This window comes from uncultured Arthrobacter sp. (assembly GCF_947495145.1).
In the GTDB taxonomy this organism is placed as follows: domain Bacteria; phylum Actinomycetota; class Actinomycetes; order Actinomycetales; family Micrococcaceae; genus Arthrobacter_D.
In genome coordinates this window covers 1-57,671 of sequence record NZ_CANLXP010000007.1, presented here as the reverse complement: position 1 = coordinate 57,671, position 57,671 = coordinate 1, and the positions used below count along the sequence as shown (strand labels likewise).

Below are 57,671 nucleotides of genomic sequence, written 5' to 3'. Positions count from 1 at the left end.
TGCCCGGCTGCACGAGATAGCGGACCTTGAGGACGCTGAGGACCTCGAGTCCTATCTGGCGCTCGTCTACAACTTCGTCACCTGGGTGCAGGAAGGGCTGATGCAGGCACTCCTCACGTCCTCTGAGCCTCGGAAGTGAGTAATGCGGCGGGCAGGGCCGGTGCCGGCTCCGAAACGGTCCTGTGATTAAGGACACGCCTCCCCGCTTAGCCAACCGAACCGGTGCGTCCTATCCTCAAAGGATCATGAGTTCAGACCCTGCCGACTCCGGGGCCGCCGAGATGGCCGCTCTGAGGTCCACCGAAGCACCGATCGGCATCTTCGACTCGGGCGTCGGCGGCCTCACCGTCGCCAGGGCCGTTATCGACCAGCTGCCCCATGAATCGGTGCTCTACGTCGGAGATACCGCGCACGCTCCGTACGGTCCGCTCCCCATTGCGCAGGTGAGGGCCTACGCACTGGGCGTCATGGACGAACTGGTGGACTCCGGCGTGAAGCTGCTTGTCATCGCCTGCAATTCCGCTTCTGCCGCCGTTCTGCGGGATGCCCGCGAACGTTATACCGCCCGGTACGGGATCCCGGTCATCGAGGTGATTCAGCCTGCGGTCCGCCGTGCGGTCGCTTCCACCAGGACCGGGCGGATAGGTGTCATCGGCACCAGCGCAACCGTCGGCTCTCGAGCCTATGAAGACACCTTCGCCGCGGCGCCGCATCTTGAAATTTTCTCCGCAGCATGCCCTGCGTTCGTCGATTATGTGGAAGCGGGTGTCACCGCAGGTTCGGATGTCCTGGATACCGCTGCCCGCTACCTGCGTCCGCTGCAGGAGGCCGACGTCGACACCCTGGTTCTCGGCTGCACTCACTATCCGCTCCTGACCGGCGTGATTTCCTATGTAATGGGCGATTCTGTGACTCTCGTTTCCAGCGCGGAGGAGACCGCCAAGGACGTTTACCGCGCCCTCGTATCCCACGACCTCCTGCGCACCGGTTCCGGGCAGCCCCGGCATCATTTCGTCGCGACGGGAGATGCCGCCCGCTTCGAGGAGCTGGCGCGGCGTTTCCTTGGGCCGGAAGTATTGAGCGTGGAGCACGTGGACCATGTGTCGGCCCAGTATCCGACCGGCAGCATGGCGAGAATCACGCCGGACATGATCGCGAGCGTCCGGGCGGACGCGGGCGCAGAGCGGCGCCTGTGAAGCTGACTATCGTCGGGTGCAGCGGATCGTTCCCCGGACCTCACTCGCCTGCCTCCTGCTACCTCCTGACGGTGCACGAGGACGGCAAGACGTGGCGGATCCTGCTTGACCTCGGTAATGGTTCGCTGGGTGCGCTGCAGCGTTATATGGACCTGCGGGATATCGACGCAGTCCTCCTGACGCACCTCCACCCGGACCACTGCATGGACCTATGCGGCCTTCATGTGGCGGTGCACTGGGACCCTGCCGGCTGGAACCAGCCACGGATCCCCGTCTGGGGTCCGGTTGGCACCGCGGACCGGATGGCCACCGCGTATGGTCTGGAACTGGACCCGGGCATGCATGAGGACTTTGACTTCCATGCCTGGTCCCCGCGCAAACCGGTCCAGATTGGCCCGTTCACCATTACCCCCTATCCAGTCCTCCACCCCGTGGAGGAGGCGTACGCGCTTCGCGTTGAGGTAGCAGATCCCGAGGCCCCGGGCGGCAAACGGGTTCTGACATACTCGGGTGATACGGACGCGTGCGACGGACTCATCGAGGCGGCGGCCGGGTCCGGGATTTTCCTCTGCGAAGCCGCCTTTCACGAGGGCAGGGATGACGCCATCCGCGGCGTCCACCTGACCGGAAGGCGGGCAGGCGCCGTCGCGACAGCTGCAGCTTCACGAAGGCTGCTGCTCACACACCTGCCCGTCTGGAACGATGCAGTGCTCACCATGGAAGAGGCGCGCAGCAGCTACTCGGGCGACGTCGCAGTTGCCGTTGCCGGGGTTTCCTACCTGGTCTGACCGAGGCGAAGCCTGTCGGCACGCCGACGGCCCCTGTGCGATTCCGGACATTCGGTACCCTTCTGGAAATCGCCTGCAGTGAACCGGCTCTGGCAGACTGGAGCAATGACTTTCCCCTCTTCTTCCGAGTCTGCCGCTGCATCTGCGTCAACTTCCGAAAGCAGCGTTGTCCGTGCGGACGGACGGACACCCGACCAGCTGAGGCCGATCAGCATCACGCGCGGTTGGTCGAACCAGGCCGAAGGTTCCGCGCTGATCGAGTTCGGGAACACGAGGGTACTGTGTACTGCTTCGCTGACCGCCGGAGTACCGAGGTGGCTCAAGGGGGAGGGCAAGGGCTGGGTGACGGCCGAGTATGCCATGCTTCCGAGGGCCACAAACACCCGGTCAGACCGGGAATCGGTCAAGGGTCGGATCGGCGGGCGCACCCACGAGATTTCACGCCTGATCGGACGGTCACTGCGTTCAATCATCGACACACGCGCCCTCGGCGAGAACACAATCGTGCTGGACTGCGACGTGCTGCAGGCTGACGGCGGAACCCGCACCGCTGCAATCACCGGCGCCTATGTGGCGCTCGCCGAAGCGATCCGGTACGCCAAGGAACACAAGATGATTCCGCAGTCCTCCCGCCCGTTGACCGACACAGTGGCGGCGGTCAGCGTGGGCATCATTGATGGCGTGCCGATGCTTGACCTGCCCTATGTCGAAGACGTCCGGGCTGAGACCGACATGAACGTCGTCGTTACCGGAAGCGGTACCTTCGTCGAGGTCCAGGGGACGGCCGAGGGTGCTCCCTTCGACCGTGCCGAACTGGACGCACTGCTTGACCTCGCATTGCTCGGCACAGCCCAGCTTGCACAGATACAGCGCGAGACACTGGGGGAGTCTGCCCGTGCCTGAACGTGATACGCCTTCGCCTGCACGGCTGGTCCTCGCAACACACAATGCGGGCAAGCTACGCGAATTGCGCGCGCTGCTGAGGGACGCTGTGCCGGGGCTTGACGTTGACACCCAGGTGATCGACGCCGGTGCCGCAGGTGTGCCCGACGTCGTGGAAAGCGGAACAACCTTCGAGGAGAACGCACTCCTCAAAGCACGGGCAGTCGCCGAGGCCACCGGTCTTCCCGCAGTGGCCGACGACTCCGGGCTTGCCGTCGATGTGCTCGGTGGCGCCCCCGGGATTTTTTCGGCGCGTTGGGCAGGCCGGCACGGGGACGACTCCGCGAACCTGCAGCTGCTGCTCAGCCAGCTCGCCGACATTCCGATCCAGAAACGGGCGGCTCAGTTTGTCTGTGCAGCGGCGCTCGCCCTTCCGGGAGGCACCGACGTCGTCAAGCGCGGTGAATTGCAGGGAGTACTTCTTGAAAAGCCGCGGGGCGAGGGTGGGTTTGGTTATGATCCGGTACTTCAGCCCGACGGAATGGAGCGCAGCTGCGCCGAACTTGCTCCCGAGGAGAAGAACGCCATCAGCCACCGCGCAAAGGCGTTCAGCGCGCTGTTGCCGTCGATCGTCGAGATCCTGAACTGACCGCACCTCGCAAGCACGAGCGCGGCCCGCTTTCGGTGTGTACGAGTTGATAGGGCAGACTTAACCGGGTTATGAGAACTTTCGTGAGTTACCTGCCCATGCAGACCGGGAATGAATCCGCACTCGGAGGTGTCGCTGACTGGGCGGTAACCATGATGGAGACGATTGGGGCGCCCGGTGCGGGTCTGGCCATTGCCCTTGAGAATCTCTTTCCGCCGCTTCCGAGCGAAGTCATCCTGCCGCTCGCGGGTTTCACAGCCAGCAGGGGAGATTTCACCCTTTTCGAAGCCCTGTTCTGGACCACCGCCGGGTCGGTTATCGGCGCCTATTTGCTCTACCTGCTCGGCGTCCTGCTCGGCCGGAACCGGATGCGTCGCCTCGTGTCCAAGGTACCCCTGGTGGACCTCGAAGACGTGGACAGTGTTGAGGCGTGGTTCAACCGTCACGGTTACAAGGCGGTGTTTTTCGGCAGGATGGTGCCGATCTTTCGGAGTCTGGTTTCCATTCCTGCCGGCATCGAACGCATGCCGGTATGGAAATTCCTTGGCCTTACCCTCGCCGGCAGCCTGATCTGGAACTCCATCTTCGTGCTGGCCGGGTACTACCTGGGTGAGAACTGGCATCTGGTGGAGCAGTATGCGGACATCTTCCAGAAGTTGGTGATTGCCGCCGTCGTGCTGGTGCTTGCGTTCTTCATCGTGAGCAAAGTCCGGAAGGTCCGGCGCAAGCGCGAGGCATCATGACCCGGCTGAAGTGACCAGGCAAGTGCACCTCCGGCTGCAGGCGGACGGGTTCAACCGACCTGGGTGGACGCTCCGAATTGAGGGGTTAGAGCCGGTTCTGCCGCTTTTGACCGCCTGAAACTCCGATTCATTGCCGCTTGGCCGGTATAGCACCGCCCAATTCCAGCAGATTCCTATTTCCTCCTTGATTTTGACCTCGTTGGTTATATGGTTAGTTACATGAGTAATGAACCAGCGAAGCTCGACGACGGTGCCGGTGCACCTCGTGCGGGCTCGCCATGCTGATCGAGGACGGTCGGCCGATCTTCCAACAGATCGCCGAACGCATCGAGAGCGACATCATCGACGGCACCCTGGCCGAGGAATCCCAGGTTCCGTCAACCAATGAGTTTGCGGCTTTCTACCGCATCAACCCGGCCACGGCAGCAAAGGGCGTCAACCGCCTGGTCGACGACGGGATTCTCTACAAGCAACGAGGAATCGGCATGTTCGTTTCAACCGGAGCCCGGACGGTGCTGATCCAGCGCCGGCGGGAGCAGTTCTTTGACCAGTACGTCCAGCCGCTTGCCCGGGAAGCCCGCAAGCTCGGCATCGAACCGGACGAACTTGCAGACATGATCAGGCAGGGCGAACACGCCCTCCAGGCGGGAGCACAGTGAAAACCATCATTGAGGTCACCGACCTCACGAAGAAGTACCGGAAATCGGAGGCCCTGCGCGGGATCAACCTCGCGTTGGAGCCTGGCCGCATCTACGGGCTCCTCGGCCGTAATGGTGCGGGTAAGACTACCCTCATGTCGATCCTTACCGCCCAGGGTTTCGCATCATCCGGGGAAGTACGGGTTTTCGGTGAGCATCCCTACGAGAACGAGCGCGTCCTCAACCGCATCTGCTTCATCCGCGAATCTCAGAAGTACCCGGACTCCTTCACGGCGGAGCATGCCTTTAAGTCCGCCTCGCTCTTCTTCGCAAACTGGAGCCAGGAACTTGCTGATCGGTTGGTAACAGACTTCCAGCTTCCGCTGCGCCGCAACATAAAGAAGCTGTCGCGGGGCCAGCTTTCAGCAGTAGGAGTGATCATTGGGCTGGCCTCCCGCGCGGAGCTTACGTTCTTTGACGAGCCCTACCTGGGACTCGACGCCGTTGCACGCCAGCTCTTCTACGACCGCCTGGTCGAGGACTACTCGCGGCACCCGCGCACTGTGGTCCTGTCATCCCACCTGATCGACGAAGTGGCGAACCTGCTGGAGCACGTGATCGTGATCGACCAGGGGCGGATCATCATGGATGATGACGCCGAAACCATCCGCGGGTCAGCGTTCACGGTAGTGGGATCGGCCGAGAAGGTTCGCACCTTCCTCGGCAGCCGTGAGGTGGTCCACACAGACAATTTCGCTTCACTGGCGTCGGTAACGGCACTCGGCACGCTGAACGAGTCCGAAACCCGGGAAGCTGCTGAACTCGGGCTCGAGCTCGCGCCCGTTTCCCTACAGCAACTCATAGTCCGTAAAACCATGTCCGGATCACCGGCAACTCCCGAGGCTGCGGACAGAACCCTCTCGGAGGCAGCACGATGAACCGCGTCGTCAATGTCATGCGGATGCAACTGACCAACCGCTGGATCTTCATCGGGATACCGCTGATCATCCTCGCCGCGTCGTTCCTGCTGACCCTGATCATCTGGTCGTTCATTCCGAACGACGGCGGCGTGCGCATCTCAGGTGGGTCCCAGGCGGTCATGTGGTACTTCTTCGCCCTGGGCATCCAGTCCCTGACGCTCACCTTCCCGTTCTCCCAGGGACTGAGCATCACTCGGCGCACCTTTTTCCTCGGCACACTGTCCCTCTTCTCGCTCATAGCGCTCGTCACCGCCGTAACCTACTGGTTGCTGGGACTGGTTGAGCAGGGAACCGGGGGCTGGGGAGTGGGCGGCAGCTTTTTCGCCCTCGACTGGATCGCGGACGGCCCCTGGTATCAACCGGTAGCCTTTTACTTCGCCGTGATGATGGCTCTCTTCCTGATCGGGTTCTGGTCAGCCACAATCTACAAGCGCTGGCAGGCAACGGGACTGCTGATCGCCGGAATCAGTGTGGCTCTCGCGCTGGTGGGAACCCTGTACCTCATCGGCTCACGCAACGCCTGGCCCGAGGTCGGAGCCTTCCTGGGCTCGCAGACGCAGCTAACGGTTGCCGGCTGGCTCGCCATTCTGGCCCTTGTCCTTGCCGGTGGTTCATTCCTCACCCTGCGCCGGGCCGAGCCTTAGCCGGTTCCGCACTGAAGTGGAACCGGCCCCGCCACGCGGAGCCGGTTCCACTGCCTACGCTTCTCCACCGGATACCGTGAACGGGTGGGAATTGAGTTCACGGCAATCGACTTCGAGACTGCCAATGGGTTTCGCGGATCGCCCTGCGCCGTCGGACTCACGAAGGTCCGCAATGGCCGCATCGTTGAGGAGGCGCAGTGGCTGATGCGCCCGCCGGCAGGCCACGACCACTTCGATTCCCGCAACGTCGCGATCCACCGGATCACCGCCGATATGGTGGCGCATGAGCCGACTTTCGGTGAGCTTTTTCCGGAGATCGGTGCTTTCATCGGGAACGATGTCGTGGTGGCCCACAACGCAGCCTTCGACATGGGGGTTATCCGTTCGGCGCTTGAGGTGTCCAACCTCGCTGGTCCCGCCTACGACTACGCGTGCACCGTATTGCTTTCACGCCGCAGCTACTTCCTTGTCTCGTATTCGCTGCCCTATGTAGCCGAGGCCGCCGGAGTGCCACTGGTGAACCATCATGATGCCGTCGAGGACGCCCGTGCCTGTGCGGGCATCATGATAGACATTGCACGACGGGCACAAGCGGCGACCATTGGAGACCTCGTGTCGGGCCACCGGTTGCAGCTTTCCCGGCTGGAGGCCTACGAGCCGGGCGTCTCCGAGCTTTCGAAGGCAACACGGACGGTCCTGGAGCGGGGCTCGGTGCAGGCCTGGGCAGGCTGGCCGGACGAAGGGTTGAATCCGGAGCCAAATCCGACTGCCGATCCGACGCACCCGCTGTACGGTCAAACCGTGGTCTTCACCGGCGATCTGGGGATTCCGCGCCCCCAGGCCAAGCAGCGGGCAGCTGTTCTGGGCGCGAGGCCTGCGAGCACCGTGACGCGAAAGACAACGGTGCTGGTGGTGGGCAGCGGCTTCGTTGCCTCAGACCTTCGCAACGGCCGTGTGACGGGCAAGGCTCGGCGGGTAATGGAGCTGCATGGGAGGGGCCAGAACATCGAGGTACTCTCCGAAACCGAGTTCCTGCAGATGACCGGCGGCCGCTGGCCGGTGGCCAGCCAGTAACGAGGGCCTCAGGCGCCCATCGCCGAAGCGAACCGTTCGGCCATTTCTTCGATGACGGCTACGCCCTCGAGTCTTTCCAGTGCAGCGACAGGCAGGGACTCGTGCCCGTAGAGCGCTCCAGCGATCGCGCCTGCAACAGCTCCGGCAGCGTGCGCGGCCGGTCCCGTGTGCTTCGCTGCAGCGGTGAGCAATGCGTCGATGGAGGCGGCGCCGTCGTCGTTGGCTGCGGCGAGGACCAACCGGACCGCTTCAAGCAGGACGCTCGCTGCGTCCCCTGCTGCTACAGGTGCCGAGTCAGCATGCAACGATCGGAGCCGTTCGGCGAGATCCGCCTGTTTCAGAGTTTCTGCATGCCGGGCAGCGGAAGTTACGGCGTCCGGCAGTGCTTGACTGCCGACGGCGATCGAATGGATGAGTCCGGCGGCGACGGCTGCGGGTAACTGGGCTGCCGGATTGCCGTGCGTGATCGCTGCGGCGTCAATGGCGAGCTTCTCCACCATCGCGGCCGGAACGTTGGCCACCAATCCGAAAGGGGCAGAGCGCTGCAGCGCGCCGGGGCCGTCGTCGTCCGGTTCGAGCGGGCGCTGACGGCTGCCCATCTCACCGCTCCTGAGAGCACGGAGACTGGCAGCATCCGGGTGCCGGCGGCAGCGGAGCACCTCCTGACGGTCGATCCAACGGGCGGGAGGCGCAGGAGCGGACGACGGCGGCGTTTCATCCTGCGTGCCGAGCCAGCGCAGGTAGGCGAGCCAAAGGCAGGCGGTCTCATCAGCGGCGACGCCGTCATTAGCCCACTCGAGCGCCTCCGTAAATCCATCGACGGTGTACAGCGTGAGCTGCGTAGCGTCGGCGAAGGCGGAGCCGCCGGGCGATTCCGCGGCTGCTTCACCGAGGGCACAGCCCAGAAGGGAACCGGCGATCCTGCTACGGAGCGTTCTAGGGGAATTTCCGGGAGATGTCACCACGCCAGTGTAGGCACCCTGTTCGCCGGCTGCTTCGGCGTTGCCGTCCGGAACTGTCGGAGGCGGCCGGTAGCTTGGAATCATGAGGTTATTGCACACGTCGGACTGGCATCTGGGACGCTCCTTCCACGGGGTGGGAATGCTCGAGGCGCAGCACCTCTTCGTCGACCAGCTGGAGAAGACGGTCCGCGAGGAAAACGTCGATGTGGTCCTTATCTCAGGGGATGTCTACGACCGCGCCCTGCCTGCCGTTGACGTCGTCGAGCTTTTCGACGAGGCCCTGGAACGGATCACTGTGGCTGGTGCGCAGGTCGTGGTTACCAGCGGCAACCATGACTCGGCAGTTCGGTTGGGGTTCGGCGGCAGGCTCATTGAGCGTGGGGGGGTCCACCTCCGTACACGGTTGGAAGACATCGGGCGCCCTGCCGTTTTCAGAATCGAAGAGGGGGTGGAGGTTGCCGTCTACGGTGTGCCATATCTGGAACCCCGGATGGTTGCGGATCCGCTCAATTGCGAGAGTTCCACGCATACGGCAGTGACTGCTGCTGCGCTGGATCAGATCCGGTCAGACCTGCGGCGGCGCCGCACGCAGTCAACCGTGCATTCGGTCGTCATGGCGCATACCTTCGCCAGTGGCGGCGTCGGCTCGGACAGCGAGCGGGAGCTGAGCATGGGCGGTCTCGGCGTAGTGCCCCTGAACCTTTTCGAAGGGTTCGACTACGTTGCGCTGGGCCACCTCCATGGGCAGCAGCAGTTGCAGGAGCGGGTACGTTATTCCGGATCTCCGCTGGCATATTCGTTCTCCGAGGCGCGGCAGTCGAAGGGAGCCTGGCTGGTAGATATCGACAAAGGCGGGGTAGGTGAAATCCAGCCGGTGAAGTGGGCTCCGCAACGCCATCTTGCAATCCTGCGCGGTCCTATCGCTGAGCTCATCACTGCCCCGGAGCACGCCGCGGCAGAAAGCGCGTGGTGCCATGTGACGCTCACCGATGCCGAGCGGCCGCACCAGGCCATGGAACGGTTGCGGGCCCGGTTTCCCGGAACCCTGGTGCTCGCGTTTGAACCGTCGCGAAGCGCGGGGGAGGAACGTACCTACAGTGAACGAATCGCGCAGGCTGTTGATGATGCTGCCATCTGCTGCGGGTTCCTTGAGCACGTACGCCAACGCGGTGCCAGCACCGAAGAGGCAGCCCTGCTCGCTGAGACGATCGATGCCCTGCGGGCGGCGGAAAGCGGCGCATGAGAATCCACAGACTTGAGATACAGGCCTTCGGGCCTTTTGCCGCGCGCCAGCACATCGATTTTGACGCCCTCACGGAACAGGGCCTGTTCCTGCTGAACGGACCCACCGGGGCGGGTAAGTCCAGCGTGCTCGATGCCATTTGTTTCGCGCTGTATGGTTCCGTTCCGGGAGCACGTCAGAACGCGAAGCGGCTGCGCAGCGACCACGCCCCCGATACCCTTGCGCCGGAGGTGGTGTGTGAGTTCTCGGCGGGATCCCGGCGCCTGGAAGTGACCCGAAATCCTTCCTGGAACCGGCCGTCCAAACGCGGGAGCGGAACAACCACCGAGCAGGCCAGGACCCTGCTGCGTGAAAGAGTTGCCGGCGAGTGGGTGACCCGGTCCACCCGGAATGATGAAGCGGGAGCGGAGCTCCAGAATCTTCTGGGAATGAGCCGTGAACAGTTCACGCGCGTAGTTATGTTGCCCCAGGGGGAGTTTGCGGCTTTCCTCCGGTCGGATGCGGCCGCTCGCGGCGAGCTCCTGCAGCGATTGTTCGCAACCGACCGGTTTGCCACAGTGGAACAGATGCTGGCCGAACACGCGGCGCGGGCCTCCGTGCAGCTTCAGGAGACCGAGGGCGAGCTCGAAGACCTTCTGAGCCGGGCCGTGGAAGAGGTGCATCGCCACCGGTTGTTCCTCGAGCCAAGAGCTACGTCTGCCGCTATGCCTGCGGCTTTTTTCCCGAATGACCCGGACGATTCCGGTCACGAGCAGAGTGTTGCTCCTGCGGACGCCGAGCGGGATCTTGGCGCTCTGCAGGACCTGCTGACGGTAGCCGTGGCCGACGGACGCGATCGCGCCCGGGAGCTCACCGCGCGTCGGGACGCTGCCGCGCAGCACCGCGCCGCACTCGAGGTTGAGCGCCGGGACCGCATCGCCTTCCGCAAGCTGTTGGCGGAGGCAGCTGAAAATCGGACTGCCCTGATCGCGGCTGCAGACCTGCGAAACCAGCTGGAGAAGCACCGACGCGCCCAGATCCTCCAGGGCCCCCTCCAATCCAGGGACGAGGCAATGAATCAGGTGTGCCTCCATCAGAAGCACCTGCAGTCCGCGCTCAATGAGTTGCAGACTGACGCCGGGGCGCAAGCCGAAGTCCCTGAAATTCTTGAGGATGAAGCGGAACTGTCGCCGGCTGCTTCGAAACGAGCACACGAAGAGGTCCGTGAAACTCTGGCGGCGGCGCGTGCGGCCCTTCCTTTGGAACAGGAGCTCAACCAGCTTTCTGCCAGGATCAAGACCGGTGAGCGCAGATTCGAAGATCAGGAAGCAGAGGCAACACAGTGCAATGGAGCGCGGGAGAAGTTACGCCGGGAGCTCACGGAGCTGACGGCAAAGCTGGACGCAGCAGAGCCAACGGCTGCACGTGTGTCACAGCTGGCAACCGCGTGTGCCGAAGCAACCGCCCGTTTGGAGCTGGTGGCGCAGGCTGACCTCGCAGAACGCTCGCTCCAGCAGCTGGACGAACAGCAGCAAGAACTTAAGGTTCTCTTCTTCGCAGCGAAAGAGGACTGGTTGAGGAAACTTCAACTGCGTCTTGAACAGACGGCTGCGGAACTCGCGGAGCGGTTGGCTACGGGTGAGCCTTGCCCCGTTTGCGGGAGCGAGGATCACCCGGCACCGGCAGCGGCAGAGTCGCAGTCGCTGGTGAGTCGCGAGGAGGAAGAGCTTGCCCGTGAGCAACAGAACCGCGCTGAGCGCCGGTTGCAGGAGACCTCAGCGGCTCGCGACGCGGCGGCGCTACAAGCGGCCGGACTACGCGCCAGAAGCGGAGACGCTTCGGCTGACGAAGTTCGCGCCGAGCTAGCTGCGCTTGGGCAGGAACGCGCCGAAGCAGAGCGGGCGGTCCGTCTGGTGACCGACCTCAACTCGCGAAAAGCCGCGGTTGACGTCCAGCTCGAAGGTTTGCAGGAACAACTGGCAGACCTTGCACGTATTCAAGCTGAAGAATCATCCCGGCTTGCCACGCTCCTTGAACAACAGACAGCGCTGGCGGCGAAGCTCGCATCGGTAAGCGGTGCCTACGAATCGGTGACGGAAAAGGCAGCCGTGCTGGAGGTGACTGAGCGGCTTCTCGGTGCGGTATGCGCGGTCCTGAGCCGTTGCGAACAGGCAGAGATGAATCTGGAGAAAGCAGAAGGTACGCTCCGCACTCACCTGGCCGAAAGTGATTTCGCGTCTGCAGAGGCTGTCCGGGATGCGCTCCTGAGCAACGCGCAGGCGGATAGTGCAGAACGGGCGATCCGAGATGCCGAGAATTCGGCTCACCGGATCGAACAGGACTTGCTGCGCCCGGAGAATCTCTCTGCGGCCGCGCTGGAAAAGGACGGGGGGCCGCTGCCTGAAGAGGCAGACATAGCATCGGCGTCGACAGACGAAACCGAAGCGTCGAAGCGGCTCCATGAAGCAGTGCTCGAGGTAGGACTGCTCGAACAATCAGTGGTGCAGCTGGATTCCTACACCGATCGGGCCGCTGTGCTGGAGAAACGTCTGGTACCGCTGCGGCAGGCGCACCAGCTTGCCAAGTCGATCGCAGACACTGCGCGGGGCAACGGTGAGAACCTCTACAGGATGAGTCTCGCCACCTATGTGCTTGCCGCCCGCCTCGAACAGGTTGCAGATGCTGCAACCGAGCGTCTGCAACAGATGTCCGACGGCCGGTACTCACTGATCCACAGCGACCTCAAGTCCGGAAACCGAAAGTCCGGACTCGGTCTGAACGTCATTGACAGCTGGACGGGGATGCGGCGCGACACCGCAACGCTGTCGGGCGGGGAGTCCTTCATGGCGTCCTTGGCGCTTGCTCTGGGGCTGGCCGACGTCGTTCAGCAGGAATCGGGAGGTCTGGACATTGAAACCCTTTTCGTCGACGAGGGGTTCGGCAGTCTTGATGAGCAATCGCTTGAGCAAGTGATGGACGCACTCGAAAACCTGCGGGACGGCGGACGAGTGGTCGGACTGGTCAGCCACGTTGCCGAACTGAAGCAACGGATCCCCGCGCAGCTGCACGTGTCAAAGAATCGGACTGGGTCAAACCTGCGCTTCGTCAATCAACTGCAGCGAGTGTAAAATTGTGGTGTTACCGGGTCGGGCGCATCGGGAGGAGGGACGATGCGTAGTTCGACGAACCCGGAAAACACATGGCTACACCAACCTCTGAAAACGAGACCTTCCCACCCGACCGCGCATCTATAGCAGCATCGGGCTCTTCCTCCGTTCACGGCGATGCCGAGCCGCCATCGAGCGGTCGCGGGCGGTTCAGCCGGCTGCCGGAGATCGCCGGCGCAGGCTTTCTCCCACTCGGCCTGATCGCACGCCTGCCGCTGGCGATGCTCACCGTCGGAGCGCTGACTCTGGTCACGGCGGCCACGAACTCCTATGCTTTCGGCGGTTTTGCGGCCGGAGCTGTCGGAATCGGCTCCGCGCTTGGTGCCCCAGTCCTCGGTTTTCTCGCAGACCGCTACGGCCAGCGCCCGGTCCTCCTGCTGTCAGCCGCCCTCAATACCCTCGCCATCGTTGCCCTGCTTGCTGTCAGCGGCCTGTCAGGTACCGGTACGGGCATTCTGCCGACCTTGGCCGCCGCGTTCGTCATGGGCGCGACATGCCCACAGATCGGCCCACTGGCAAGGGTCCGCTGGATGGCGTTGACCCAGGGCAAGCGTTCAACCGATCTTGATACCGCTCTCTCCTACGAGAGCACGGCTGACGAGCTGACTTTCGTGCTGGGCCCTGCGCTCGTTGGGCTGCTGGCCAGCCTCATTGCCCCGTGGCTGCCGCTCGCCCTTGCAGCGGTGCTGACGCTTGCGTTCGTTTCTGCCTTTGCTGTCCACCCGACCGAGCGGGCGGTGATTCCGCTGCGGCGCCGTCCACGAACCCGTATCTCCGTGGAGGTGAGCACGCCGAAAACAACGCACACGGGCTTGCTTGTGGCATTGCCGGTCCTCGGCATGGTGATGATGGGAACGTTTTTCGGCTCAACACAAACCGCCCTGATCGCCTTCGCAGGGGGCTTTGGCGCAGAGACGGCTGCTGGTTTGCTCTATGCGGTGATGGGAATCAGTTCCGCGATCACGGCGCTCTCCGTGGCGTACTGGCCGCAACGGTTCCCTCCTCCGCTGAGGTGGGTCGCAGCCGCCGCGGTGATGAGCGCCGCCGCCCTCCTGCCCCTCCTCGCGCCGGACATTCCGTTCATGCTCGCGGCCTTGCTTGTCCTCGGCTTTCCCGTTGGACCGACGATGGTCACAATCTTCAGCGTCGGCTCCCTTGTGGCACCGAAACACCTCGTGGGCACGGTCATGACCCTGCTGGCCAGCGGCATCGTAGCCGGCACAGCGCTCGGTGCTTCGATCGCGGGCGCGTTGGCGGAAAGCAGCGCACTGAGTGCCTTCACCGTCCCGGTGGCGGCCGCCGTCGTGCTCCTGCTTCTCGGACTGGTGTCGGTTGGAGTACTGCGCCGCCGGCCAGACATGCCGTCGGTCGAGGACACCGCAGCCTAGCTGAGCTGGTCCTCGATGGCACGGGCGCTTGCTGTGATGCGGGCGCCTAGCTCGGTCTCCGGGTGCGCTGACCGGATGTAGACGACGGCGACCGCCGCGGGCAGGCGTCCGGCCACCCGGATGGGAGCGGCGACGGATGACAGGCCGGGGATCACTTCATCGTGGCTGGTAGCGAAACCCTGGCCTCGTGCGGCGGCGGACTCCGCGCGGTACGGCTGGCCGGGCGCGAGCCGTTCCCACTCCTCCTCGGTGACGGCCGACTGGATCGCAATGCCCGGCGCTCCAGCGCTGAAAGCGTGCCGTGTTCCTGGACGCTGGGCGACGGCGGCACTCGAATGGCGAGGCTCGACCGTCACCAGCGTCACGCAGTCATGGCGGTCCCAGACGGCAACGAAGGCCGTCATCCCGAGGTCATTCGCAAGGACGGTCAGTTCCGGCAGTGCGGCCGTCTGGAGATCACGTGAGACTCCACGGGCGAGGGCGGCGAGACCGGGACCTGAGGAGATCTTGCCGGCCTCGTCCCTGATGATGAGCGAGTGATCCTCCAGTGTGCGGACGATCCGGTACGCAATGGAGCGGTGTACTCCAAGTTCTACAGACAATTCCGCGATCGATAAGGCTCGCGGAGCATCGGCAAGAATCTCCAAAGAGCGCAGACCGCGCGAGAGTGTCTGGGAATGCTGTGTCGTTGTGTCGGGGGTCACAGTTGGATACTATTCTATATCAGAACAATATGTTCAACTATCGAACAGTTGCTTTGCCCTTCGGTAGTCCGCACGCAATCGTCCGATGTTCCAGATCCCAATGCTGCCGTCGGACGCAGATGGATAGTATGATCTGAACCACAATTACCGAACGTTCTGTCGGTAATTCAGTCCGTCCACTTGGAGTAACAATGACGTCTTCAACGGCTGCCCCCCGGCAGCGCATGTCTCGGGAGGACCGCAAGGTCGTCGCCGGCACCATGGTTGGTACCACCATCGAATGGTACGACTTCTTCATCTTCGCGCAGGCCGCCGGTCTCGTTTTCGCGCAGCTCTATTTCGCGCCGCTGAATGAGGACAGCCCAGGATTGGCCCAGCTCGTTTCCTGGGCCACCATCGGCATCAGCTTCTTTTTCCGTCCGCTCGGAGCGGTAGTCGCCGGTCATCTTGGCGACCGCATCGGGCGCAAGGCCATGCTTGTCTTCACCCTCGTGATGATGGGATCGGCGACGGCGCTGATTGGTCTTCTCCCGACCTACGCCCAGATCGGCGTCGCGGCGCCTATTCTGTTGATGCTTCTGCGCATCCTCCAGGGATTCTCGGCGGGCGGGGAATGGGGCGGTGCTGCTCTCATGGCGGTAGAGCACGCACCGGTGAACAAACGGGGCTTCTGGGGCGCTTACCCGCAGATCGGTGTTCCGGTTGGAATGATCATCGCTACGCTGGTGCTGTTCCTGCTTCGTTCCTCCATGTCGCAGGAAGACTTCCTGGCCTGGGGCTGGCGGGTACCGTTCCTGCTGTCCGTGGTGCTGATCGTGGTCGGCTACTTCATCCGCAAGGCAGTTGCCGAGAGCCCGGTGTTCAAGGAAATGGCTGAGCGGAAGCAGGAGTCTTCGGTTCCGCTCAAGGAGCTGTTCCGTCACAACACCAAGCAGGTTCTGCTGACCGCGGCTATCTTCATCGCCAACAACGCTGCCGGCTACCTGCTGATCGCATTCTTCTCGGCCTACGCGCAGCGGACGCTGGGCATGCCCGGAGGTCCCGTGCTGTTCGCCACCCTGCTTGCCTCCTTCGGATGGCTGATCTTCACGATGTATGGAGGTATCCTCTCCGATCGAATCGGCCGGGTGCGTACGTTCCAGATCGGTTACGCGCTGGTCTTCGTCTGGATGATTCCGCTGTTCCTGATGATCGACACACGGAATATCCTCGCCTACGGGGTAGCGCTGTTCATCCTCACCATCGGCCTTGGACTGTCCTACGGACCGATGTCGGCGATGTACGCAGAGATGTTCCCGGCCAACGTGCGGTACTCTGGCATTGGAATCGGCTATGCGCTCGGTGCCATCCTCGGCGGCGCCTTCGCCCCGCTGATTGCGGAAGCGCTGCTCACGGGTACTGGATCTTCGATCTCGATCGGTGTCTACATCATGGTGCTGTGCGTAATCTCCTTCGTGGGCGTAACCATGGTGAAGGAGACGCGCGGCGTACCGCTGCACGTACCTGTCAGCCACAAGCAAGCGAAGTAAATCAGGTGCCCGTGAGGCCATGGGTAGTTCTACCCATGGCCTCCCGCCCGCGTCCTGCCTAAACTGATCCCAAGACGGGCCTTGTACGAGGGGCCCGCCGCCGGACTGACGGGTCCGGGCAAGAGATAGGCCGGCTCGCTACGGGTTCCCCCAGCCCACCGAGCCGGCCTTTCGCATGTCACCGCAGGTCGCCCGCCACCCTGGCGCGAAGCCCGAGGATGAGCGCATCCAGTCCGAGACCGAACGCGACGTCTGCCTGCCGTTGGTCCGCATGGTCCTTCCGCGCGGCTACTGCAGCGGTGAATTGTGGATACTGACCTGCAAGCTGTCCTGACTCGAAAATCGACTCCGGCGCAGTGGCATCGAAGGCGGAGCCGAAGATGAATGACTCCAGGGCAATGATCGCCGGAACGATCAGCGGTTCCGGCCAGCCGGCCTTCTGGAACCCGCGGGTCACAGCCTCGTAGACGGCAAGAGTCTGTGGCGCGCCGCTTACGGGCAGCACGGCGATCACCGGGATAAGCGGAGTGTGCCGGGTGAATACGTCGCGATAGGACCAGGCGAACAGGCGGACGGCGTGTTCCCAGGGCTCGGATTCGAATCCGGACACGTCGACCTGGGTCATGACGTGGTCCTGCACCAGGATCAGCACGTCGCCCTTGGACTCGACATGGTTATATAACGACGACGGCGCCACCTTGAGTGCGCGCGCGAGGGAGGACATGGTCAGCCCCTCGTACCCGCGGGATTCGATGAGGGTGAGCGCAGCTCGCGTGATTGTTTCCTGGGAAAGAACCCGGTTCAGCGGCCGCCCGGCGGATCGACGGGCTGAGCCGGTTGCGCTGACCATAGTTGTTTCCTGATTCCTTCCCAGCCGGGAGCCGGCTCGTTCACCTGCCCCACCTACACGGTAGTGGAAGACTGATCGCGCTGTTTGCCGCAGTAGAACGGATGGCCCGTGTGGCGACCCGGTTCACTGCTGCCTGCCCGCTGCTACCGTAGTGCCATGCCGGAGATGCCCGAGGTCCAGGGTCTTGCCCAGTTCCTTGCGAGCAAGCTGGTACCCGACAGCGGCGCGCCCGCCCGCGTCCGGGATGTCCAGCTTGGCTCTTTTGCCGTGCTCAAGACTGCAGAGATTCCGCTTTCCGCCGTCTCCTCGATGGTATTCAGGGGCGTGGACAGGCGTGGGAAATTTCTTATCCTGAGCCTGGAGGGCGTGCACCTCGTGATGCATCTGGCGCGTGCGGGTTGGCTCCGCTGGTCCGATACCATTCCGGACACAATCCTGCGCCCGGGGAAAGGGCCGATCGCTCTGCGCCTGAGATGCGCTGAGCCTCCCGGATACGGATTCGATGTCACCGAGGCCGGCACCAGGAAGTCAGCAGCGGTGTACCTCGTGCGGGATGTCCTGGAGGTTCCGGGGGTGAGCAGGCTCGGCCCCGAGGCGCTCGATGTCGGCGAGGACCAGTTCACGTCCATGCTGCATGCCCACCGCAGCCAGGTGAAGGGAGCCTTGCGGGACCAATCTTTTATAGCCGGTATCGGCAACGCCTACAGCGATGAGATTCTGCACGCCGCGCGGCTTTCTCCGTTTGCTATTGCGGCCAAGCTGAATAATGACCAGTTGGTGGCGCTCCACCACGCAATGCACTCGGTCCTTGGGGCGGCGATCACCGCGGCCGCCGGCAAGCCGGCGAAGGAATTGAAGGATGCCAAGCGGCGGGAGATGAAAGTCCACGGCAGGACAGGGGAGCCCTGCCCGGTCTGTGGCGACACTGTCCGGGAGGTGTCCTTCGCCGATTCCGCGCTCCAGTACTGCCCCACGTGCCAGACAGGCGGCAAGCCGCTCGCCGATCGGCGGACGTCGAAATTCCTGAAGTGATAATAAGCGACAGTAAGCGGGGCCGTACCACGCCAGCCTCGGAAGCGCCGCGCCGTCTACGGCCGCACCTTTCGCCGGTGTCACTTATGACCATAGGATCGGAAGCGTAGCAATCCGGTTCCAACTACGGAGGTCATCATGACAAGTGATTCGCGCGACCAAGAGCAGGACGGCCAGGGCAAGGACTCAACCAGCACGGAGCCGGAGGGAACCATCCCAAATACCGAGGACGGCGTTGGAGCAACCAGCACCGAAGAGCCGAGCAGCTTCGAGCCCGAGGAAGACCCGGATGCGGACGCCCAGTAAGGGCACGTTAGGTCGCCGACGACGGGCGGTTGATGGCGCCGTCGGCAGCCACTAGTCCTGACAACTGTGGACCTGCAGCCCAACCGGGCTGCAGGTCCACAGTGCATTGGCGTTGAAACGCGCGGGTACTGACCCGGTGACCGTACTAACCCAGTGACGGAGCCCGCGACGGCGGCTCAGGTATGTGAACGTTGCCGGTGGTAACACCGCCGGTGATGACGTCGGGTGTATCCGTAGCCACCTCGCTCGGGGCGGGCAGGTTCAAAGTCATGGCGGCGCCGTCGTCGTCCTTGTCCGAGCCAAGGGCACGCAGTGCTACAGCTACCTCGTGGGAATCCGGACGGGCCCGAGGGTCTCTGGCCGTCATGCGGGTCAGGAGGCTGACCCAGTCGGCGCCAAGCGATTCTGGAATCTCCGGATCACGCAGCAGCCGTGCGACGGCGGCTTCGACAACCGGACCGGGAAAAGCCTTTTCACCCGTCAGGCACTCAAGAAGCACAAGGCCGAGCGAGTAGATATCACTGCGGGGCTCAACAGCGGTTCCCTCCGCCTGTTCCGGGCTGAGGTAGTTGGCCGTGCCGATAGTCGCACCGTGTGCCGTGGAGTGAGTCGCCTCCACCATCCGGGCGATACCGAAGTCGGTGAGCTTGGGGTAGAGCCGCGTTTCGTGTTCACCGGAGTGGTACATCAGGATGTTCGCGGGCTTCACATCGCGGTGGATGACGCCCTGCGAATGGATGTACGCCAGCGCATCTGCGAGGTCCGCTCCGAGTTGTGCGACATGCTCCGAGGGCAGCGGACCGGACTTCAGCAGTTTGCGCAGGTCGAGGCCATCTACCAGCTCCATCACCAGGAAGCTGGTGGTCTTGCCGCTGCCGTCCTCCTGGAGACCGGCATCATGAAGTGTGACCAGCCCGGGGTGGTTCAACGTCGACAGCAGCATTGTTTCCGTGTGCTGGCGACGGTAATCGTCATCATCGGAGGTTGTGGGATTGAAGACCTTGATTGCCACGTCCCGGCCGAGGTTTCGGTCCAGTGCCCGAAACACCGATGCTGCGCCGCCGGTACCAATCAACTCGACTGGTTGATACCGCTCGGCCAGGAGTTCATCCACGTGAGACCTCCGGGGAAGAAAGAAAGTTATAAGGGTGAAAAGCGGGTGATAAGCATGCTGATCACCTCAACTATTCTACCCTGTCCCGGGAGGTGCGAAAGACCGCCCACTACGTCAGCGGTAGAAAGTTCAGCGAATTGTTACGCCGCGAGGAACTCGATGGCCGCGCTCTTGAATGTCCGGGACGTGACTGCGTTGGTATGGGTGCGTCCGGGTAGCCAGAGGACCTCGGCGTTGCCGCTCAGTTCCGCCAGTTCAGGCAGGGTGAGCGCGCGCTCGTCTTGATCTCCGGCGACCAGGAGCAAGGGCATGTGCGGGACGGCATCAGCCGGAACGAAGGGCTCGCGCTTGATCGCCTCAACCATCGTGAGCAGGGCGAAGACATCATTGGTCGGAACGAGGCGTGCCATCCGAAGGAGGTTACTGGTTGATTCGTCCTCGATGGGTGTTCCATCAGTCAGGAAGCGCTGCGCAGCTGTCAGATCGAAAGCAGCCAGCGGATCGCCGCTTCCCGGTCCGCCCAGCACCATCCGGTGCACCAGTTCGGGTTGTGTTGCACCGAATTCCCAGGCGAGCCGCGACCCCAGCGAGTATCCAATGATGTCGACGCCGCTTCCCCGCCGATCGTCGGCGAGCGGGTGGACGTGTGCGTCCAGCAGAACCTGCAGAAGGTCCGCACGGATCCGACTGGGGGAGTACGCGTCCATTTCTTCGGGAGCGGCGCTTGCACCGTGCCCGGGAAGGTCCACGGTGACAACTCGCCGGCCGGCATCGGAGAGGGCGCGCACCCACCCCGAATCTTCCCAATTGAGCCTGGCCGATGAGGCGAATCCGTGCAGGAGCAGGACCGGGCGCAGTGCCGATGCGGTGGAAGGTTCATGGACGGTTACATTCAGCCCTGGATTGGTTCCCTCAACCAGATGATCGCTGTGACGTCCCATGGTTCCTCCCGGGTGCTCGTTGCCGCTGCCTCTCCTGAACTCTAGCGCCCATGCGGAAGCCGTTGGGAAAAGAAAATGCGGCAGAGAACTGTGCTTCATTGAACAGTTCTCCACCGCCCGGCCAGCAGTGGCCAACCCGTGTGACTTTAGTCACCGCTTCCAGCCGGATGCAAATCGAGGTGCCGGCTCACACGTAACTTTCAGCATCAACCTGTATGTGCTGTCAATCGCCTTGATTGGTCGGTATCCGACCAGCAGTCTAGAATGACTTATAGTCAGAGTGACCATAAGTCGACCGCCAGCGGCGCATGGAAGGAGCGTTTCGATGAATGCAACTTCGGCGAACGTCTCCGAACGAAGCCAACAGCCGCCGTCGTTGGCTATCTCTACGGTGATTTTCGCCCTTCGACCAAGTGAGGCAACGGGTCGGCCTACCCTGTGGCTGCCCCTTGTGCGGCGTATCCGCCAGCCGTACCTGGGCCAGTGGGCGCTCCCGGGTGGGCCGCTTGCGCACTCTGAATCCCTGCAGGACGCGGCATCACACAACCTCTTGGAAACCACCGGGTTGGCGCCGAAGTATCTTGAACAGCTGTACGCCTTCGGGGGGTTGCACCGCTCGGTCGGCCAGCGGCTGGTTTCCATCGTGTACTGGGCGCTGGTCCAGCCGGACGAGGCGGCGCTGACGCGCGATTCCGAGAATGTGCGATGGTTTCGGGCTGACCGGCTGGAGGTCCTTGCCTTCGACCACAACGAGATCGTGGAATACGCACTCTGGCGGCTGCGCAACAAGATGGAGTACGGCTCTATTGCCTACCACCTCCTGGGGGAACGTTTCACCCTCGCCCAGGTCCGGGAGGTTTATGAGGCAGTGCTCGACAAACAACTCGACCCCGCGAACTTCCGGCGGCAGCTCCGCGCCACACCGCACATTGAGCCCACCGATGACTACCTCACCGGGACCCGCCACCGGCCGCCGCGGCTCTACCGCTATGCAGGACCGGTGCCCGACGCCGGCGCGCGCCAACCCCAACCCGCCCGATCCCCTTGAAGCAGCCCCATTCCGATCGAGTATCCACCGGCTCACGTGAGCCCGTTTCCACCACGGAGAATCCCATGACGAGCATCAATACCGCCATTCAGCTCATGACCCGCGAGGACGCTGAGCAGTCCCGTGCGGGGGAAGGTACCTGCAGCCCCGATCTTGCCAAAGGGCCCTGGGAATTCGACATTCCCACCGTCCCCGAGCGGGCTCCGGACTACGGCCCCGGCGCTTCACTGCAAGACCTGGCACCGGTCTCTACACCGCGCCAGGGCGTGCTGCCGGAGGAATATCAGCTGGCCGGCGATGCGGAACTTGAAGCCCGCATTCTTGCGGCCAAGGAGGCGCTGGGCGACCGTCTCGTGATCCTCGGGCACTTCTACCAGCGCGACGAGGTTGTGAAGCATGCCGACTTCGTGGGGGATTCGTTCCAGCTGGCGAACGCGGCGCTCACCCGCCCGGACGCGGAAGCGATCGTGTTTTGCGGCGTCCACTTCATGGCCGAAACTGCCGACATTCTGTCCCGGCCCGACCAGAGCGTGATCCTGCCCAACCTTGCGGCCGGCTGTTCAATGGCCGACATGGCTGACGCTGACTCCGTTGCCGACTGCTGGGAACAGCTCGAAGAGCTTTTCGGAACCGAGCCCGACGACGGCGGTAGGCAGCCGGTCATCCCGGTTACCTACATGAACTCCTCAGCAGCGCTCAAGGCGTTCTGCGGCCGCAACGGCGGCATCGTGTGCACCTCGTCAAACGCGGCCACGGTGCTTGAGTGGGCGTTCGAGCGCGGGCAGCGGGTCCTCTTCTTCCCCGACCAGCATCTGGGCCGCAATACGGCGAAGGCGATGGGGGTGTCGCTCGATGAAATGCCGATGTGGAATCTCCGCAAGGTGCTAGGCGGCAACACGGAGCAGGAGCTGCTGGATTCACGGGTCATCCTCTGGCACGGGTTCTGTTCAGTGCACAAGCGGTTCACTGTCAACCAGATAGAGAAGGCGCGGGCCGAGTTTCCCGGTGTCCGGGTCATTGTGCACCCGGAATGTCCCATGCCTGTTGTCGATGCGGCTGATGAAGCAGGCTCAACGGATTACATCCGGAAGGCGATCGCGGCGGCGGAGCCGGGCACCACCTTCGCGGTCGGAACAGAAATCAACATGGTGAACCGGCTTGCGGCGGAGTACCCCGAGCACACGATCTTCTGCCTGGATCCGGTCATTTGCCCCTGTTCGACCATGTACCGGATCCACCCAGGGTATCTGGCCTGGGTGCTGGAGGGCCTGGTCGCGGGAGACGTTCGCAACCGGATAACGGTGGAGCCTGAAGTAGCCGCCCATGCCCGTGTCGCTCTCGAGCGGATGCTGGCGGCAAGGCCGTGAACTCCGTCCTGGTCATCGGCGGCGGCATCGCGGGGTTGTATACGGCGCTGGAGCTGCGTCGCTCGGATACCCACGTCACCGTTCTCGCGAAGGGCACGCTTGCCGAAAGCAGCACCTGGCACGCGCAGGGCGGTATTGCTGCAGTCCTGCCCGGGCCACACGCCGGCGTTGGATCTCCCACCGGCCACGGCCAGGACAGCGTCGAGTCGCATGTAGCCGACACAATTGCAGCAGGTGCCGGGCACTGCGACGAACCTGCGGTACGGATCCTCTGTTCAGAGGCGGCGGCTCATATTGAACGTCTCGGCGCCCTGGGAACGCTCTTCGACCGCACCGCGGATGGGAGCCTGGCGGTCGGTCGGGAAGCAGCGCACGCGGCCTCGCGGATTCTTCACATCGGTGGTGACGCCACCGGGGAGGGCATTGCGGCTCCACTCATCCGTGCTGCTCGGAAAGATCCCGGGATCAGCGTCCAGGAGCACTCGTTCGCCGCCGATCTGGCGACAAGGAACGGGGAGGTGACCGGCGTCGTCGTGCTTCGCCATGGCGAGCAGCAGATGGTGCCGGCCGACGCCGTTGTCCTCGCCTCAGGCGGAGCGGGGGGAATCTTCCAGCACAGCACCAACCCGTCGGTTGCCACAGGCGACGGTGTTGCTGCTGCCTGGCGGGCCGGCGCAGCTGTGGCCGACCTCGAGTTTTTCCAGTTCCACCCGACAGCGCTGAACGTTCCCGGCCACCCCCTGATATCGGAGGCTGTGCGGGGAGAAGGCGCGGTGCTTCTGGACGCGGCCGGGCGCCGGTTCATGACGGACTATCATCCTGGCGGCGAACTTGCGCCGCGGGATGTTGTTTCCCGCAGTATCGCCCTGCATCTGGCACGGACCGGCGGGCAAGAGGTATTCCTCGATGCGACCTCGCTTGGTTCGGACTACCTTGCCCGGCGCTTTCCCACGTTGACGGCTGTGACCGGGCAGGCAGGTTTCGATTGGACGCGCGACCTGCTGCCAGTTGTTCCGGCCGCACATTACTGGATGGGTGGAGTGTGGACGGACACCCACGGCCGGACATCCCTGCCCGGGCTGTATGCGGTTGGAGAGGTTGCCCGGACGGGTGTACACGGCGCCAACCGGCTGGCATCCAACTCCCTGCTGGAAGGTCTGGTATTCGGCGCGAGGGCTGCTGCAGCGCTCGCCGCGGGACCGGCTGAGTGGCCCACCGTCGAGGCTGACGCGGTTGAACTTGCGGACGGGCCGATGCAGGCCGTTCGAGGCGATGTCCAGCGAGTGATGTCTGAACACGTTTCCCTCGTGCGGGAAGATTCGGGCCTTCGGATCGCCGCCAAGCAGCTTGCCGAGTGGCGGTCTGCCGAAGGTTCCCGGGCAGAAAGAGAAGACGCGAACCTTCTGCTCTGCTCCAGGCTTATGGCGGCGGCGGCGTTCAGGCGCAGGGAGTCGCGCGGAGCGCATTACCGGGTCGATTTCCCCGCCATGACCGAGGGGCCCGGCAGCCCCACCATACTGAGGAGCGCTTCGTGAATCTCGCACTGGCCAAACCGTCCGCTACCGAGGTCGACCGCATCGTTGCCGCAGCGCTCGCCGAAGATGCGCCGTGGGGAGATGTGACCTCGCAGGCGCTCATACCCGCGGGGGCGACGGCGGAAGCTGCGGTCATCGCTCGCGAACCGGGCATCTTCTGCGGCGAGCAGGTTATTGAGGCTGCGATGCGGCTCACCGACCCCGCCATCCAAGTCACTTTCAAGGTGCGCGACGGTGAAGCGTTCGACGCCGATGCTGCGCTCGCTGCCGTGCGGGGCCCGGCCCGTTCGGTTCTGACCGCGGAGCGGGTCGCCTTGAATCTGGCGCAGCGGTTGAGTGGTATTGCAACCCTCACCGGACACTTTGTTGCGGAGGTCGCCGGAACCGGCGCACGTGTAGTGGATACCAGGAAAACGACACCCGGACTTCGTGTTCTTGAGCGGCATGCCGTGCGCTGCGGCGGAGGATTCAATCACCGCTTCAGCCTGTCCGATGCGGTCATGGCGAAGGACAACCACCTTGCGGTTCTTACGCAGGGCGGGACAGTCGACTTGACCGAGGCGCTGCAGGCCGCGCGGGCGGGCCTGCCGCACACAGTCCATTTCGAAGTCGAAGTTGACCGGATGGACCAGATAGAGCCGGTGCTCGCCGCCGGCGTCGACACGATCATGCTCGACAACTTCAGTCTCGAGGACCTGGCCGCCGGAGTGAAACTGGTTGCGGGGCGCGCACTGGTGGAAGCAAGCGGCAACGTCCGGCTGGAAACCGTCGGCACTATCGCACGTACCGGCGTCGACATCATTTCATCAGGTGCACTGACGCACAGTGTTCGAGCGCTCGATCTCGGGCTGGACATGACTATCGATGCGCCTGCGCCCGAGGCAGCAATGCCGTTTATCGACGCCGTATCGGGCGGCGCGCGGTGATCTACCTCGACGCTGCTGCCACCACGGAGGTACGCCGGGAGGTGCTCGAAGCCATGTGGCCGCTGCTGACAGCAGATTACGGTAACCCCTCGAGCCACCATACGGTCGGTGAGTCCGCCGCCCGGGCTCTCGGTTACGCCCGCCGGCTGGTAGCAGGTGAGCTGAACTGCAAGCCGAACGACGTCGTCTTCACCTCGGGCGGGACGGAAGCGGACAACCTCGCGCTCAAGGGGATCGCGCTGGCGACGCCCCGGGGAAAGCACATTGTCGCCTCGGCGATCGAGCATCCGGCCGTCCTCGACACGCTCGACTATCTGAAGCGGGTCCACGGCTTCCGGATTACTCTTCTGCCCGTGACGGAAGCAGGGCTCGTGGACGAGGAGGCGCTTCGTGGCGCTCTTACTGAAGACACCACGCTGTGCACCATCATGTATGCCAACAACGAAGTGGGCACCGTGCAGCCCATTCCCGCACTGGCCGCAGTGTGCCGGGAGCGGAGGATTCCCTTTCACACCGATGCAGTGCAGGCCGCGGGGTGGCTGCCGCTTGACACTGCCAAGCTTGGCGTCGACGCAATGAGCATCTCGGGGCACAAACTCGGTGCGCCCAAGGGCTGCGGCGTTCTTTTCGTTCGTTCCCGCCTTCCGCTGGAACCACTGATCCATGGTGGCGGGCAGGAGCGCGGGAAACGTTCAGGAACTGAGAACGTTGCGGGTGCGGTGGCCCTCGCGACGGCGTTGCGGCTGGTTCAGGAGGAACGCGCCGCGAATTCCGCCGGTTCGGTCACCCGTCGCGATTACCTGATCAACGCGGTGCTTAACGGCGTGGACGGTGCCATCCTGACCGGTCATCCTGCGCAGCGACTGCCGAACGTTGCCTCCTTCTGCTTTCCTGGCGCCAGCGGTGAGGCAATCCTGCTTGAACTGGAACGTGCAGGCGTCGTGTCGTCGAGCGGGTCAGCCTGCGCCGCCGGTGCCAGTGAACCGTCGGAGGTGCTGCTTGCGCTGGGTCTGGACCCCGAAGTCGCCCAGACCGCTCTGCGCCTGTCATGGACGGCCGCGACGACCGACGCTGAAATCGCCCTCGCTGCGCGGGCTGTTGTCTCGTCAGTCAAGGCCGTCCAGGGCATCGGGACGCGGTGATTCCGCGCCCCGCCCGTTTCGCCTCCTCCCGGTGGCTCCCTTCACTGCATAAAGTGGTAAACAGGGGTCGACTGAAGGGATTGAACATGACGAGACCAGTGAAATCCGGTCTACTCGGCGCTGTTCTGCTGCTCGCCGTTACAGCCACGATCACTGGATGTGACGACTTCGTTATTGGTGATCGTCCCCCTGCCAGTCCTTCTGCGAGTGCAGAACCGGGAGCGTCGGCTTCAGCGACCGCCAGCCCCACCCCTGTTGCCCTTCCCATGCTTCCGGAACGTCCCGCTCCGGGCGACGGATGGACCGTTTTCACCGATGAACAGCGCCTCGTCAGTTTCGAGGTTCCAGAGAACTGGACGGTGGAAAGGATCGAGGATCCGGGGGAGGGTTTCGACGAGGGCGGTCTGCACTACGACGTCTCCAACCCGGACGGTGTCAGCATGGCCGAGCTGCACACGAGAATTGCTTCGCAGCCCGAGGAATGCGCGGCGGACGCAACCAGCCCCTACATCGTGCTCAGCAGCGAGCCGGTTGAGCTCCCGTCGACAGCAGCGGCGGAGGGGTCCATTGAGCCACGCTTTGTTGTGCGACTCATTCAGGGATTCCGTTTCTTCAGTTCGTACGGAATTACCGATCTGGTGGGCGGAGCGGATTCAGCCGCGTGCGTGCTGTACAACACCGTTCAGGGGCCAGACCATATCGGCCTGTACTCGTTCGGCGATGCTGTACAGCTTCGGGCGCTGGACCCGACCCAGGTCGGCTCGCGAACCGAATCCTTTGCGACTATCGCTGAGGCCCAGAAGCGGTTCGATGAAGGAGATTTCGATCAGATTCGCCGAATGATCATGTCCCTCCAGGTGGCGAGCTAGCGGCCGAACGCGAGCTAGCACCCCGAACCGCGAGCTAGCGGCTCAGCTGGCGGCGGACAGCCCCGAAAACCTCACACCTGTGAGTTCTTCGCTTGCACCCCAGAGTTTCGCAGCGACGCCCTCGTCAAGGACGGACGGAGCGGGAGCCACAAGAACCGGGTTGCCACGTGTTTCACCCGTCCCACCGGGCCCGTAGTAGTCGCCGCCGTGTACCTGCGGACCGGAGGCAGCCAGCAGAATCGGCTTTGCGCCGTCTACATCCGATTGCCCCATGACGCGGAAGAATCCGCCCATCAAGTCGAGAACGGCCGCCCCCCGCATCCCGGCTGTCAGGTTTGTGGTCGACAATCCCGGATGCGCCGCGGCCGCGATCAGCGGCCAGGACGCAGCCCGGACACGGCGGTCAAGCTCCATGGTGAACAGGAGGTTGGCGAGCTTGCTTTGGTTGTAGGCCCGCCACGGCCGATACCGGGAACGCGCATTCAAGTCGGCAAAGTCGATACGCCCCCGCTTGTGCGCCAGAGAGGACACCGTCACCACCCTGGCCGACGGCGACTGGCGCAGCGAGTCCAGCAGCAGCCCGGTCAGCGCGAAATGCCCCAAATGGTTGATGCCGAACTGTTGCTCAAAGCCATCTGCGGTGCGCCGCAACGGGGTTGCCATCACACCGGCATTGTTGACCAGCAGGTCCAGCGGCCCGGACCAGTCGCGGCAGAACGACCGTACAGACTCAAGGTTTGCCAGGTCGAGCAGGCGCAGCGTCAGCGCTGTGCTCCCTGATTCTTCGCGTGCCCTTTGCAGCGCGGCAGTGCCCCGCTCCTCGCTGCGGCACGCGAGCACCACTGACGCCCCGCGTCGAGCCAGGCCAATGACGGTCTGCAGTCCGAGGCCGCTGTTAGCGCCGGTCACAACGGCGGTAAGACCGTCCAGGCGTTGATCTGGGGAGCTGTCAGGGGTAGAGCGATTCACAAGGGGCGCCTTTCTCGTCGTACCGTGTTAGGGCCAGTGTTCCAGACCGGCACCAACCATTGCTCATCGACATCCGCCAGGAGCTCCGCCGAATGCATCGATCAGTCACGGCCCACCTGACCGCCCGCACACGGGCCAACACGTCGATGGCCTTTTCAGTGGCGGTGGCACGCAATGCCGGGTACTCGTCGATCGATGAAGTTCTCGAGATCACGGCTGACGGGCAACCGGTAACGCCTGCAGCCGTGGAGGATTTCCATGGCGGCCTTCTCCATACCCTTACGCTCCAGGACCCGGCAACGCTGCAACTGACCTACCGTGCGGAGGTCGCCGGATCTGCCACGGCTCCTCAGGAGGACGACGCCGATCTCCTCCGCTATGTTCGCCCCAGCCGGTACTGCGAATCAGATCGTTTGCTGCCGACGTCGTACGCTCTGTTCGGCAGCATGCAGGGCCGCGAACTGCTCTCGGCTGTCCGGGAATGGGTGAGTGGAAACATCAGCTATGTCTCCGGATCTTCCCGCCATACTGACGGCGCAACGGATACGCTGCTGGCGCGCCGGGGAGTCTGCCGTGACTACGCCCACCTCGTGATTTCGCTGCTGCGCGCCAAGGACGTGCCTGCGCGGTTGGTGTCGGTCTACGCGCCCGGTTTGAGCCCGATGGACTTTCACGCTGTGGTGGAGGCGTGGGTCGACGGCGCCTGGCACGTCGTTGACGCGACTGGCCTTGCACCGAGGACCAATCTTCTGCGCATCGCTACGGGGCGCGATGCTTCGGACACAGCCTTCCTCTCCACGGTCGGCGGAAGCCTCACGCTCGATACCCTGAAAGTCACCGCTGTTGCAGATACCCTGCACGACGACGACGGCACCTCGCCGGTGCAACTCGCCTGACGCACATCCGAGCAGGGCAAACTTTTCGATCGGTCGGCAACCTATTCGACCCTTCGGCATGCAGAAGGCGCCTCAGGCAGGCCGGTGAGTGTCGCCGTCGTGCTCCAGGCCGGCCCTGATCTTCGTGGTCAGGCCCAGCAGCTGTTCCATTTCCGTCTCGTCCAGAAGCGGGCCTAACAGCGCGTGAATGCTGCGTACGTGGGCAGCGCCGATCTCACGCTGTATGCGCCGGCCTTCATCGGTCAGGGCCAGCAGGACGCCGCGCTGGTCGTCGGGTGCCTGCCTGCGCTGGATCAGTCCCTTGTGTTCGAGCCGCTCAGCCATCCGGCTCAGGCTTGGCTGGCTGATCAAGAGGTGGGTGTTGAGCTCGTTGAGCCTGGTCCAACCCGTGGAGCAGCGGCTGAGGTTGAAGAGGACGTCGTATTCACCGATGGCGAGGCTCGCGAAGGACGGATCGCGCCGCAGCCTGCGCATCACCGCGACCTGTGCACGGAAGAGGGACTCCCAGGCGTCGGCGGTGAGGCGCAGCGGCGTGAGCGCGGGCTCAGGCATCGGCTGACACCGCAGCCTGGCGGTTCTCGAAGGTTGGGGGAGCGGGGACCGAAGCGGGAGTGCGCTCGGCGAATTCCTTCCGCAGGGTGGGCAGCACATCGGAGCCGAACAGATCCAGCTGCTCCAGAACCGTCTTCAGGGGTAGTCCCGCATGGTCTACCAGGAACAGTTGGCGCTGGTAATCGCCGAAGAACTCCCGGAAGGACAGCGTCTTGTCGATCAGCTCCTGCGGGCTGCCGACGGTCAGCGGCGTCTGGGAGGTGAAGTCCTCCAGGGACGGACCGTGGCCGTACACCGGTGCGTTGTCGAAGTACGGACGGAAATCGTTGACGGCGTCCTGGGACTTCGGCCGGATGAAGAACTGTCCGCCCAGGCCCACGATCGCCTGCTCCGGCGTGCCGTGCCCATAGTGCGCGTACCGTTCGCGGTAAAGCGAGATGAGCTGCTGGTAGTGCTCCTTCGGCCAGAAAATGTTGTTGGCGAAGTAGCCGTCGCCGTAGTAGGCAGCGATTTCCGCAACCTGCGGCGTGCGGATGGAACCGTGCCAGACGAAGGGTGCGACGTTCATCAGCGGCCGCGGTGTGGAAGTGAAGTTGTGCAGGGGAGTGCGGTGCTTGCCTTCCCAGGTGACGACGTCCTCATCCCAGAGCCGGCGCAGCAGGTGGTAGTTCTCAACGGTGAGATCGACGCTGTCCTGCGGGTTCTTGCCGAACCAGGGGTAGACAGGGGCGGTGTTTCCCCGGCCGAGAATGAGGTCCACCCGGCCGTCGGCGAGGTGTTGCAGCATCGCGTAGTCTTCGGCGATCTTGACCGGGTCATTGGTGGTGATCAACGTCGTCGAGGTTGAAAGGATGATGCGCGAGGTCTGGGCGGCTATGTAGCCGAGCATGGTGGTGGGGGAGCTGGGAACGAACGGGCGGTTGTGGTGCTCGCCGGTGGCGAAGACGTCCATACCCACGTCTTCGGCATGTTTGGCGATGGTCACCATTGCCTTGATGCGCTCATGTTCACTCGGTGCTTTGCCGGTGGTGGGATCAACCGTTACGTCGCCGACGCTGAAGATACCGATCTGCATGGGATTCCTCCTCCTAGAAGTACATGCATTTGCATCTACTGTACTCCGTAACCACTCCTGCCGCGCATTTGTTCCCTGCCCGCGTCTGGTCCCTGCGCCCGCCTTCTCCGACTGATCCGCCGCAGCGGCATCTTTGTCAGCACCACTCCAAGTACAACGAGAACTCCGCCGGCCGGCTGATTCCAGCTGAAGGTCTCACCCAGCACGAGCACGCCCGCAACCACGCCCACCACAGGCGTGAGATAGGTGACTGATGCGGCGCTGGTCGCACCCCATCCCGCAACGATTTCCGTGTTCCAGATATAGGCGAGGCCTGTGCTCAGTGCTCCCAGCGCTATCACCGACAGCACCACCGGGAGATTGAGACTCATGGGCTGCAGTGCAGTGAAGGGAGCAACCACAAGCGCGACGACGGCGGCCAACCCCACCTGCGCGAACGCCACGGACGCAGCCGGCAGGCCGAGCGGGCTGATGAACCGGCGAATCCACACGAATCCGATGCCATAACAGGCAGTGGCGCCGAGGCACATAAGCTGCCCGGCAAGGGAAGCGTCGTCCCCTGCCTGCGCTCCCACCGGTATGCCAACGACTACAAGCACACCGAGGAAGCCAACCGCCAGCCCGGCTCCGGCCCTGCGTGAAAGCCGTTCACCCGGCAGCGCGAGGATTGCTACCAGCGCAGTGAGCAGCGGCGTCGTTGCATTGTAGATGCTGGCGAGGCCGGATGCGATAGATGTTTCCGCCACCGCGAACAGCATGAACGGAATGACGCACAGGAACAGGCCAATCACGAGCAGGTGACCCCAGACCCTTCCACCCCGCGGCAGCGGAACCCGGCCTGCCGACACCACCAGCGCGAGCGTCACCGCGCCGATCAGTACCCGACCGAGCACCACCTGGCTGGGCGAGAGCCCTTCGAGCGCCACCTTGATGAAGAGGAAACTGCAGCCCCACGCAAGGGCGAGCACGGCGAACCGCAGCACAAGGCCGGCACCGGACGGGGGATTCATGCTTTGACTCTAGCGCTGCAGGGACGGCTCCGACTCGCGGGTTTCGGCCCTCTCGCTCCGCGCTTCCCGTCGGCCCTCAACCAGCCGGTAGAGCACCGGAACCAGCACCAGTGTCAGTAGCGTTGAGGAGACAAGACCACCAACGACGACGACGGCAAGCGGCTGTGAGATGAACCCGCCTTCGCCGGTCAGCCCCAGAGCCATCGGGGTCAGGGCGAAGATGGTCGCCAACGCCGTCATGAGGATGGGCCGCAGCCGTTGCCTCGCGCCACGGGTGATGGCATCCGCAACGCTGAGCCCGGGCGAACCGTCGTGCGGCCGCCGGTACTGGTTGATCAGGTCGATCAGGACGATAGCGTTCGTCACCACGATTCCCACGAGCATCAGCATGCCGATCAGCGATGGCAGTCCGAGGGGAATTCCCGTAAGAACCAGCAGCGCGATGGCTCCGGTGGCGGCAAACGGCACCGAGACGAGCAGGATGAGCGGCTGGATGAGGCTCTTGAAGGTGGCCACCATGATCACGTAAACGATGGCTACCGCCGCCCAGAGGGCGAGGAAGAGTTGGCCGAACGACTCCGCCTGCTGCTCGGACGCGCCGCCGAGGGTAGCGGCGGCACCCGCAGGCAGTGTCGTTCCCTCCAGACGCTCGGTGACCGCAGCAGTCAGGGCGCCGAGATTGTCTTCCGACGGCGTGATGGACACCTGGGCTGTCCGTTCACCGTTGGAACTGGTGATCGTCAGCGGGACCTGCACTTCTTCGACGGTTGCCACGTCCGTGAGGGGGATGGGCCCGGCAGGAGTCGGCAGGGAAAGATCACGAAGCTCGTCCAGGCTGGTGATTTCGGTTCCTTCACCAATCAGGATGGGATAGTCGGTGGCTTCAAGCCGGACAGAACCCCCGGGGATGGCGCTGAGATTGCCGCCCAGCAGAGCGCCGATCTGACCCTCGGTGAGGCCGGCACGCACGGCTGCCGTCCGGTCCACACTCACCTGGATCTGCGGTTGCGCCGCGGCCAGATTGGACGCCACGTCCCGTGCGCCAGGCACACCCTGCATTGCGGTGACGACGGCGTCAGTCGCCTCAGCAAGAATGTCGGGTTCCGGTGCGGTGATGTTGATATCGACGGTGCTCGACGTGCCGAATCCGCCCTGCTGGCTGGACAGCGTAATCTCGCCGGCTTCCTCGAGGTCGTCCAGCGCAGCACGGACTTCATTCTGTAATTGCTGCTGGTCGGCTTCTTCTGCGGTGGTCACCGTGAACTGCGCCGTGGCAGCACCGGCTGAGAACCGCGCCCCGACGGCTCCCGACGCGTTGCCGACCGTCACCTGCACATCACGGATGTCTTCGAAACCCGCAAGAGCTTCCTCCACCCGCGCCGCTTCGGCAACGGTGTTCTCCAGGCTTGAGCCGGGCTGCTGCCGCTGGGTGATGCTGAAGCTGTTCTGGCCGGTGTTGCCGAGCAGGTTCGTCTGCATGAACGGCACCAGCGCTACCGTGCCGGCGAGTACCAGCACCCCGGCAGCCACCGTCCACACCGGGTGGTGCTGGGTTACGCGAAGGATGGGAAGGTACCCGCGCTGCAGCCAGGAACGCTGCTCCTTTTCTTCGGCAAGCCCCCGGTGCCGTTGCCCGGCGGCGTCAGGTGCGGAGGCAACCGCGGGATCAGTTCCACTCACCGGTTGCCCATCCCCGCTGCGGCGGGCGCCCCGAAGGAACCAGTAGGCCAGCACCGGGACGATTGTCAGCGACACAGCCAGCGAAGCCAACAGCGCAATCGTGACGGTCAGGGCAAACGGCCGGAAGAGTTCACCCGCCAGATCGCCGACAAAGGCGATGGGAGCAAAGACGGCCACTGTGGTCAGGGTGGAAGCGGTGATAGCCCCGGCAACTTCGCGGATCGCCGTGAGAATGGCGGTGCGTTTATCCTCCCCGTAGCTGAGGTGACGCTTGATGTTCTCGATCACCACGATCGAATCGTCGACGACCCGGCCGATGGCGATGGTCAGCGCACCGAGCGTCAGGATATTGAGGGAGTAACCGGTCGCCCACAGGCCGATGAACGTGATCAGCAGCGACAGCGGGATGGAAACCGCGGTGACCAGCGTGGAACGGACCGAGAGCAGGAAGACCAGAATGACGAGGACGGCGAACCCCAGTCCCAGCAGCCCCTCCGTGGTGAGGTCGGCGATTGAGCGCTCGATGAACGGCGCCTGATCGAAGATCACCGTGATGTCGGCACCGTCACCCAACTCGGCCTCAAGCTCCGGAATCAGAGCGGTGACCGCGTTCGAGAGGGTGACAGTATCGGCTGACGGTACCTTGGTGACCGTGAGCGCCAGGGTTTCGACGCCGTTGGTCCGGGTGACGGAGGTAGCGTCGTCGTCCGCTATGGCTACTTCCGCAACCTCGCCGATGGTGACCGGACCTGCAGCTTCAGAATCCGGCGCCTCGGGACCGGAGGCCGGTTCCGACGGCAGGATGGGCAGGTTGCGGATGTCGTCCAGGGACTGGACTGGGCTGCCCGCCTGGATCGTGAGGGAGCGCTCGCCTTCTTCAAGGGTGCCGATGGGAAACAGCTCGCCGTTGTTTTCCAATGCATCGATGATGTCGCCGATGGATAGTCCCTGCGCAGCGAGATCTTCCTGGCGGGGCAGGATGGAGATGTGCTGTTGTGCGCCGCCTGTGATCTCCGCGCTGCGTACACCCTCCACCTTCTGAAGCTGCGGCACCGTGAGCCGCGTCAGTTCCTCACCCAGTTCGCTGAGCGACAGGTCAGAGGAAACCGCCATGAAGACGACTGGGAGGTCATTGATGCTCCCTGCCAGCGACTGCGGTTCGACGTCTTCTGGAAGCGCCGGACGCACCGTCGAGATGGCACGGTCAACCTGGCCCCGGGCGCGGTCGAGGTCCGTGCCGTAGGCGAACATCAGGCTGACCGTGGAGACACCGTTCCGGGAGGTGGCGGACGACGATTCCAGGCCTTCCACACCGCTGAGCGCGCTTTCCAGCGGCTCGCTGACCTGCTTGTCCAGGTACTCAGGTCCTGCGCCGGGCAGCGAGGAAACCACGGTAATCTGCGGGAACTCCAGCGAAGGAATGAGCTCCTGCTTCAGGGAACCCATCGCGACCACGCCGAATACCGCCGCGAAGACGGTGATGAGAGCAATCAGAGCGCGGTTTCCCAGGGACAGCTGGGCCAAACGGAACATCGGTTCTGCCTTCTGCGGCCAACCAGTCCTGGCGGCTCCGCGGTCTACTTGAGTCCCAGCACCCTGTCAGTCATTGACTGGATGTCATCGGCCAGCGACTCATTTTCGTTGAGCTTTGCGCCGTACCCGGGAATCATTTCCTTCAGTTTTGGTTCCCAGGCAGCAAGCTGACCGGGGAAGCACCGACGCATCAGCTCGATCATGATCGGGGCTGCTGTCGATGCTCCGGGGGATGCTCCCAGCAGGGCGCCTACAGTGCCGTCAGCCGAGGTTATGACCTCCGTGCCGAACTGGAGTACGCCGCCCTTCCCGGGAGCCTTCTTGATGACCTGTACACGCTGTCCGGCAGAGATCAGTTCCCACCGGTTACCGTCAGCTGACGGTACGAACTCATTGAGGTACTCGTTCTTTGCCTCACGCTTCTTGAGCACCTCGCTGATGAGGTACTTCGTGAGCGGAATGTTGTCCTTGCCCACAGCGAGCATGGGCAGGAGGTTCGACGGACGGATCGACGTCGGCAGGTCAAGCAGCGACCCGCGCTTGAGGAACTTGGTGGAGAAGCCGGCGTAGGGACCGAACAGCAGTGACCGCTCGCCGTTCACGAAGCGCGTGTCAAGGTGCGGCACGGACATCGGCGGCGCGCCTACCGACGCCTGTCCGTACACCTTGGCGTTGTGCTGGCCTACGGTGTTCGGGTTGGTGCAGCGCAGGAACTGCCCGGAGACCGGGAATCCGGCGAAGCCGCGACCCTCGGCGATGCCGCTCTTCTGCAGGAGATGCAGGGCTCCGCCACCGGCTCCGATGAACACGAAGCGGGTGTTCACGGTGTGCTCCTGGCCGGTTGCACGGTTCCGGACGGTGACGTCCCAGCGGTTCTGGGAGGTCTTGGAGAGGTTGGTGACGTCGTGTCCGTAGCGCAGGTCGACGTCGTTCTCGCCGAGATAGCTTGTAAGGCCGCGGGTCAGCGCACCGAAATCTACGTCTGTTCCGCCGGCAACCCGCGACGCGGCGACCTGCTGGCCGGGACCTCGGTCCTTCATGATGAGCGGAGCCCATTCCGCAATGGCGGAGTGGTCCGTTGCGAACTCGATCGACTTGAAGAGCGGCTGCGCGCGAAGGGCTTCATACCGGCGGCGGAGATACTCCACATTGCTCTCGCCCCAGACGAAACTCATATGCGGCACGGCGTTGATGAACGTGCCCGGGTTGCCGAGGTGGCCGTTCGAGACCATATGCGCCCAGAACTGCCGGGAAATCTGGAACTGCTCGTTGATGGCAATCGCCTTGGCCGGGTCAACTGAGCCGTCTTTGCCAGCAGGCGAGTAGTTCAGCTCGCAGAGCGCGGCGTGGCCGGTCCCCGCGTTGTTCCAGGGATCGGAACTTTCCAGCCCTGCACGGTCGAGACGCTCGAAAAGAGTAAGGCCCCAGTCCGGCTGCAGTTGCTTGAGGAACGCACCCAGGGTGGCGCTCATGATTCCGCCGCCAATAAGAACGACGTCAGTGTGGTTCGCGGGGTTTCCCGCCTGGCTCTCAGCAGTCACGATGGGTCTCCAATAGCAAGGGCGCTAGCCCTAGAAGCGTAGCCTCTGGGAAGGGCGTTCCCTAAATTGGAGGGCACGGCCGACGGCGTGATTTCTGTCCCAACCGGCTGCGTCTTCAGCTCGCGGTTGACGGTGCCGGCTGCTCAACATCAGCGAGGTCGATGCTGTTGAACACCTCATGCATCACCGGGCTCACGGGGTAGCTGAGTACACGCGGCGATACCACCGCAGCGGAGATCGGAAAGGCGAGTGGAACGGCAGGGATGTCGACGGCGATGCTCTCGCTGATGTCCTGATAAGCAGCCACGCGTTCCTCGCCGCCCGGCAGGGTGACAGCCCGGGCGATTTTGCTGAAGAGCTGGTTGTCCCGGTATGCGAACTCTTTGCTGTAGCTGCCGAACAGCGCTCCAACGAAATTGTCAGGGTCCTGGTAGCTCCCGCTCCAGCCGAGCAGGTGGAAGGCGCGGTTGTCCTCGTTCTGAACCGTCTCGAGGTAGCCCTCGGACCATTCAGTGGGAACAGGCTGGATGTTGAAGCCGGCGGCGGTGAGCTGTCGGCTCAGTTCGGCGTACACCTTCTCCGGCGAGGAAAGGTAAGGGCGTGAGACGTTCCGGGGATAGTGGAAGGGCAGGGGCTCGCCGTCGTACCCGGCCTCGTCAAGCAGTTCCGCTGAGAGCTCGGGGTTGTACTCATACTCGGTGATCTCTTCGTTGGTCACCCCGAGCTTGGGCGGTATGAACTGGTTCGCGGGGCTGGTGCCGGCCAGGAAGCGCCCTTCGATGAGCGATTCCTTGTCGATGGCGTGCGCCACTGCCTGCCGGAACAAGACATCGTCGACGCCGGGGAAGTCCTGATTCATTCCCAGGTACAGGACCGAGTAGGGATCGCGCTGGAGGATTTGCTGCCCCTCGCGGGCCAGCTCCGCCGCGTTGTCCACGGTGACGAAATCGTAGCCGTCTATTTCCTCGCTCAGCAGTGCGCGTAGCCGCGCAGCCGTGTGCGGGATGGTTCGGAAGGTAACAGTCTGAATCTCACCGGGTGCGCCCCAATACTCGTCGAAAGCGCTCACGGTGACTTCGCCCTCTGACCATTTCGTGAAGGTGAACGGACCCGTTCCCACCGGGCTCAGTGCGAATTCGGAAAGCTTCCTGCCGTCGCGTTCCACGGTCAGCTCATTGGCGTTGAGCTCCTGAAGCGCTTTCGGAGAAGCCATGCCAAAGGCAGGCAAGGCGAGGGCAGGGATGAAGGAGGCCAGGCGACCGGTGAGCCGGATGAGCACCTCATGCTCGCCGAGCGGCTGGCAGGAGTCGTAGACCGACTCTTCAGGAGAGTCCGAAAAAGCCTTGAAGACTGATTTGAATGCGATGGTTGCGTCAAGCTCGCGGGTTTCGGGAGGCATCGTGTACCAGCGCTCGAAATTTGCACAGACGGCTGCCGCGTTGAAGGGCTCGCCGTCATGGAAAACAACATCCTCGCGGAGTTCGAACGCGTAGGCGCGGCCTTCATCCCGTTCTTCCCAGGACGTGGCGAGGAGCGGTGCGGGCTCCGAGGTGAGGGGATCAATCCCGACAAGGCCCTCAAGTAGCTGCCGGGTGATCCGGTATGACTCCGTGTCCGCGACGAGTGCCGGATCAAGGCCGGAGGGGTCAGCAGCCGTACCAAAAGTGAAAGTACCGGTGGTGGTATCTCCAACCGGTGCCGACGGCTCCGCAGAGGGAGCTGCCGTCGTCGTCGTGGGTATTGGAGTGGCCGCGGTGCAAGCGGTGAGTCCAAGGACGAATACTGCCGCCAGCGCACGCAGAAACGGCGCCGACAGCGTACGACGGCGGTGCGTGGGGCTCGCTGGCATGGTCTCCTCGGGGCGCGCGTGCAGTAGGCACGGACTGCGAACGGAACTTTCAGTGTAGGTCACGAGGCTGGAGGGAAGCTGATTGCAACAGCAGAAAGAAGCACGCCCGCTCATGGGAAAGGCGGGTATCCGCACCGAAATGCAGATACCCGCCCTGTTCCCTTGATTCTGATTAGAGGAGTCGAATCAGGGAGTCTCTTACTCGGCCGGGGGCATCAGGACGGAGTCGATCATGTACACCGTTGCATTGGCGGTCTGGACGCCGCCGCAGATCACGGCTGCTCCCTCTTCACCGACAGTGATGGAGTCACCTTCTCCCTCAACCATAAGTTCAGCACCGTTGACGGTCGTGTGGGTGCCTGCAACCTCGTCGGGAGCCAGCTGGCCCTCAACTACGTGGTAGGTGAGGATGCCGCTAAGGAGGTCCGCATCCGTCTGCAGCATCTCCATCGTCTCGGCGTCAATTGCCTCGAAGGCCTCGTCAACCGGTGCGAAAACGGTGAACTCGCCGCCGTTCAGGGTGTCAACCAGGTCAACCTCAGGGTTGACGCCGCCGGAAACAGCGGCGGTCAGCTGAGTGAGCAGCGGGTTGTTCGAGGCAGCTTCTGCCACAGGGGCCTCGGCCATGCCCGCGACTGAGCCGTCGCCCTCGGGCACCTGCTCGGCGTAGCCTTCGCAGCCCGGGCCAACCAGGTTGGCGGCGGGATCCATGGCCTCGTCCGTCATTCCTTCGGTCATCTCGGGTGCGGAAGACTCAGTCGTGGTTGATTCGGTAGTCTCCGAGCCGCTCGTAGCTGCTTCCTCGCCTCCGCCACAGGCTGACAGGCCGAACATGGCTACAGCTGCGACACCGAGTACGGAGAGATTCCTGCGCTTGAGAAGTTCCATTTCATTTCTCCTTCATTCATTCCGACCCCACGGCAAACGCGATGGTCAATTACCGGACGAACACATCGTGTCGATGTCTCACGTTTAGTTCGGGTGAGCGATGAAGGTGGATGGGTGAGTGCGGAAAAAACTTGTCGACGGCAGGCCATGCCTGGGCAGGAAGCGGCATCGGTTAACGGAGTAGACCCCCCAGCCACTGGCTGAAGGGTCTACAGGCGCGGCGTTCAAAACGCCGTAGCCGGTGGTGCGCAAGGGGGGACTCGAACCCCCACGTCCGAAGACACTGGAACCTAAATCCAGCGCGTCTGCCAATTTCGCCACTCGCGCCCGGGCGTGCTGATCGGGCTAAGTCGCCCGACGCACGGTCCATTGTACTTGGTTCGTGCGGTGCACCTGCTTCGGCCGGCCCTGATGGCCGGTTACAGCCGGTTCACTCCTGAGCTCAGCTGATTCCCAGATCCCGGCGCAGTTTTGCGACGTGACCGGTAGCTCTCACGTTGTACTGGGCCAGGGCGACTTTGCCTGATCCATCGACAACCACAGTGGACCGGATAAGGCCCTCGTAGGTCTTGCCGTAATTCTTCTTCTCGCCCCAGGCGCCCCAAACTTCGGCCACCGCATGATCAGGATCGGAGAGCAGCGGAAAGGTGAGGGCTTCCTTCTCGCTGAAGGAGCGAAGCTGGGCTTCGGAGTCGGGGGAGACGCCAATGACCTTGTAGCCGTATGAGGCAAGCGAGGCGAGATTGTCCCGGAAATCGCACGCTTCTGTAGTGCAGCCGGGGGTCGCTGCCGCAGGGTAGAAATAGACCACGACGTTCTCACCCGCGAAATCGCCGAGCGAGACGGTAGAACCGTCCGCGGCGTTAAGCGTAAAGTCGGGTGCGCGGTCCCCAGCTTGGAGTCGTTCTGACATGTGAGCCTCTCTATTCGGTCTCAATTGTGCATCGGCGGTATAACTCTGCCGGGTTACGGCCCGAGCCGTAGCTATCATATGTGGGTGGATTTGAAGGTCCCCAAGCGAAGCTGCACGAGGCGGCATGGGGCGGAAGGAAGTTATTAGCTGATGCCGAATCTCGAGCAATGGCCAACAGGTCGACTACTGACGACGGCCGCTCGGTTGGTGGAGCATGCATGGAATGAGCGCCTCGTTTCCATTGGCGTCACCCATGCCGGCGTAATCGCTCTCGGAGTATTGGAATCCCAGGGCGCCATGACGCAGGCCAACCTGGCGCAGATGGTGCGTGTACAGGCGCAGACCATGGGTAAGACCCTGTCCCGCCTCGAAGCGCGCGGACACATAGCCCGCACCCGCAGCGACGTCGACCGGCGCAGCCACGCCGTGTCGATCACTGCGGCCGGAAGCCGTGCCCTCAGCGAGGCCCAGGACGTTGAACGGACGCTCATCGCCGGCGATGAGCTTGTATCCAGCGAGTTGAGAGCGCACCTTCAGTCCGTCATCCGGGATCTCGGTGCACCGCGCTGGAGCGCGGAAGCCGTACGGTTGCCGTCCACCGGGCGCCAGGACGGCGTTCTGGAGCCGGCGCTCAGCGAGGACTAGCCGGCCGGGCTGAACCTGGGCGCAATGCTGAACCTGCAGTCAAAAAATTCTCCCGTCCGGCGTTTGCCGGACGGGAGAATTTTTGGAAGTGCACCCCCCGGGACTCGAACCCGGAACCCATTGATTAAGAGTCAATTGCTCTGCCAGTTGAGCTAGAGGTGCCTGCGAAATCCGGTCCTACCGCGTTCCGCAACAGCACTAAACTCTACCAGCACCCGGAGGGAATGTTGAAATCGAGACCTGCGGTGTGAGCTATTGCATTCGCACCTGGAGGATTCGGGAGCCGCCGTCTTCGTTGGTCGCGATCAGGAGCCCGCCGTCCGTTCCAGCGATGGTGTCACGAAGCCGGCCGTGAGTGCCGTCGAGGAAGCTGGACGGTTCTTGCGGAGAACCGTCGGTCACTGGCACCCGCCAAAGCCGTTCGCCCCGCAAGCCGCCGATGTAGGCCACGTCATCCAGGATGGCCATGCCGCTGGGCGAGGACGTTGCAGTGGACGGCCATACCACCGATGCGTCAAGGAAGTCGCTGTCGCCCGGGGCTCCGGTGACGGCCGGCCATCCGTAGTTGCCGCCGGGAACGACCAGGTTCAACTCGTCATCGCGGTCGGGGCCGAACTCGCTGGCCCAGAGCCTGCCCGCCGAGTCCCAGGCCAGGCCCTGAACGTTGCGGTGGCCCAGCGAATATACGGATGAACCGAAGGGGTTATCCGGTGCAGGCTCGCCGTCAGCCCGAATCCGGAGGATCTTCCCGCCGAGGCTCGCGCGGTCCTGCGCGCTTTCCGCGTCGGAGGCATCTCCGGTGCCGATATACAGATACCCGTCCGGGCCGAACTTGATGCGTCCCCCGTTGTGGATGCTCGCCTTCGGAATTCCGGTGAGTACGTCCTGCGGCCTGTCGAGGCCGTCTTCGCTGTAGGCCATGCTGACAACACGGTTATCGGTAGGGCTCGTGTAATAGAGGTAAAGGCGCGGCTCATCCGGAAAATCGGGAGGGACGGCAACCCCCAGCAGCCCACCCTCGCCGCCGGCGGCTATGGCGTCCTCGACGACGCCAAGGACCTCAATCTCGCCGTCTACGATCCGCTTCACCTCAGCAGTTTCGCGCTCGGTGAGGATCAGGCTTCCATCGGGCAGCAGCGCCATTGCCCACGGCACGCCGAGGCCGCTGGCGAGTTCGGCTGTGACGATCGGGTCACCCAAAGCTGCCGGTCGTGCTGTCGACGGTGCCGGTGACGGCGACGCGTCCGGCGATCCGGACTCAGACTGGACAGCGGTAGGCGAGTTGATGATCGGGGTGGGCTCCGCTCCGCCGTCGCACGCTGTCATTCCGGCGATCAGGCAGAAGCCAGCGGTGATTCCAGCGCAGCGTCTTGCCACCGGGTTGGAAAAGCGCACCGCTGCTGCAGGTGCCATCCCGCTGTTCTGCTTTCCCTGCCGCGCGGCCCGCATGACAAGAACGTTACGACGACGGAATTCGGCTGTCCATACGAAGCCGCGCCTTCCGGTTGACCCGCCGTCGCGGGCCGCTTGATGCAGTCTCCAACTCCCGACGCGGAAGCCAGCGCTACGGTCCGGCTACGCTGATCGCATGACAGCTCCCATCATCCGTACCGTGACAGTGCCCGACCGCGACCTGCTGGAGGCGCTTGCGCCCCTTCCCGAAGGAATCAACGTCGCGGTGTGGGACTTCAAGAGCGCGCCGGTCGGCGCGAACCTGGAGGACGTGGATGCCGCAGTGCTGCCCTACATGTCCAGGGGAGATCTCAGCGACCAACTCCAGTCAGCTCCATCGCTCAAGCTGGTGCAGACGCAGTCAACCGGATACGAAGGCGTACCGGAGATGGCAGGAGACGGCGTCGCCGTGTGCAGCGCTGCCGGAGTGCATGCCGCGGCCACGGCTGAGATGGCAGTCGGACTGGCCATCGCATCGCTGCGGGGTATCGGTGTCGCCATGCTCAACCAGCGCGACGGCGTGTGGAAGCCGGCGCGTTTCCCCGGCCTCGCAGATCGAAAGGTGCTGCTGCTCGGTGTCGGCGGCATTGGAGAGGAAATCGCCAGGCGCCTGGACGCATTCGAAGTCGAACTGACAAGGGTTGGCAGCACCGCGCGTACCGACGATCGCGGGCGGGTGCACGGCAGTGAAGAACTGGTTGAACTCGCGGCACGCCACGACGTCCTCATCATCATCACCCCGCTGTCCGATTCCACGCGGGGACTTGTCGGCAGGAAGGTGTTGGCGGCGCTGCCCGACGGCGCCCTCGTGATCAATGTGGCGCGTGGGCCGGTGGTTGACTCGGACGCTCTCACAGCGGAGGTTGTGAGCGGGCGCCTGTATGCCGCCGTGGACGTCTTCGATCCTGAACCGATCCCCGCAGATCACCCGCTCTGGGCGGCGGAGAACGCGATCATCACTCCTCACAACGGCGGAAACACCGGTGCGTTCTGGCCCCGCATCGTGCGGCTGCTGCGGCGGCAGCTCGATGCGCTCGCCGCCGGGCGGGAGCCGGTCAACCTGGTGGTACCGGGTCCGTGGGAATCTGACCGCACCGCCGGCTGAGCTATGCCATTGCGATGAACGCCTGCATGAACAGGCCGAAGTCAGCGTAATCGTCCGCCTGCTCGAGCCGGAATTCTGTTTCCGGGGCCGGTGTGAAAGCGATTTCGGGCTGAACTCCGAAGCGGAACGTCCTGCCCGTATTCGTACCCACCTCATAGTCCCCGTCAGCCAACTGAACGGCGTGGGCGAGATTTGTCATGTTCAGCTCAACCGGAACACCGCCGCCTGTAAGGGTCTGTCCGTTGACGGGAGCCACCATGATTTCGGCGGGCTGCCAGCGGTATCCGATGACGTAGTATCTGGGTTTGCTGACCCGCACTCCGTCGGCGTCCCTGCCTTCGCGGCGCTCGTTGACAGCGAAGATGAGGTTATAGTCGCCGTAGTTCAGAATTTGGGAGTCGAAAATCCCCCGCAGAATGTTCTTCAGGGCGGCGCTTCCGGGCCCGTCATGCGGAGCGTGCGGCAACTGGGGGGTCATGTTTGGCCTGGGTAGGGGAATGCCCGCGGGACGGCTGGTCAGGGTGCGGCTGCCGTTGACCGGCCGCACGAGGTCCGCGCCGACCACCCTACCTGAAACATGCGCCGCGTTCCTTGGGATTTCGCCGCCGCGTAATCTCTCGTTGTGACGCGGGACACCGCCGCAAGTGCTGTAACAGGCGGGTCACACGCCCGGAGCAGTGCCGAAGCAGGCCTAGACTTTCACCCATGAGCGTGGATAGCGAAGCCAAAGCAGCACCAGATATCAAGCCGAGAAGCCGTGCAGTCACTGACGGTATGGAGCGGGCGCCTGCCCGCGGGATGCTGCGAGCGGTCGGCATGGGCGATGACGACTTCGTCAAGCCGCAGATCGGCGTCGCAAGCTCCTGGAACGAGATCACGCCCTGCAACCTTTCCCTGAACCGGTTGGCGCAGGGCAGCAAGGAAGGCGTTCACGCCGCCGGCGGCTTCCCGATGCAGTTCGGAACGATTTCGGTTTCCGACGGAATTTCCATGGGCCATGAAGGAATGCACTTCTCACTCGTGTCCCGCGAGGTCATCGCCGACTCCGTTGAGACGGTGATGGAAGCAGAGCGGATCGACGGCTCAGTTCTGCTGGCGGGCTGCGACAAATCCCTGCCGGGCATGCTCATGGCTGCTGCCCGCCTCAATCTGTCGAGCGTATTCCTTTACGCCGGATCCATCATGCCCGGCTGGGTGAAGCTGGAGGATGGAACCGAGAAGGAAGTCACTCTTATTGATGCCTTCGAAGCAGTTGGCGCGTGCGCAGCAGGGAAGATGTCGAGGGGCGACGTCGACCGGATTGAACGTGCAATCTGCCCCGGCGAAGGTGCCTGCGGCGGTATGTACACCGCAAACACCATGGCCTGCATCGGTGAGGCGCTCGGGATGAGCTTGCCCGGTTCGGCTGCGCCGCCGTCGGCTGACCGGCGTCGTGACGAGTTTGCCCGCAAGTCCGGCGAAGCCGTCGTCAATCTGCTGAGGCTCGGGATTACGGCCCGGGACATCATGACCAAGAAAGCGTTCGAGAACGCTATAGCGGTCACCATGGCATTCGGCGGTTCCACCAACGCGGTCCTGCACCTGCTTGCCATCGCACGCGAAGCGGAGGTGGATCTGACCCTTGATGACTTCAACCGCATCGGCGACCGGGTTCCGCACCTCGGAGACCTGAAGCCGTTCGGCCGCTACGTCATGACCGACGTGGACAAGATCGGCGGCGTACCTGTGATCATGCGTGCCCTTTTGGACGCCGGCCTGCTTCACGGCGATGTGCTCACCGTGACCGGCAAGACCCTCGCTGAGAACCTCGAGGCGATCAATCCGCCGGATGTGGACGGCAAGATCCTGCGTGCCCTGGACAACCCGATCCACAAGACCGGCGGCATCACCATCCTGCATGGCTCGATGGCTCCGGAAGGTGCGGTGGTGAAGAGCGCCGGCTTCGACGCCGAGGTGTTTGAAGGGACGGCCCGCGTCTTTGAACGCGAACAGGGGGCCTTGCAGGCTCTCGCGGCGGGCGAGGTGAAGGCCGGTGACGTCGTCGTCATCCGCTATGAGGGTCCCAAGGGCGGTCCGGGTATGCGCGAGATGCTGGCTATCACCGGCGCCATCAAGGGCGCTGGCCTCGGCAAGGACGTACTGCTGCTGACGGACGGCCGGTTCTCGGGAGGAACCACGGGTCTGTGTATCGGCCACGTAGCGCCGGAGGCGGTAGACGCCGGCCCGATCGCGTTCGTTAAGGACGGCGACCGCATTCGCGCCGACATCCCGAACAAGAGCTTTGACCTGCTGGTCGATCCTGAGGAGCTGGAGCGCCGGAAGATAGGTTGGGAGCCGCTTCCCGCGAGGTACACGAGGGGAGTGCTGGCGAAGTATGCAAAGCTCGTGCACTCAGCGTCCGAGGGTGCATACACCGGATAGTCCACACACGTTCGTAAGCCAGAACTGAAGACGACGACGGCGAGCATCCGCCTCCGTCGTCGTCTTCAGTTAGTGTCCAGTAACTGGAACACCTGTCCACATAGTGAGACGGTCGAGGGCTTTGTTGACACTCCTTGCGGGGGAGTGAAAACTACAGGTATGCAGCACGTATCCGTAGTCCTAGTTACCAAGCGCGTGGCCTAAAGCCCGACTGGTACTCCTACGTCACGCGCAAACCCCTCGCAGAGCCCACCAGGCTGAGGGGTTTTTTTGTTCCCACCGAACACAAAGGCGCAGCACATTTGCGCAGCGATCAGCTGTGCTGGATACAAAGGAAGTTCAAGGATGTCCAAGGGATCGCCCATCAGCCCAGCGCTGATGGCAGCCAAACAACCCGCTTCGGCGGCACCGGTCCAGCATGCGGGCAGGGACAGTGCGGCTACTGCCGCGCAGCCCGGCCCGGTCCTCGGGCCAAACCGCGCAGTGCCGCCAACCCAGATGAGTGGTTCCGAGGCGATTGTCCGTTCCCTCGAGGAACTCGGCGTCGATGACATTTTTGGCCTGCCGGGTGGAGCGATTCTTCCGACCTATGACCCGTTGATGGCGTCCAGCAAGCTCCGGCACATCCTCGTCCGCCACGAGCAGGGCGCCGGGCATGCGGCTCAGGGCTACGCCATGGTGACGGGACGGCCGGGAGTCTGTATTGCAACCTCCGGGCCAGGTGCCACCAACCTGGTCACTGCAATTGCTGATGCGCACATGGACTCGGTGCCGATGGTGGCCATCACCGGCCAGGTTTCCAGCGCCGTGATCGGATCCGACGCGTTCCAGGAAGCGGACATCGTCGGCATCACCATGCCGATCACCAAGCATTCCTACCTGGTAACCAAGTCGCAGGACATCCCCAGAATCCTTGCTGAGGCGTTCCATATTGCCTCGACGGGCCGGCCCGGACCGGTGCTTGTGGATATCGCGAAGGACGCCCAGGTCGGCTCGATGACCTTCTCCTGGCCGCCGAAAATCGACCTACCCGGGTATCGGACGGTCGTGCGCGGCCATTCCAAGCAGGTCCGCGAGGCAGCCCGGCTCATCATGGCATCCGAGCGTCCCGTGTTCTACGTCGGCGGCGGTGTGATCAAAGCGCATGCTGCCGCCGAGCTGCTTGAACTGGCTGAACTTCTCGGCGCGCCGGTCGTCACCACGCTCATGGCCCGCGGGGTGTTCCCCGACTCCCACCCGCAGCACGTGGGCATGCCGGGCATGCACGGTTCGGTTTCGGCCGTTACCGCACTGCAGCAGTCGGACCTGCTGATCACACTGGGTGCCCGCTTCGATGACAGGGTGACAGGCGTACTTTCAAGCTTTGCGCCAGGTGCCAAGGTCATCCACGCGGACATCGACCCGGCGGAGATCTCCAAGAACCGGACGGCTGACGTGCCGATCGTCGGTTCGGTGAAGGAGATCATTCCGGAATTCACGACGGCGCTGCGCGAGCAGTTCGCTGCTTCCGGCACCCCTGACTACAGCGCCTGGTGGACGGTCCTGAACCGCCTTCGCGAAAGTTACCCCATCGGGTTCACCCAGCCGGAGGACGGCCTGTCCGCTCCGCAGCACGTCATCCAGCGCATTGGAGAACTCACCGGACCCGAAGGCGTTTACGCTGCCGGCGTCGGGCAGCACCAGATGTGGGCAGCCCAGTTCATCAAGTACGAGCGCCCGCACGCCTGGCTGAACTCCGGCGGCCTGGGAACCATGGGCTACGCGGTCCCGGCCGCGATGGGCGCGAAGGTCGGTAATCCTGACCGCGTTGTCTGGGCAATCGACGGGGACGGCTGTTTCCAGATGACCAACCAGGAGCTTGCTACCTGCGTCATCAATAACATCCCCATCAAGGTTGCCGTCATCAACAATTCGTCGCTCGGCATGGTGCGGCAGTGGCAGACCCTCTTCTACGAGGGCCGCTATTCGAACACCGACCTCAACACAGGGCACAACACCGTCCGGGTTCCGGACTTCGTGAAGCTGGCCGACGCCTACGGCTGCGCCGGACTGCGCTGCGAGCGGGACGAAGACATCGATGCCACCATCGCCCAGGCGCTGGAGATCAACGACCGCCCCGTCGTCGTCGACTTCGTTGTCAGCCGGGATTCAATGGTCTGGCCGATGGTCCCCACGGGCGTCAGCAACGACCTCATCCAGATTGCCCGCAACATGACCCCGGACTGGGAGCAGGAGGACTAACAATGGCCCGTCATACCCTTTCCGTTCTGGTTGAGGACGTTCCCGGCGTCCTGACACGCGTCGCAAGTCTGTTTGCGCGCCGTGCCTTCAATATCAACTCACTGGCGGTCGGCCCCACCGAGGTAGCCGGAATGTCCCGGATCACCGTCGTGGTCGAGGCCGAGGGTGACCTGCTGGAGCAGGTCACCAAACAACTGAACAAGCTCATCAACGTCATCAAGATCGTCGAGCTTGTTCCCGAATCTTCCGTGCAACGCGACCACATCCTGGTCAAGGTCCGTGCGGATGCCGCAACACGGCTGCAGGTAACCCAGGCAGCAGATCTGTTCCGCGCTTCAGTAGTTGACGTGTCCACCGACTCGCTGATCATCGAAGCCACCGGCACCGCCGAAAAGCTCACAGCGCTCTTGTCTGTGCTGGAGCCGTTCGGCATCCGCGAAATAGTGCAGTCCGGGACGCTGGCGATCAGCCGCGGCGCCAAGTCAATGAGTGACCGCGCGCTGAGAAGCGCGTAACCCGGCAGCTCTCAAGCCTGATCCGAAATTCAGTACCCAGAACCACGCTTGTCCACGGCAGGTGGACAGCAGAATCCACATCACAGGAGAAACACAAGTGACTGAGTTGTTTTACGACGACGATGCAGACCTTTCGATCATCCAGGGCCGCACCGTGGCTGTTATCGGGTACGGCAGCCAGGGCCACGCTCACGCGCTGAGCCTGCGGGACTCCGGCGTCGACGTTCGCGTCGGCCTGAAGGAGGGCTCGAAGTCCCGCGCCAAGGCCGAGGGTGAGGGCCTGCGCATTCTCAACGTCGCCGATGCCGTCGCCGAAGCGGACCTCATCATGGTCCTGACGCCTGATCAGGTCCAGCGCCACGTCTACGCCGAGGACATCGCTCCCAACCTGCAGTCAGGCGATGCCCTGTTCTTCGGCCACGGATTCAACATCCGCTACGGTTACATCCAGCCGCCGGCCGACGTCGACGTTGCCCTCGTTGCGCCCAAGGGGCCCGGTCACATCGTCCGCCGGGAGTTCGAAGCCGGCCGTGGTGTTCCCGACCTGATTGCCGTAGAGCAGAACCCATCCGGCAAGGCGCGCGAACTGGCGCTGTCCTACGCGAAGGCCATCGGCGGCACCCGCGCCGGTGTCATCGAGACCACCTTCACCGAAGAGACGGAAACGGACCTGTTCGGCGAGCAGGCTGTGTTGTGCGGCGGCGCCTCGCAGCTTATCCAGTACGGTTTCGAGACGCTCACCGAGGCGGGCTACAAGCCCGAGGTCGCGTACTTTGAGGTGCTGCACGAACTGAAGCTCATCGTTGACCTGATGGTCGAGGGCGGCATCGCGAAGCAGCGCTGGAGCGTCTCGGACACCGCGGAGTATGGCGACTACGTGTCCGGTCCACGCGTCATCGACCCTTCGGTGAAGGAGAACATGAAGGAGGTCCTCGCGGACATCCAGAACGGCGCCTTCGCCAAGCGCTTCATCGACGACCAGGACGCCGGTGCTCCCGAGTTCGAGAAGCTGCGCAAGCAGGGCGAGGATCACCCGATCGAGGCAACGGGTCGTGAACTGCGCAAGCTGTTCTCGTGGATCAAAACCAGCGATGACTACACCGAAGGTTCAGTTGCCCGCTGACCAGCGGCGCTGAAGTATCGTTCACGCAACGGCCGGGCCGGCGGAGTTCTTCGCCGGTCCGGCCGTCGCTGTATGTGGCTCTTCTCTCATCTGCCCTCCATGACGGGTAACAAAGTTGGGCGGCCGGTACAGCAAACTACACTTAACGAAACCTCCGAAGATGCTCTTAGAACACTTCTGCCCAACGCACTGCGAAGGATCTCCCCGTGGAAAAACCAGTAGTTCTCCTTGCTGAAGAACTCTCGCCGGCTACCGTGGACGCGCTCGGCCCGGATTTCGAGATCCGCCAGACCGACGGGGCCGACCGGTCCAAGCTGCTCTCGGCTATCGCGGAGGTGGACGCGATCCTGGTGCGTTCGGCAACCCAGGTGGACGCAGAGGCGATCGCCGCCGCACCCAGGCTGAAAGTCATCGCCCGCGCCGGCGTCGGCCTCGACAACGTTGACATCAAAGCGGCCACGCAGGCCGGTGTCATGGTGGTCAACGCACCGACCTCCAACATCATTTCGGCGGCTGAACTGACCGTCGGCCATATCCTCAGCCTCGCCAGGCACATCCCGCAGGCCAGCGGCGCCCTGAAGGGCGGCGAGTGGAAGCGGTCAAAGTACTCGGGCATCGAACTGTATGAAAAGAAGATCGGCATCATCGGCCTCGGCCGCATCGGCGCTCTCGTCGCAGCCCGGCTGCAGGGTTTCGGCACCGAGATCCTTGCCTATGATCCCTACGTCACCTCAGCGCGGGCCGCCCAGCTCGGAGTCCAGCTTGTGCCGCTCGATGAGTTGCTCGCCGAGGCTGACTTCGTCACCATTCACATGCCCAAGACCCCGGAGACGGTCGGCATGCTCGGAGCAGCCGCTTTCCAGAAGATGAAGAACAGCGCCTATGTGGTCAACGTGGCCCGGGGTGGCCTCGTCGACGAAGAGGCGCTCTACACCGCGCTCAAGGAAGGCCAGATCGCCGGTGCCGGTGTCGACGTGTTCGTCAAGGAACCGAGCACCGACCTTCCGTTCTTCGAACTGGACAACGTTGTGGTTACCCCGCACCTTGGCGCCTCCACCGCCGAGGCGCAGGAGAAGGCCGGCATCTCGGTTGCCAAGTCAGTGCGCCTTGCCCTTGCCGGTGAGCTCGTGCCCGACGCCGTCAACGTTGCAGGCGGTGTCATCGCGCCGGAGGTGCGTCCCGGCATCCCGCTGATTGAGAAGCTTGGCCGTATCTTCACAGCCCTCACCCACGATTCGCTCACCCAGATCGAGGTGGAGGTAGCTGGAGAGATTGCGTCTCTCGACGTGAAGGCGCTGGAACTGGCAGCGCTGAAGGGCGTGTTCACCGACGTCGTCTCCGAGCAGGTCTCCTACGTCAACGCACCGGTTCTCGCTGAGCAGCGTGGCATCAACACCCGTCTGGTGACAACTGATTCCTCGGAGGAGTACCGCAACGTTCTGACCATCCGCGGTGCGCTTTCTGATGGCTCCCAGATCTCAGTGGCCGGCACGCTGACCGGACCCAAGCAGATTCAGAAGCTGGTCGGTGTCAACGGTTACGATCTCGAAATCCCTATCAGTGAACACCTGCTGGTCATCCTGTACCAGGACCGGCCGGGTGTCATCGGAACCCTCGGCCAGGTGTTGGGGGAGCGCGGTATCAACATCGCAGGCATGCAGGTAGCCCGCAGCAAGGAGGGCGGCCAGGCCCTATCCCTGCTCACGGTTGACAGCTCTGTTCCGCAGGACGTCCTGGAAAGCCTGAAGGAAGCAATCGGCGCCACCGTAGCGCGTGAGGTGGACCTGCAGGACTAGTTCCCAACAAGGCGGCAGCCACGCCTTCCTCGCGTGGTTGCCGCCATCTTTGCGGGTTGCTGCTAATTCGACGGCCAGATCACTGTCGCCTCGATGCTGTCGATGGGGATGGCACCGAAATCCCTCGAGTCGATTGACCGTCCGCGATTATCGCCGAGCACAAAAACATGGCCCTCCGGCACTGTGACCGGCCCGAAGTAGGTTCCGTCGATGCGGCTATGGTCAACGAACGGCTCCGGGATCTCGCGTCCGTCCACATAGAGCAGCGCGTCCTTGAATGCAACCGTTTGCCCACCCCCGGCGACGATCCGTTTCAGGGTCGCAGCCCCGTCAACGGGGTTCCGAAAAGAGACGAGCGCTCCCGGCTCAGCACTGCTGTGTTTCAGGAGCACCACTGTGCTGCCTTCGGCAATGGTCGGCTCCATGCTGTCGGAGGCAACAGTGAGGGGCTCCACCAGCCAGATTCGGACGGCAAGAACTGCCAGAGCGGCACACAGGATCAGCGCGATGGTCGACCTGCGGACCGGGACGGCCTGTCGCTGTTCAGCCACAATCCGGTGCTGCGGCGCGCTCATCGACCATCTCCTGGGCTCGTTTTTTCGAGCATGCGCTGTTGTGCTTGGGGAAACCCTGAACCGGCCCACAAGGTAATCACAACGCTCCTGAAACATCCTTGACAATGACCAGCGGGGGCACGCTGGCTTCATTTTTCTAGGAGGGGCAATGCGCGGGAAACTGCGGCTACGAACCAGGAGAAGCACACCACCTGAGAACCGGAACCGGCGGATACGCCGAACCACAGCCAGTCTGACGTCCCTTGTGATGCTCGCCGGGCTTACCCTTCCGCTGGCGGCTTCGCCGGCTCAGGCGGTGCCGGTGGGGCAAGGCTTCCGGGTCACGGCGTCGGACCTGTCATTCATCCTCAAGCAGATAAAAATAGCCGAGGCGCATGTAGCCAACACCACTTCCGAAACCGGCCCGTGCGGCGCGCTGCTTGGACCCGGACCGAATCAGGTTCCGGGTCCGCTGGTGTCCTACGGGTTGCGGACTGTCGACGGTTCCTGCAACAACCTGCAGCCGGAGCGGGAGGGTTTCGGTGCGTCCAACCAGACCTTCCCCCGACTGGCTCCGCCGGAATTCCATGCGGCGGAGGACGGTGCAATAATCCGGGAGCCCGGGCAGACCACGTACGACAGCACCGGAAACGTCGTCGACTCCCAGCCCCGAATGATCAGCAATCTCATCGTTGACCAGACCTCAACCAACCCTGCCGCGGTGGCCGCGGCCAAGTATCCGGTTCGCACCCAGGGGAATGAGGGAGTAACGCCCTGCGATGAAGCAGGCCTCCCGAAAGGGTGCGTACCGGCAGGGGAGACACTCTTCATCCCCAACGTAACCACCGACGTCGGGCTGTCACCGCCGTACAACTCTCTCTTCACGCTTTTCGGGCAGTTCTTCGATCACGGGCTCGACCTGATCAACAAGTCGGGCAGCTCGGTCTTCATCCCGCTGCAGCCGGACGACCCGCTGATTGCGGGCGCGGATGGCGAGCCAGGCACCGCTGACGACCTGCCGCCGCGCATGCGGTTCATGGTTCTGACCCGGGCAACCAACCAGCCCGGCGCGGACGGCAAGCTGGGCACCGCCGACGATGTACGCGAGGCCACCAACCGGACGAACCCGTATGTTGACCAGTCACAGACCTATGGCTCCGACCCGTCCCATCACGTTTTCCTCCGCGAGTACTCGACCAACACCGCAGGCCGGCCCGTGTCCACGGGAATGCTGCTGGAGTCAGCCGACGGCGGCATGGCAACCTGGGCAACGCTGAAACAGCAGGCGGCAGCCAGGCTGGGCCTGAAGCTCGTCGATTCAGACGTTCTAAGTGTACCGATGCTTGCCGTCGACCCATATGGCAAGTTTGTTCCGGGCCCCGCCCGCGGCCTTCCGCAGTACGTCACACCTGACGGCCTCGTCGAAGGAAATGTCGCCGATCCGGTGGCCGTGCCGGCTGATGCTTTACGGGTCAACGAATCCTTCCTCGACGACATTGCCCATAACGCCGTCCCGAAGCCGGGATTCACCGCCGACGCGGACACAATTATCACTCCTCCCGGTGCGCCCGGAACCACCTACGACGACGAGATGCTGAACGCACACTTCGTCGCCGGCGACGGGCGGGTGAATGAAAACGTCGGCCTGACCATGATTCATCAGGTCTTCCATTCCGAGCACAACCGGCTCGTGGACGACATCAAGCAGACCCTGACAGCCGACACCTCCGCACGCGGAGTCGCCGCTCTTGCCGAGTGGAAGAGCGCATCGGGTGCCGGCGGCTGGAACGGTGAACGGATTTTCCAGGCTGCCCGTTTCGTCGCCGAGATGGAGTACCAGCACCTGGCCTTCGAAGAGTTCGCCCGGAAGGTGCAGCCGCTCATCGAGCCCTTCTCCACCTATAACGACGACGTAAACCCGGCTATCACCGCCGAGTTTGCACATGCGGTTTATCGGTTCGGCCACTCGATGCTGACTGACACGGTGTCCAGGACCAACGTCGATGGGTCCACCAATGACGTGCCCCTGTTCGAGGCGTTCCTGAATCCACCCGAATACTTTAACGGTGGCTCCGCAGGCACGCTCAATTCCCGCGAAGCGGCCGGCGCAATCGCCATGGGGATGTCCGAGCAGGTCGGTAACGAGCTCGACGAGTTCACCACTGACACCCTTCGGAACAATCTGTTGGGGCTACCGCTGGACCTTGCGGCAATCAACATGGCGCGGGCAAGGGAAACAGGCATCCCGTCGCTGAACAATCTGCGCAAGCACCTGTATGCGGAAACGAACGACGGGCAGTTGAAGCCGTACACCAACTGGATCGATTTCGGGCTGAATCTCAAGCACCAGGAATCCTTGGTGAACTTTGTGGCGGCATATGGCCAACACCCCGCCGTCACGAAGGCCACAACGGTGGCTGAGAAGCGCGCGGCGGCGAAGCTGCTGGTGGATCCGCCCATTGACGCTCCCGAAGGTGCTATTCCGGCGGATGCACAGGCGTTCATGGGATCGACGGGCGCATGGGCCAATGAAGAAGGTGCTTCCACTACCGGCGTGGATACCGTGGACCTGTGGGTCGGTGGCCTGGCGGAACGCACCAACCTCTTCGGCGGGCTCCTCGGCTCCACCTTCAACTTTGTTTTCGAGCAGCAGATGACAGACCTGCAGAACGGTGACCGGTTCTATTACCTGGCGCGGACTCCCGGTATGAATCTGCTGTCGCAGCTCGAAGGAAACTCCTTCGCCGAGATGATCATGCGTAACACCACGGCCAGGGCACTGAAGGCCGATGTGTTCGCGACCTCGGATTGCAAGTTCGAACTCGGCAGGCTGCAGTTCAGCGGTACCACAGTCCTCGATGACCCGCTGTCTGAATGCGACGAGGAGGCACTGTTGATCCGCATGCCGGACGGCACCATCCGCTACCGCACCACAAACTCCGTGGACCCCGCCGGCATCAACGGCCAGAGCGTCTACAACGGCACCGCCGAAGGGGACCGCGTCTGGGGCGGAGTGGACAATGACACATTCCTCGGCAACGAGGGCGACGACGTCATCGAAGGCAACGACGGCGCCGATACCGTCCTCGGCGGCGAAGGTGATGACATCATTACTGACTCTGCCGGTGATGATGTGCTCAAGGGCGGCCCGGGGAACGATGCGATCGACGGTGGCCACGGTTTGGACCTGATTCTGGGGGGAGACGGCAAGGACTTCGTCAACGGCGGCGCCAACACCAACGAAGTATTCGGTGGTGAGGGCGACGACTTCATTATCGCCGGCGACGGCAACGACATGGCCCGGGGCGACGGCGGGGACGATTGGCTGCAGGGCGGCGATGGAGCCGACCTCCTGATGGGAGACAGCGGGGCGCCGTTCTTCGATGATCCCAACACGCCCGGACACGATGTCCTGCTCGGCGGCAACGGCGACGATGACTATGATGCAGAAGGCGGCGACGACATCATGCTCGCTGACGCCGGAATCGAGCGCAATGCCGGAGCAGCCGGCTTCGACTGGTCCAGTCATCAGCTCGACCCGCTCGCAGCGGACGCGGATCTAACACTGAACCTGTTGGGCGTGCCGCTGCCCGCCGCGGTCCTTCGAGACCGCTACTCGGAAGTTGAGGCGCTGTCGGGCGCGAACCAGGACGATGTCCTGCGCGGCGACGACGTCATTCCGCGGCTCGTTGAGGGCGAAGGGTTTTCCGGCAAGAACTGGCTGGACGCGGAGGGTGCCGCCCGAATCGCAGGGCTTAAGGAGCTGCTGCCTGCTGGAGCGACGGATAACGGCAAGGTCTGGGGAGAAGGGAACATCCTCCTCGGCGGCGGCGGCAGCGACACCCTGGAGGGCCGGGGCGGTGACGATATCCTCGACGGCGACAAGCAGCTCGAAGTTCGCCTGAGCGTTCGCACGGATCCCTCAGACCCCGCCACCGAGATCGGCAGCGCCGCCAGTATGGAGAAGCCGTACCTCGACGGAAGCGCAAGGACTCTGCAGGCAGCGGTCTTCGCGGGGGACGTGAATCCGTCGAACATTGTCATCGAACGCGAGATCGTTGACGGCGGCTCCGGCAGCGACGTCGACGTGGCTGTCTTCACGGACTTCGAAATCAACTACAAGGTCACGACGGTCCCCGCCGGCGCCACGATCGGCTCACCGGGCAGCATCACAACGGTTGAACACCTGGGACGGCCCGAACCGGACGACGATCCTGCCGCCGGTGAGGAAGACGGAGCAGCCCAGGGCGACGGCGTGGACACCCTGCGCAACGTCGAGCAGTTGCTCTTCGCGGACTCGCAGCCCCCTGCCAAGCCCACCGCGCCGGCCGCTACCGCAAGCAACGGCACAGCGACGATCACCTGGACCGCACCGGCCAATTCGGCAGTGAGCGGATACCGGGTGAAGGTACTCGACTCAGCCAACGCACAGGTCGGCGTCCTGCGCACGACCGACGCGCGGACCACGTCGCTCACCATCGAAGGCCTGACCAACGGCAGCAGCTACCGGTTCCAGGTGCAGGCGTTCAACCGGGCGGGAGAGAGTGCGTTCTCGGACGCTTCCGCAGCAGTGACCCCGAAAGCGGTCGTACCGGGGCAGCCGACGGTGGGTGATCCCACCGGTGGGGCCGGCTCAGCGACCGTGAGCTGGGCCCCGGCGTCGACCGGCGGCTCGCCGATCACCGCGTATAAGGTCAAGGTTATCGACATGACCGGAGCGCAGGTCGGGACAATCCGGGAGGTTCCTGGCACCGAGCTCACCCTGACGCTGAAGGGCCTGCCGGCGAATATCCTGTTGCGCTTCCAGGTAGCCGCGGTGAATACGGTAGGCATCGGGGCATATTCGTTAGCGTCAACTCCACTGGCGCCAACGCCGTCTCCTTTCACTGACGTTCCTCAGAACAACCAGTTCTTCACAGAGATCACGTGGCTTGCGGCCGAAGGGATTTCCACCGGCTACGACGACAAGACGTTCCGGCCGCTCCAGCCGGTGAACCGTGATGCGATGGCGGCGTTCATGTACCGGTTCGCCGGTGAACCTGAATTTGCGCCGCCGGCGGTCTCGCCCTTCAGGGACGTCACCCCGACGACCAAGTTCTACAAGGAGATCACCTGGCTTGCCTCGGAAGGGATTTCGACGGGCTACGACGACAAGACGTTCCGGCCGCTCCAGCCGGTGAACCGTGATGCGATGGCGGCGTTCATGTACCGGTTCGC

48 protein-coding genes and 2 tRNA genes (1 of these 50 running past the window's edge) are annotated in these 57,671 nt (G+C 63.5%); 31 read left to right on the top strand and 19 right to left on the bottom strand.

Annotated features, from left to right (window positions below; genetic code table 11):
- The 10 genes from Q0877_RS07020 to Q0877_RS06975 form a co-directional block, all read left to right on the top strand.
- Window positions 1–139 carry the final stretch of a DUF2017 domain-containing protein gene (locus tag Q0877_RS07020; protein ID WP_299166678.1) on the top strand. Its footprint begins 428 nt before the window's first position, so only the last 139 of its 567 coding nucleotides appear in the window; the start codon falls outside the window, past its left edge; the stop codon is at window positions 137–139.
- Window positions 140–245: 106 nt separating this feature from the next.
- The gene (murI, locus tag Q0877_RS07015) at window positions 246–1,196 is read left to right on the top strand and encodes a glutamate racemase (protein WP_299166677.1); all 951 of its coding nucleotides are present in this window, start codon (window positions 246–248) and stop codon (window positions 1,194–1,196) included.
- A complete protein-coding gene (locus Q0877_RS07010) occupies window positions 1,193–1,984 on the top strand; it encodes an MBL fold metallo-hydrolase (protein WP_299166676.1) in 792 nt (263 codons plus the stop codon). Before murI ends, Q0877_RS07010 begins: the two co-directional genes overlap by 4 nt.
- A gap of 105 nt (window positions 1,985–2,089) precedes the next feature.
- On the top strand, window positions 2,090–2,887 hold the full coding sequence (gene rph / locus Q0877_RS07005) for a ribonuclease PH (protein ID WP_299166673.1): 798 nt from the start codon (window positions 2,090–2,092) through the stop codon (window positions 2,885–2,887).
- Window positions 2,880–3,515 carry an RdgB/HAM1 family non-canonical purine NTP pyrophosphatase gene (gene rdgB, locus Q0877_RS07000; RefSeq protein WP_299166672.1) on the top strand — a complete coding sequence of 212 codons (636 nt, stop codon included), beginning with the start codon at window positions 2,880–2,882 and terminating at the stop codon, window positions 3,513–3,515. Before rph ends, rdgB begins: the two co-directional genes overlap by 8 nt.
- Window positions 3,516–3,613: 98 nt before the next feature.
- On the top strand, window positions 3,614–4,258 hold the full coding sequence (locus tag Q0877_RS06995) for a DedA family protein (protein ID WP_299166788.1): 645 nt from the start codon (window positions 3,614–3,616) through the stop codon (window positions 4,256–4,258).
- A gap of 281 nt (window positions 4,259–4,539) precedes the next feature.
- Complete coding sequence (locus tag Q0877_RS06990) at window positions 4,540–4,917, top strand: GntR family transcriptional regulator (protein WP_299166787.1); 378 nt, start codon at window positions 4,540–4,542, stop codon at window positions 4,915–4,917.
- Entirely contained in the window at window positions 4,914–5,834 is a 921-nt protein-coding gene (locus tag Q0877_RS06985; protein WP_299166670.1) for an ABC transporter ATP-binding protein, read from the top strand. Before Q0877_RS06990 ends, Q0877_RS06985 begins: the two co-directional genes overlap by 4 nt.
- Complete coding sequence (locus Q0877_RS06980) at window positions 5,831–6,520, top strand: hypothetical protein (RefSeq protein WP_299166669.1); 690 nt, start codon at window positions 5,831–5,833, stop codon at window positions 6,518–6,520. Before Q0877_RS06985 ends, Q0877_RS06980 begins: the two co-directional genes overlap by 4 nt.
- Window positions 6,521–6,604: 84 nt before the next feature.
- Window positions 6,605–7,594, top strand: coding sequence for an exonuclease domain-containing protein (locus Q0877_RS06975; protein WP_299166668.1), 990 nt, complete (start codon window positions 6,605–6,607; stop codon window positions 7,592–7,594).
- A gap of 8 nt (window positions 7,595–7,602) precedes the next feature.
- Here Q0877_RS06975 and Q0877_RS06970 read toward each other — a convergent pair whose 3' ends face one another.
- Window positions 7,603–8,640: an ADP-ribosylglycohydrolase family protein gene (locus tag Q0877_RS06970; RefSeq protein WP_299166667.1), complete on the bottom strand. Its 1,038-nt coding sequence runs from the start codon at window positions 8,638–8,640 to the stop codon at window positions 7,603–7,605.
- Between Q0877_RS06970 and Q0877_RS06965 the strand changes: the two genes are divergently transcribed.
- The 3 genes from Q0877_RS06965 (at window position 8,639) to Q0877_RS06955 (ending at window position 14,333) form a co-directional block, all read left to right on the top strand.
- Window positions 8,639–9,799 carry an exonuclease SbcCD subunit D gene (locus tag Q0877_RS06965; protein ID WP_299166666.1) on the top strand — a complete coding sequence of 387 codons (1,161 nt, stop codon included), beginning with the start codon at window positions 8,639–8,641 and terminating at the stop codon, window positions 9,797–9,799. The genes Q0877_RS06970 and Q0877_RS06965 overlap by 2 nt on opposite strands.
- A complete protein-coding gene (locus Q0877_RS06960) occupies window positions 9,796–12,906 on the top strand; it encodes an SMC family ATPase (RefSeq protein ID WP_299166665.1) in 3,111 nt (1,036 codons plus the stop codon). Before Q0877_RS06965 ends, Q0877_RS06960 begins: the two co-directional genes overlap by 4 nt.
- 71 nt (window positions 12,907–12,977) lie before the next feature.
- Window positions 12,978–14,333 (top strand): MFS transporter, encoded by a 1,356-nt coding sequence (locus Q0877_RS06955; protein ID WP_299166663.1) that lies wholly within the window; start codon window positions 12,978–12,980, stop codon window positions 14,331–14,333.
- Here Q0877_RS06955 and Q0877_RS06950 read toward each other — a convergent pair.
- Window positions 14,330–15,037: an IclR family transcriptional regulator gene (locus tag Q0877_RS06950; RefSeq protein WP_299166662.1), complete on the bottom strand. Its 708-nt coding sequence runs from the start codon at window positions 15,035–15,037 to the stop codon at window positions 14,330–14,332. The genes Q0877_RS06955 and Q0877_RS06950 overlap by 4 nt on opposite strands.
- Window positions 15,038–15,228: 191 nt before the next feature.
- On the opposite strand from Q0877_RS06950, the gene Q0877_RS06945 reads away from it, so the two are divergent.
- The gene (locus Q0877_RS06945) at window positions 15,229–16,566 is read left to right on the top strand and encodes an MFS transporter (RefSeq protein ID WP_299166661.1); all 1,338 of its coding nucleotides are present in this window, start codon (window positions 15,229–15,231) and stop codon (window positions 16,564–16,566) included.
- A 178-nt stretch (window positions 16,567–16,744) separates the two neighbouring features.
- Here Q0877_RS06945 and Q0877_RS06940 read toward each other — a convergent pair whose 3' ends face one another.
- On the bottom strand, window positions 16,745–17,416 hold the full coding sequence (locus tag Q0877_RS06940) for a TetR/AcrR family transcriptional regulator (RefSeq protein WP_299166660.1): 672 nt from the start codon (window positions 17,414–17,416) through the stop codon (window positions 16,745–16,747).
- 156 nt (window positions 17,417–17,572) lie between these two features.
- Between Q0877_RS06940 and Q0877_RS06935 the strand changes: the two genes are divergently transcribed.
- Complete coding sequence (locus Q0877_RS06935; RefSeq protein WP_299166659.1) at window positions 17,573–18,448, top strand: DNA-formamidopyrimidine glycosylase family protein; 876 nt, start codon at window positions 17,573–17,575, stop codon at window positions 18,446–18,448.
- Window positions 18,449–18,586: 138 nt separating this feature from the next.
- Entirely contained in the window at window positions 18,587–18,754 is a 168-nt protein-coding gene (locus Q0877_RS06930; RefSeq protein ID WP_299166658.1) for a hypothetical protein, read from the top strand.
- 145 nt (window positions 18,755–18,899) lie between these two features.
- Here Q0877_RS06930 and Q0877_RS06925 read toward each other — a convergent pair whose 3' ends face one another.
- Together Q0877_RS06925 and Q0877_RS06920 are read right to left on the bottom strand one after the other, a co-directional pair.
- Complete coding sequence (locus Q0877_RS06925) at window positions 18,900–19,868, bottom strand: serine/threonine-protein kinase (protein ID WP_299166657.1); 969 nt, start codon at window positions 19,866–19,868, stop codon at window positions 18,900–18,902.
- A gap of 140 nt (window positions 19,869–20,008) precedes the next feature.
- Entirely contained in the window at window positions 20,009–20,809 is an 801-nt protein-coding gene (locus tag Q0877_RS06920; protein WP_299166656.1) for an alpha/beta fold hydrolase, read from the bottom strand.
- A 325-nt stretch (window positions 20,810–21,134) separates the two neighbouring features.
- On the opposite strand from Q0877_RS06920, the gene Q0877_RS06915 reads away from it, so the two are divergent.
- The 6 genes from Q0877_RS06915 (at window position 21,135) to Q0877_RS06890 (ending at window position 27,696) form a co-directional block, all read left to right on the top strand.
- Window positions 21,135–21,857, top strand: coding sequence for an NrtR DNA-binding winged helix domain-containing protein (locus Q0877_RS06915; protein ID WP_299166655.1), 723 nt, complete (start codon window positions 21,135–21,137; stop codon window positions 21,855–21,857).
- Window positions 21,858–21,922: 65 nt separating this feature from the next.
- Entirely contained in the window at window positions 21,923–23,224 is a 1,302-nt protein-coding gene (gene nadA, locus Q0877_RS06910; RefSeq protein WP_299166654.1) for a quinolinate synthase NadA, read from the top strand.
- Window positions 23,221–24,759: an L-aspartate oxidase gene (nadB, locus tag Q0877_RS06905; protein ID WP_299166653.1), complete on the top strand. Its 1,539-nt coding sequence runs from the start codon at window positions 23,221–23,223 to the stop codon at window positions 24,757–24,759. The genes nadA and nadB overlap by 4 nt, the downstream gene beginning before the upstream one ends.
- Complete coding sequence (gene nadC, locus Q0877_RS06900; RefSeq protein WP_299166652.1) at window positions 24,756–25,685, top strand: carboxylating nicotinate-nucleotide diphosphorylase; 930 nt, start codon at window positions 24,756–24,758, stop codon at window positions 25,683–25,685. Before nadB ends, nadC begins: the two co-directional genes overlap by 4 nt.
- Window positions 25,682–26,827, top strand: a complete 1,146-nt coding sequence (locus Q0877_RS06895; protein ID WP_299166651.1) for a cysteine desulfurase family protein — start codon at window positions 25,682–25,684, stop codon at window positions 26,825–26,827. The genes nadC and Q0877_RS06895 overlap by 4 nt, the downstream gene beginning before the upstream one ends.
- Before the next feature lie 86 nt (window positions 26,828–26,913).
- Entirely contained in the window at window positions 26,914–27,696 is a 783-nt protein-coding gene (locus Q0877_RS06890) for a hypothetical protein (RefSeq protein WP_299166650.1), read from the top strand.
- Window positions 27,697–27,738: 42 nt separating this feature from the next.
- Here Q0877_RS06890 and Q0877_RS06885 read toward each other — a convergent pair whose 3' ends face one another.
- Entirely contained in the window at window positions 27,739–28,665 is a 927-nt protein-coding gene (locus tag Q0877_RS06885; RefSeq protein ID WP_299166648.1) for an oxidoreductase, read from the bottom strand.
- Window positions 28,666–28,757: 92 nt separating this feature from the next.
- Between Q0877_RS06885 and Q0877_RS06880 the strand changes: the two genes are divergently transcribed.
- On the top strand, window positions 28,758–29,561 hold the full coding sequence (locus tag Q0877_RS06880) for a transglutaminase family protein (RefSeq protein ID WP_299166647.1): 804 nt from the start codon (window positions 28,758–28,760) through the stop codon (window positions 29,559–29,561).
- 72 nt (window positions 29,562–29,633) lie between these two features.
- On the opposite strand, the gene Q0877_RS06875 is transcribed toward Q0877_RS06880, so the two are convergent.
- The 9 genes from Q0877_RS06875 to bcp form a co-directional block, all read right to left on the bottom strand.
- Window positions 29,634–30,113 (bottom strand): MarR family winged helix-turn-helix transcriptional regulator, encoded by a 480-nt coding sequence (locus tag Q0877_RS06875; protein ID WP_299166646.1) that lies wholly within the window; start codon window positions 30,111–30,113, stop codon window positions 29,634–29,636.
- Window positions 30,106–31,188 (bottom strand): LLM class flavin-dependent oxidoreductase, encoded by a 1,083-nt coding sequence (locus Q0877_RS06870; protein ID WP_299166645.1) that lies wholly within the window; start codon window positions 31,186–31,188, stop codon window positions 30,106–30,108. The genes Q0877_RS06875 and Q0877_RS06870 overlap by 8 nt, the downstream gene beginning before the upstream one ends.
- Before the next feature lie 35 nt (window positions 31,189–31,223).
- Window positions 31,224–32,198 carry a DMT family transporter gene (locus Q0877_RS06865; protein ID WP_299166644.1) on the bottom strand — a complete coding sequence of 325 codons (975 nt, stop codon included), beginning with the start codon at window positions 32,196–32,198 and terminating at the stop codon, window positions 31,224–31,226.
- A gap of 9 nt (window positions 32,199–32,207) precedes the next feature.
- Window positions 32,208–35,411: an efflux RND transporter permease subunit gene (locus tag Q0877_RS06860; RefSeq protein WP_299166643.1), complete on the bottom strand. Its 3,204-nt coding sequence runs from the start codon at window positions 35,409–35,411 to the stop codon at window positions 32,208–32,210.
- A gap of 44 nt (window positions 35,412–35,455) precedes the next feature.
- Window positions 35,456–36,952, bottom strand: coding sequence for a malate:quinone oxidoreductase (locus Q0877_RS06855; protein ID WP_299166642.1), 1,497 nt, complete (start codon window positions 36,950–36,952; stop codon window positions 35,456–35,458).
- Between the two features lie 115 nt (window positions 36,953–37,067).
- Window positions 37,068–38,801 (bottom strand): ABC transporter substrate-binding protein, encoded by a 1,734-nt coding sequence (locus Q0877_RS06850; RefSeq protein WP_299166641.1) that lies wholly within the window; start codon window positions 38,799–38,801, stop codon window positions 37,068–37,070.
- Window positions 38,802–38,999: 198 nt separating this feature from the next.
- The gene (locus Q0877_RS06845) at window positions 39,000–39,689 is read right to left on the bottom strand and encodes a fasciclin domain-containing protein (RefSeq protein WP_299166640.1); all 690 of its coding nucleotides are present in this window, start codon (window positions 39,687–39,689) and stop codon (window positions 39,000–39,002) included.
- Between the two features lie 242 nt (window positions 39,690–39,931).
- A tRNA-Leu gene (locus tag Q0877_RS06840) sits at window positions 39,932–40,016 on the bottom strand.
- A 115-nt stretch (window positions 40,017–40,131) separates the two neighbouring features.
- Window positions 40,132–40,602, bottom strand: a complete 471-nt coding sequence (gene bcp, locus Q0877_RS06835; protein ID WP_299166639.1) for a thioredoxin-dependent thiol peroxidase — start codon at window positions 40,600–40,602, stop codon at window positions 40,132–40,134.
- Between the two features lie 150 nt (window positions 40,603–40,752).
- Between bcp and Q0877_RS06830 the strand changes: the two genes are divergently transcribed.
- On the top strand, window positions 40,753–41,247 hold the full coding sequence (locus Q0877_RS06830) for a MarR family winged helix-turn-helix transcriptional regulator (protein ID WP_299166638.1): 495 nt from the start codon (window positions 40,753–40,755) through the stop codon (window positions 41,245–41,247).
- A gap of 89 nt (window positions 41,248–41,336) precedes the next feature.
- Here the strand turns inward: Q0877_RS06830 and Q0877_RS06825 are convergent.
- Window positions 41,337–41,409 (bottom strand) — tRNA-Lys (locus Q0877_RS06825).
- 90 nt (window positions 41,410–41,499) lie between these two features.
- A complete protein-coding gene (locus tag Q0877_RS06820) occupies window positions 41,500–42,696 on the bottom strand; it encodes a sorbosone dehydrogenase family protein (protein ID WP_299166637.1) in 1,197 nt (398 codons plus the stop codon).
- A gap of 139 nt (window positions 42,697–42,835) precedes the next feature.
- On the opposite strand from Q0877_RS06820, the gene Q0877_RS06815 reads away from it, so the two are divergent.
- Window positions 42,836–43,804: a 2-hydroxyacid dehydrogenase gene (locus Q0877_RS06815; protein WP_299166636.1), complete on the top strand. Its 969-nt coding sequence runs from the start codon at window positions 42,836–42,838 to the stop codon at window positions 43,802–43,804.
- Window position 43,805: 1 nt separating this feature from the next.
- Here Q0877_RS06815 and Q0877_RS06810 read toward each other — a convergent pair whose 3' ends face one another.
- Window positions 43,806–44,282 carry a hypothetical protein gene (locus Q0877_RS06810; protein ID WP_299166634.1) on the bottom strand — a complete coding sequence of 159 codons (477 nt, stop codon included), beginning with the start codon at window positions 44,280–44,282 and terminating at the stop codon, window positions 43,806–43,808.
- Window positions 44,283–44,509: 227 nt separating this feature from the next.
- On the opposite strand from Q0877_RS06810, the gene ilvD reads away from it, so the two are divergent.
- The 5 genes from ilvD to serA all read left to right on the top strand — a co-directional run bounded on the left by ilvD (window position 44,510) and on the right by serA (window position 51,900).
- Window positions 44,510–46,225 carry a dihydroxy-acid dehydratase gene (gene ilvD, locus Q0877_RS06805; protein WP_299166633.1) on the top strand — a complete coding sequence of 572 codons (1,716 nt, stop codon included), beginning with the start codon at window positions 44,510–44,512 and terminating at the stop codon, window positions 46,223–46,225.
- A gap of 345 nt (window positions 46,226–46,570) precedes the next feature.
- Window positions 46,571–48,466, top strand: a complete 1,896-nt coding sequence (locus Q0877_RS06800) for an acetolactate synthase large subunit (protein ID WP_299166632.1) — start codon at window positions 46,571–46,573, stop codon at window positions 48,464–48,466.
- Window positions 48,467–48,468: 2 nt separating this feature from the next.
- A complete protein-coding gene (gene ilvN, locus Q0877_RS06795; protein ID WP_299166631.1) occupies window positions 48,469–48,981 on the top strand; it encodes an acetolactate synthase small subunit in 513 nt (170 codons plus the stop codon).
- Window positions 48,982–49,078: 97 nt separating this feature from the next.
- Entirely contained in the window at window positions 49,079–50,104 is a 1,026-nt protein-coding gene (gene ilvC / locus Q0877_RS06790; protein ID WP_299166630.1) for a ketol-acid reductoisomerase, read from the top strand.
- A gap of 206 nt (window positions 50,105–50,310) precedes the next feature.
- Window positions 50,311–51,900: a phosphoglycerate dehydrogenase gene (gene serA, locus Q0877_RS06785; protein WP_299166629.1), complete on the top strand. Its 1,590-nt coding sequence runs from the start codon at window positions 50,311–50,313 to the stop codon at window positions 51,898–51,900.
- Between the two features lie 62 nt (window positions 51,901–51,962).
- Here the strand turns inward: serA and lepB are convergent, their stop codons facing one another.
- On the bottom strand, window positions 51,963–52,475 hold the full coding sequence (lepB, locus tag Q0877_RS06780) for a signal peptidase I (RefSeq protein WP_299166628.1): 513 nt from the start codon (window positions 52,473–52,475) through the stop codon (window positions 51,963–51,965).
- A gap of 148 nt (window positions 52,476–52,623) precedes the next feature.
- Between lepB and Q0877_RS06775 the strand changes: the two genes are divergently transcribed.
- The coding region (locus tag Q0877_RS06775) for a peroxidase family protein (protein WP_299166627.1) at window positions 52,624–57,671 on the top strand (5,048 nt) is incomplete at its 3' end.

What these genes read in the sequence shown, in the direction of transcription:
- murI (WP_299166677.1), top strand. Translation starts at nt 246, where the DNA reads ATGAGTTCAGACCCTGCCGACTCCGGGGCCGCCGAGATGGCCGCTCTG.
- rph (WP_299166673.1), top strand. Translation starts at nt 2,090, where the DNA reads ATGACTTTCCCCTCTTCTTCCGAGTCTGCCGCTGCATCTGCGTCAACT.
- Q0877_RS06995 (WP_299166788.1), top strand. Translation starts at nt 3,614, where the DNA reads ATGCAGACCGGGAATGAATCCGCACTCGGAGGTGTCGCTGACTGGGCG.
- Q0877_RS06980 (WP_299166669.1), top strand. Translation starts at nt 5,831, where the DNA reads ATGAACCGCGTCGTCAATGTCATGCGGATGCAACTGACCAACCGCTGG.
- Q0877_RS06965 (WP_299166666.1), top strand. Translation starts at nt 8,639, where the DNA reads ATGAGGTTATTGCACACGTCGGACTGGCATCTGGGACGCTCCTTCCAC.
- Q0877_RS06970 (WP_299166667.1), bottom strand. Translation starts at nt 8,640, where the DNA reads ATGATTCCAAGCTACCGGCCGCCTCCGACAGTTCCGGACGGCAACGCC.
- Q0877_RS06960 (WP_299166665.1), top strand. Translation starts at nt 9,796, where the DNA reads ATGAGAATCCACAGACTTGAGATACAGGCCTTCGGGCCTTTTGCCGCG.
- Q0877_RS06955 (WP_299166663.1), top strand. Translation starts at nt 12,978, where the DNA reads ATGGCTACACCAACCTCTGAAAACGAGACCTTCCCACCCGACCGCGCA.
- Q0877_RS06945 (WP_299166661.1), top strand. Translation starts at nt 15,229, where the DNA reads ATGACGTCTTCAACGGCTGCCCCCCGGCAGCGCATGTCTCGGGAGGAC.
- Q0877_RS06940 (WP_299166660.1), bottom strand. Translation starts at nt 17,416, where the DNA reads ATGGTCAGCGCAACCGGCTCAGCCCGTCGATCCGCCGGGCGGCCGCTG.
- Q0877_RS06935 (WP_299166659.1), top strand. Translation starts at nt 17,573, where the DNA reads ATGCCGGAGATGCCCGAGGTCCAGGGTCTTGCCCAGTTCCTTGCGAGC.
- Q0877_RS06930 (WP_299166658.1), top strand. Translation starts at nt 18,587, where the DNA reads ATGACAAGTGATTCGCGCGACCAAGAGCAGGACGGCCAGGGCAAGGAC.
- Q0877_RS06920 (WP_299166656.1), bottom strand. Translation starts at nt 20,809, where the DNA reads ATGGGACGTCACAGCGATCATCTGGTTGAGGGAACCAATCCAGGGCTG.
- Q0877_RS06915 (WP_299166655.1), top strand. Translation starts at nt 21,135, where the DNA reads ATGAATGCAACTTCGGCGAACGTCTCCGAACGAAGCCAACAGCCGCCG.
- nadA (WP_299166654.1), top strand. Translation starts at nt 21,923, where the DNA reads ATGACGAGCATCAATACCGCCATTCAGCTCATGACCCGCGAGGACGCT.
- Q0877_RS06890 (WP_299166650.1), top strand. Translation starts at nt 26,914, where the DNA reads ATGACGAGACCAGTGAAATCCGGTCTACTCGGCGCTGTTCTGCTGCTC.
- Q0877_RS06880 (WP_299166647.1), top strand. Translation starts at nt 28,758, where the DNA reads ATGCATCGATCAGTCACGGCCCACCTGACCGCCCGCACACGGGCCAAC.
- Q0877_RS06875 (WP_299166646.1), bottom strand. Translation starts at nt 30,113, where the DNA reads ATGCCTGAGCCCGCGCTCACGCCGCTGCGCCTCACCGCCGACGCCTGG.
- Q0877_RS06870 (WP_299166645.1), bottom strand. Translation starts at nt 31,188, where the DNA reads ATGCAGATCGGTATCTTCAGCGTCGGCGACGTAACGGTTGATCCCACC.
- Q0877_RS06865 (WP_299166644.1), bottom strand. Translation starts at nt 32,198, where the DNA reads ATGAATCCCCCGTCCGGTGCCGGCCTTGTGCTGCGGTTCGCCGTGCTC.
- Q0877_RS06860 (WP_299166643.1), bottom strand. Translation starts at nt 35,411, where the DNA reads ATGTTCCGTTTGGCCCAGCTGTCCCTGGGAAACCGCGCTCTGATTGCT.
- Q0877_RS06850 (WP_299166641.1), bottom strand. Translation starts at nt 38,801, where the DNA reads ATGCCAGCGAGCCCCACGCACCGCCGTCGTACGCTGTCGGCGCCGTTT.
- Q0877_RS06845 (WP_299166640.1), bottom strand. Translation starts at nt 39,689, where the DNA reads ATGGAACTTCTCAAGCGCAGGAATCTCTCCGTACTCGGTGTCGCAGCT.
- bcp (WP_299166639.1), bottom strand. Translation starts at nt 40,602, where the DNA reads ATGTCAGAACGACTCCAAGCTGGGGACCGCGCACCCGACTTTACGCTT.
- Q0877_RS06830 (WP_299166638.1), top strand. Translation starts at nt 40,753, where the DNA reads ATGCCGAATCTCGAGCAATGGCCAACAGGTCGACTACTGACGACGGCC.
- Q0877_RS06820 (WP_299166637.1), bottom strand. Translation starts at nt 42,696, where the DNA reads ATGCGGGCCGCGCGGCAGGGAAAGCAGAACAGCGGGATGGCACCTGCA.
- Q0877_RS06815 (WP_299166636.1), top strand. Translation starts at nt 42,836, where the DNA reads ATGACAGCTCCCATCATCCGTACCGTGACAGTGCCCGACCGCGACCTG.
- Q0877_RS06810 (WP_299166634.1), bottom strand. Translation starts at nt 44,282, where the DNA reads ATGACCCCCCAGTTGCCGCACGCTCCGCATGACGGGCCCGGAAGCGCC.
- ilvD (WP_299166633.1), top strand. Translation starts at nt 44,510, where the DNA reads ATGAGCGTGGATAGCGAAGCCAAAGCAGCACCAGATATCAAGCCGAGA.
- Q0877_RS06800 (WP_299166632.1), top strand. Translation starts at nt 46,571, where the DNA reads ATGTCCAAGGGATCGCCCATCAGCCCAGCGCTGATGGCAGCCAAACAA.
- ilvN (WP_299166631.1), top strand. Translation starts at nt 48,469, where the DNA reads ATGGCCCGTCATACCCTTTCCGTTCTGGTTGAGGACGTTCCCGGCGTC.
- lepB (WP_299166628.1), bottom strand. Translation starts at nt 52,475, where the DNA reads ATGAGCGCGCCGCAGCACCGGATTGTGGCTGAACAGCGACAGGCCGTC.